Source organism: Tissierella sp. QWL-11, from assembly GCF_058683765.1.
On sequence record NZ_CM178750.1, the window covers coordinates 2,534,044 to 2,591,714 of the forward strand.

Consider the following 57,671-nt stretch of genomic DNA (forward strand, 5'->3'; position numbering starts at 1 on the left):
TTTACCTACAGAACTGCCTAAAGGTATCAAGCTCATATTGGTTCCCATTAAAAATAAATGTAGTCCCAATGTTGCAAGTACAAATCCAGTGGTAAACTTTTTTATATCCTCTATGGGTTTTTTTAATATTAATACCTGAAAAATCATAAGTATTAAAGTTAAAGGTAAAATCCCCTTTAATGTATCCCACAGTGGAGATATAATTTCTAGGAATTTCAATTGTTTCACCTCGATTCATTTCGTCAGTTGTATATATTATAGTCTATCTAAAATATTATACAACTAAAAAACGACAGAATGCTTTCCTGTCATTTCAATAGTTTATTTTAAAAGAGTTGCTACATATTGCACATAATATAAATGATGTTCACTAAATCAATTTTTATCATTCTCAATATTTTTTTTATGAGTCTTATAAGCAGTTAAAAAAGCTAAGATTCCTACAATTCCACTAAAAAAAGTAATTGCGCTTAATCCTTGAATTCCCTCCATTGAAAATCTTGATAAACACCGCCATGTTAAAATAAGTCCTAAAAATATTTTGACATTTCTATCATTTCTTAGTTTATTTTTCATAGAACACCTCGCTTTTATTTACTTCGCTATATAATACTAATATTCACTAGCTCATTTTCTATTGTATCTCTAGTTAAAAAAATCTACCCCTAAAAAACTTTATTAATATATGATGCTGTATGAATTATATTTTCAATGGTGACAAATAACATTAGAATCATTAGAAAAACAAAAAATACAATCTTGATTATTGATATGCTCCCCTTAAGGTAGACAGATTTAAAAACAAAAATCTGATACTGAAAGGGGAGTATTTTCATGTCAAAAATAAAATATACAGCAGAAGAAAAATTTAATATATTAATGGAATACGAGAATTCATATATTTCAATTGCAGGCTTGTGTAGATTTTATAGGATTAATGAATCTACTTTTTACCATTGGAAGAAATGCTATGAAAAGTATGGATTTCAAGGATTAGAAAAATCAAAAACATGGAAGAAATATTCAAAGGAATTAAAGGAATCAGCCGTTTTAGATTATCTTTCAGGAGAGTATTCATTAGGTAATATCGCTGATAAATATGAAATATCAGATAAGAGTGTTCTTAGAAAGTGGATTAAGAGGTATAATAGTCATAGGGAATTAAAAGATACTGGAAAAGGAATGAGCCAATCTATGACTAAAGGAAGATCTACCACATTAGAAGAAAGAATTGAAATTGTAAAATATTGCATTGGTAACAATAAAAGCTATCAGCTAACTGCTGAAACATTTGATGTTTCCTATCAGCAAGTTTATGGATGGGTTAGAAAATTTGAAGAATACGGAGAAGATGCTCTTGTAGATAAAAGAGGAAGAAACAAAGTAGAATCAGAGCTTACATCGGAAGAAAAAATTAAACTTGCTATGAAAAGAATAGAAAAGGAAAATGAAAGATTAAGGGCGGAGAATGCATTCTTAAAAAAGCTGCAGGAACTAGAAGGGAGGCGGTATTAAGCAGTATTAGACAAGAAAATAAATATCTTGTAATAAAAAAGCTTAATAAAGAAAACAAATACTCTATATCATTACTATGTAAAGTTGCAAATATTGCTCGTTCTTCATATTATAAGTGGCTTAATAGAGATAAAACGGAGTTAGAAAAAGAAAATGAAATGCTGATAAAAGAAATGATAAGTCTTTATGAAGAAGTAAATGGGATCTATGGCTATAGAAGAATTACCATGCATCTTAATCGCAGATTGAATATGAACTACAATCATAAGCGAATATATCGCTTGATGAGGGTGATTGGACTAAAATCTGTAATTCGTAAAAAAAAGAAAAGGTATGTAAAATCAACACCACTATTTGTTGCAGAAAACATCTTGAATCGAGAATTTTCCGCATCAATACCAAATGAGAAATGGGTTACAGATGTAACAGAACTTAAATATGGATATGGTAAGAAAGCATATTTAAGTGCAATATTAGATCTATATGATAACAGCATAGTGGCTTATGTAGTAGGACATAGAAATGATAATCAATTAGTATTTGAAACATTAGATTTGGCTATAAAATCTAATCCAGGTGCCAATCCTATAATTCATAGCGACAGAGGTTATCAATATACATCTTATGGATTTAAGAAAAGGTTGGAATCAACAGGAATGACCCAAAGCATGTCAAGGGTAGGGAGATGCATTGATAATGGACCTATGGAAGCATTTTGGGGAACTTTGAAATGTGAAAAATATTATTTAAATAAATACAAATCATATGAAGAACTAAAAAATGATATAGATAAATATATTTGTTTTTATAATCATAGGAGACTGCAAAAAAGACTAAACAGCCTCAGCCCGATAGAATATCGAGCCTTGGCTGCTTAAGATTGTTTTTATTATTTCCACTGTCTACTTGACAGGGTGCTGTTCATATCTCTATTAGTGTTCTTTTTTTTGGTTCTTTAAATGTGCCTATTATCAGGGTTATGCCTTTTAATGTTATATAGATACTGAAAATTATTTGTATAATCCTAAAAGATATATATGCATAAGGAATATTTTTTACTTTATCACTATTATTTAAAGCACTAAGCATAATTAAAAAAACATTGTATACTATTATTGACAAGTTACTTATTTCCACTTCCTCTTCATCAAATAAACTAGCTATTTTATACACCCCCAAGAGGTTAAGTTTATAACCTATGTAATACTACAAAATGACTCAAAAATATATAATATTATAAATCAATTATACAAAAAAGCAGGCCTTAAAGCTACGCTGATGTTACCCCCCAAATCCGGACACGGATTTAGGGGGTTTTATCATGTCTAAATATTCATTTAAGTTTAAGTTAGAAGTAGTGAAAGATTATTTAAGTGGAGAAACAGGTGGTTATGAATCTATAGCAAAAAAATACGCTATAACAAATTTTAGTCGAGTTAGGGATTGGGTTAAAAATTATGAAAGCTACGGAGAAGAAGGACTAAAAATAAAATCTACAAAAACTTTTTACTCTGGAGAATTTAAGCTACGTGTATTACAATATAGGCAATACCATAATTGCTCTTACAGAGAAGCTGCTAATCACTTTGGTATTAGCAATCAGGGTACGATTGCTAATTGGCAAAGGCAATACTTAGATGAAGGCTTCGAAGGGCTTAATAAGTCGATTGGGAGGCCTAGTACTATGTCTGAAAACAAGAAGAAAAAAGATGCTTTAAATCTCACCAAAAGCGATAAAGAAGAATTAATTAAATTAAGAGAAGAAAATGAATTTCTGAGAGCGAGCTTAGCATACGAAAAAAAGCTAAAAGCCTTAGTCCAAAAAAGAGAGCAAAAAACAAGGAAAAAACGAAAGTAATAATGGAATTAAGGCAGAAATTCCCTTCAATCAAATTGAGAATCTGGCTTAAGATAGCTAACTTGCCCAAAAGTTCATTCTATGAATGGGTAGAAAAACTAGAAACAGTTAACAAAGAAGAGTTAAAATTGATAAATATTATTAGAAATATATTTGAAGAATCAAATGAAACTTATGGATACAGAAGAATTACCATTGCTCTAAAACAAAAGGACTTAAAGATAAACCATAAAAGAGTATATAGAATCATGAAAGAGAATGATATGAAGTGCATAAAATTTTCCAGAAGATCTAGAGGTTATAGTTCTTTTAAAGGTGAAGTTGGAAAGATAGCAGAGAATAAATTAAATAGGCAATTCCAAGTAACAGTTCCTAATAAAGTATGGGTTACAGATGTAACTGAATTCAAAATCCAAGGCAGTAATCAAAAACTGTATCTATCACCTATTATGGATCTTTTTAACAACGAAATAATTTCATTTAATCTATCTACAGCTCCTACAGTAAAATTTACAACGGATGCCTTAGATAATGCTCTTAAAAAGCTTCCTAAGAAGCATCAATTAACAATTCACTCTGACCAAGGCTTTCATTATCAGCATGCTCAATGGGTGAAAAGATTAAAAAAGAGAAATATTGAACAAAGTATGTCTAGAAGAGGAAATTGTATAGATAACTCTCCAATGGAAAATTTCTTTGGGATATTGAAGCAAGAAATGTACTATGGAGAAAAATTTACATCCATTAAGAAGTTAGAGAAAAAGATTACAGAATATATTAACTGGTATAATAACAAAAGAATAAAGAAGAAATTAAACGGCCTGTCACCTATTGAGTATAGGCAACAAGCCGCATAATTAAATATTATCCGAAAGTCCGTATTAAAGGGTTCACATCACGCTCTTGACCTGCTTTTTTGGCTATTTATTTTAAAATAGCTTCTTATTTAAAATTTATAGCACTGCTAAATCTTCATCTTTTGGGTCGCATATAAACATATGTCCTGGTGAGTGAGTTATCATAAGTTCTGGTTTACTTGTCATTGCTATTGATTGAGGTGTAACTCCACATGCCCAAAATACTGGTACTTCTCCTTCTTTTATTTCTGAAGGATCTCCAAAGTCAGGCTTATTTATATCCTCTATCCCAATTTGTGCAGGATCTCCTATATGAACAGGCGCTCCGTGAACTTGTGGAAATCTTGATGTAGCTTGAACTGCTCTTGTGATTAATTGATATGGGATAGGTCTCATACTTACTACCATCTTCCCATGAAACTCTCCAGCAGGTTCAGTTTCAATATTTGTGATATACATAGGTACATTATGATTGTCCTCTATATGTCTTATGGGAATTGAAGCATTTAACATTGCTGATTCAAATGAGAAGCTACATCCAAGTAAAAATCCTACTAAATCATCTCTCCAATAATCTTCAATATTATCTACTTCATCTACTAATTCTCCTTTTTTGTAGATTCTATACTTGGGTATATCATATCTTAAATCAGCTCCCTTTGCCATTAGCTTTGGCTCTGGATTGCCTATATCTGTTACATCTAAAACTGGGCAGGGCTTAGGATTTCTTTGAGCAAACAATAAGAAATCAAAAGCTAAGTCTTTAGGAACTATGGCTAGATTAGCTTGAATATGTCCCTTACACATTCCAGATGTAGGTTTACTTATTTCTCCTTTTCTTATAAGTTCTCTTACCTCTTTCGGGTTCATATTTGCTAAATTCAATTTACCCATCCCCCTTATATTATCTAATTTTAATTTTTAATTTATCCAAAGAAGTGAAGTAGCATACCTGCTGCTATTGCAGAACCTATTACTCCAGCCACATTTGGTCCCATTGCATGCATAAGTAAAAAGTTTCTTGGGTTTTCCTCTTGACCTACCTTTTGTACTACTCTTGCTGCCATAGGTACTGCAGATACTCCTGCTGCCCCTATCAATGGATTTATCTTTCCTCCTGATAATTTTGACATTAACTTTCCTAAAAGCACACCAGAAGCTGTTCCTATTGAGAATGCAATTAACCCTAATACAATTATACTTATAGTCTTAGTGGTTAAAAAAGTTTCTGCATTTGCTGTAGCACCTACTGTTACTCCCAAGAATATAGTAACGATATTTACCAGTTCATTTTGCGCAGTCTTTGATAATCTATCTACTACTAGTGATTCCCTAAATAAATTCCCAAGCATTAACATACCAACTAAAGTTGTAGCTGAAGAAAGAAGTAGGGAAACTACAACTGTTACCATTATTGGAAATATGACTTTTTCTCTTTTTGAAACTACTCTTAATTGCTTCATAGTTATATTTCTTTCTTCCTTTGTAGTTAGAGCTCTCATTATAGGTGGCTGAATTATCGGTACTAGAGCCATATATGAATAAGCAGCTACTGCTATAGGCCCTAATAATTGAGGTGCCAATTTTGAAGTTATATATAGAGCTGTAGGACCATCAGCACCTCCAATTATCCCTATACTTGCAGCTTCTTTAGCTGTAAATGCTACTATACCACTATCATTTAACAATATTGCACCAATAAAAGTTGCAAATATACCAAATTGTGCTGCTGCTCCTAGAAGTACACTTTTAGGATTGGCTATAAGTGGTCCAAAGTCTGTCATAGCACCTACCCCCATAAATATCAAAGGAGGATATATTCCTAATTTCACACCTTGATACAAGTAATATAATAGTCCACCATATTCTTTTGTCTGAGATATAAGCTCCTTTGTATTAGGATCTCTTATTATTTCAACTACAGGTTCTTTCATTAGATCTGAGCCAGGGAGATTCGCAAGTAATATACCAAAGGCAATGGGTATAAGTAATAAAGGTTCAAATTTTTTTGCTATTCCTAAATATAAAAGTATAAAAGATACGAAAAGCATTATTATTTGAGTTAACTCAATAGTTTTAAATCCTGTATTCCCCCAAAAATCTGATAGTATATCTATAATCATCCTATTTCATTCCTTTCTTAATAACTTACTGTATAGTTATAAGCTTATGACCAGTATCTACTGCCAAACCTTCAGATACTAAGATATCTGCAACTTTTCCATCTTTAGGGGCTAATATTTCATTTTCCATTTTCATAGCTTCAAGTATCATAAGTACATCCCCAGCCTTTACCATATCTCCTTTAGAAACACTTATCTTAAATATACTACCTGGCATAGGAGCTTCTACTGTTTCTCTAGCTGCTACTTGTTTATTTTCTACAGTCCTTTCTCTCACAGTTTCTACAGGTTTTTGATAGTCTATATTTTTGTCTTTTTGCCCTGGTTGAACTTCATCAACTTCCACCTCATAAGAATTACCATTCACATTTATAATAAATCTTCTCATCTTCTTTTCCCCCAATTTACTTAATTGAATTTTATAAGCTTAAGAAATCTTTTTTATACTTGAGATATTAATATTATTTTTTTCCGTATCCATTAAACATAAAAGTGTAGCGGAAATTACAGCAACAATTTCTTCTGGAACATCATCTATTTCTTCCTTGTTAGATACAAAATTTGACAATTCCTTCGCTTGAATTATTTCCTCTTTCTTTATAAATCCTAATCCATAGATTAATACAGAAATCAATATTAAAATCAAAAACACTACAAACATACTTATCAATGAAATAAAAACACTTTCACCTATTGTTATATAATCTCCCATTATCTCACCTCACTTTTAATAGTATTCTATTTAGCTCCTATTATAGTACATTTAAGAGATTTTTTAAATGTTATTTTCCGATTAATGAGTTTTTTCTAAAGAATCTAATTATTTAGAAAAAAAGAAGGATTTTCTCATTCCATGTAGAATACACTTAGTGTAAGTATTGTTTTTTAAATTTTAGGAGGTGTTTTAAATGAAAGGTATAGTAGATTTAAATTCTGACATTGGCGAAAGTTTTGGATTCTATGTCTTAGGTCTTGATGAAGAGGTAATAAAACATGTGACAAGTGTAAATATAGCCTGTGGTTTTCATGCTGGTGATCCTCTTATAATGGAAAAGACTGTTAAAGAAGCAATAAAAAACAAGGCAGAAATAGGGGCGCATCCAGGATATCCTGATTTAATGGGATTTGGACGTAGAAAAATGGATATTAGTCCTAAAGAAGCTCGAGCTTATATGTTGTATCAATTAGGTGCTCTAAAAGCCTTTGCAGAGGCAAATGGAAGAAGTATTCAACATATGAAACTTCATGGAGCTTTTTATAACACTGCTAACAATGATGAAAAACTTTCAATTGAAATTTTAAAAGCCTTAAGTGAAGTGGATAAAAATATTATATTGATGGCACTTAGCGGAAGTCTTATTGTTAAAAAGGCACAAGAAATGGGAATCAAAGTAGCTCAAGAAGTATTTGCTGACAGAGCTTACAATGAGGACGGTACCCTTGTTAGTAGAAAATTGCCTGGAGCTGTTATTCATGATAAGGACTTAGCTATCGACAGAATTAAAAAAATGGTCTTAGAAGGAAAAGTAACTGCTATAACTGGGAAGGAAATCGAAATAAAAGCAGACTCTATCTGCGTTCATGGTGACAATCCAGAAGCAGTTGATTTTGTTAAAAATATTAAAGAAAGTTTGATCGCAGAGGGAATTGAAGTAAAAAGTCTAAATAAATTTATCTAAGAGGTGAAAAATTTGGATCAAAATAAAAATAAAAATTTATCTGTAGTTCTAGGTGCTGCGTTTTTAATGGCTACTTCAGCAGTAGGACCTGGATTTTTGACTCAGACTGCAACCTTCACATCAGAATTAGGTGCAACTTTCGGTTTTGTAATTTTAACTTCAGTTATCATGTCTTTAATCGCTCAATTAAATGTATGGAGAGTTATAGGCGTATCTCGTATGAGAGGTCAAGACATAGCTAATAAAATTTTACCTGGATTAGGATATTTCCTAGCCTTTGCAGTAGCTCTTGGAGGATTGGCCTTTAATATAGGAAATATAGGCGGCGCTGCTTTAGGGTTAAATGTATTGTTTAACTTAGATTTAAGGATTGGTGGAGCTATATCAGCAATTTTAGCTATAGGAATCTTTTTATCTAAAGAAGCTGGTAAAGCGATGGATACTTTGACTAAAGTATTGGGTGGTTCTATGATTGTCCTAATAGGATATGTAGCATTTTCTACATCTCCTCCAGTAGGGGAAGCTATAAAAAGAACATTCATACCAGAAACTTTCCCAATCTTAGCAATTATTACATTAGTAGGGGGAACTGTAGGAGGTTATATAACATTCTCTGGTGGACATAGATTACTAGATGCAGGAATTTCTGGAGAAGAAAATTTAGATCAAATACAAAAGTCTGCACTTACAGGTATGGGTGTTGCAACAATTATAAGAATTCTATTATTTTTAGCAATCTTGGGAGTAGTTTCAAAGGGATTAGTATTAGACGAAGCAAACCCTCCAGCATCTGCCTTCCAATTAGGTGCAGGTACTATTGGATATAAATTTTTCGGTATTGTAATTTGGGCGGCTGCAATTTCTTCAATAGTTGGAGCAGCTTATACATCAGTTTCATTTTTAACTACTTTAGCTAAGACCATTGATAGAAATGAAAATAAATGGATTATAGGCTTTATCGCAATTTCTGCAATCTTATTTGTTACAATTGGTAGACCAGTTGCACTTCTAGTAATAGCAAGGTCTCTAAACGGTATAATACTTCCATTGACATTGGGCACTATGCTTCTTGCATCTACAAATAAAAAAATTGTAGGAAACTATAAACATCCTAAATGGCTATTAATCTTAGGGATTGTAGTAGTATTAATTACTCTTTATCTAGGAATAAGCTCCCTATCAGGACTTAGTGCTCTATTTAATTAAAGAAAAGATGGTGATAAATTATGTATGATAAGACAAAATATATTATAGCTGGAGATAAATCCCTTGTAATAGAGTTTGGAAACTCTATTACTCCAGAAATAAATGCAAAGATTAGAAGTATGGTCCAAGCTTTAGATCAAGAAAAAATATTAGGTATCAACGAAATCATACCTACCTACAGATCTATCTTAGTTCTATATAATCCCTTAATAATAGAATTCAACAATCTTGTAGGTAAATTAAAGACAATAGAAACTTCATTAAAAGATTCAAATAAATCTCAAATAAGAATAGTAGAAATTCCTACAGTTTATGGTGGAGAATATGGCCCTGATATAAGTTTTGTAGCAGAACATAATAATTTAACAGAGCAAGAAGTTATAGATATTCATACTTCTAGAGATTATCTAGTATATATGCTGGGTTTTACTCCAGGATTTAGTTATCTTGGTGGAATGAGCGAAAAAATAGAAACCCCTAGACTACAAACACCTAGAACTAAAATACCCGCAGGCTCTACTGGTATTGCAGGAAAGCAAACTGGAATTTATCCTATAGATAGTCCTGGCGGTTGGCAGCTTATAGGAAGAACTCCTGTAAAACTATATACTCCTTTAGAGGATCCCCCCGTTTTGTTAAATGCAGGTGATTATGTGAGATTTGTTCCTATAGATGAAAATGAATATTTAGATATACTGGATAAAATAGAAAAAAATGAATATGAAATAAATATCATACAAGGAGGTGAAATCCGTGAGGAAGTTTAAAATTTTAAATCCTGGCCTTCTTACAACTATACAAGATATCGGAAGATGGGGATATCAAAGATATGGTATGAGTGTGGGAGGTTCTATGGACCATTTTTCAACTAGAATAGCAAATCTATTAGTAGGCAATGATGAAAATGAAGCAGTTTTGGAAGCCACTTTAACAAGCCCTGAAATAAAATTTCTATGTGATGAAGTTATAAGTATAACTGGGGCAGATATGAAACCTAAGATAAATGATGAGCCTGTTCCTATGTGGACTAGTCTTCTTGTAAGGGCCGATGATAAATTAAGTTTTTCTAATGCTACCTCAGGGATTAGAACCTATATCGCCTTTTCTACAGGGATAGATGTGCCTAAGGTAATGAACAGTAAGTCCACATTTCTTAAAGGAAAAATAGGAGGATTTGAAGGAAGAAAGTTAGCTAAAGGGGATAAAATCCCTCTAGAAAACAAGATAATTCCAGACTCTGGAAGCTATTTACCTATGAAATTTAACCCTGAATACAAATCTGAAAATACCATAAGGGTAGTTTTAGGTCCTCAAGATGATTATTTTCCCCAAGAATCCATTGATACATTCTTAAACTCAAAATACAATATAACTTCTGAAGCAGATAGGATGGGATATAGATTGGATGGCCCTAAAATAGAACATATTGATGGTGCAGATATAATCTCTGACGGTATTGTCTTTGGATCTATACAAGTTCCCGGACATGGATCTCCAATAATAATGATGGCAGATAGACAAACTACAGGAGGATATACTAAAATAGGAACTGTTATAACACCAGATTTAAATAAGCTAGCTCAGATGAAACCCGGAGAAAAGATTAAATTTGAAAAAATCTCCATAGAAAAAGCACAGGAAATTTATAAGCAATACGAAGAAGACATATCAGATATAAAGACCTTTATAAAGGATAATAGATTTGAATTTAGAGGTATAAGGAAGATGAGTTTTAGAGTTGGCGAAAAGACATTTAATGTGGATATAAGAGAGATTTAACGAAAAAAAGTTTTCCTCAATTGAGGAAAACTTTTTTATTAATCCATCTACAAATAATATTCTTAATTGGGATAAAACTCTATTTCTAGTAACTTAAATATTTAACCGTTGCTTTATCCTATAAATTTCGTCAATAATTTACTGATGCTCTAATTCAATTTTTAAAAGTTTTATCTTGCTTGATATGCTCTTTCCCAAAGATTTAATTTAGTACCAATACCTTTTTCCAAAGCATTTTGATAAATCCTATATCCCCATGCTACATCATATACCGGTTGACCTCCTAGCCCATATAGGATTATATCACCTTTTGCTTCTCTTCCTTTTATCTTTCCAGTAATTACATCTCCAATATTTTCAATTACCTCTGCTGTCATTCTTTCCTCATGAATCCAATCCAATAATTGTCTTCCAATAACCCCCATGGTTGGATTATAATACGGATATTCTTCTTCATCTAATACAGATTCGTACATCTTCCAATTATCTACAATAAATTTCATATTATTCACTGCAAAATCTGGATCAAAATCTGCAGTTGCAGAAACAGTAAACAACGTGCCAGGACTTATCCATTTTTCTTCTATTTTTGGATTAGCGTCTCCAGATGTAGCAAGATTTACTACATCACTATTCTTTATAGCCTTCTCAATAGTATCAACAATAACAACTTCTAAATTTGAGTATTCCTCATCTAGTCTCTCTTTTAAAATTTTTGCTGTTGGTGTATAAACATCGTAAATTTTAACTGTTTCTAAAGTTGGAACTGCATCTATTATCGCTTCAGCACTTGAAGTTCCAATTGCTCCAGCACCTACTATCCCAAAAACTTTTGAACCTGGGTTAGCCAAATATTTAGCACCTACTCCTGGTATAGCACCTGTTCTCCATGCACTTAATAAGTTTGCCGATTGAAATGCTAAAGGTGCCCCTGTATCTACATCATTTAAAGTCATCATTAATATTGATCTAGGAAGTTCCTTTGAAATGTTTTCGATATTTGAACCGTACCATTTACATCCACAAACTCTATATTCTCCTCCAAGATAAGCTGGCATAGCCATAAATCTTCTATCTGGGCCATTTTTAGGCATTCCAGAATGTACTGGATCGTCAGGAAAATCTATTAACATACCATGTGAATTATCATTACTTCCTCCCATAATATAATCTCCTGCACTTAACAATTTGAATACGTTTTCCATTTCTTTAATACATTCATGCATATTAAGTACGCCAGCTTCTATCATATCCTCTTCATTTAAATATAAAAAGTCTACTTTTGGTATTTTCATAATTAAATCCCCCTAATAATTTTATTTTAATTTTTCGTACCTTTCCGTTTTATTCAATATTCAAAATTACATAAAAATTATCTCCTCCCTATTTATATATTTATTGACTTATTGTAAAATATACACTTACTACTATAAATATATTTTTAGTACTATCCTACTTGTAAAAATATAAGTTGTTTTTATACATTTTATCTATATTAAAAATATACTTATTAAATTAAACAAACTCATTATTTTGCTTTGTTGTTACACCTAATGTTTTTCTTTGACTATTATCAATACCTAGCCACCAACTTCCAGTTAATTTACCTATAATAAAGCTTGCTATTATAAATATACTTAATACTCCAACTATTATCCACCCTTGACCATTCATTAACATTGCTGGAACCACTGACCACATTATAATTTCTACAAAACTTGTAAGAGGTGTCATTGCAGTATCTTCAATTGTCTTTGATTTATTTTCTGGATCAACTATTCTAAGCAATACAAAACCTATAGCAAATACTCCTGTAGAATAACCAAATATAAACATAGCTCTTTCAAACCAACTATCTTTATTAAATATTTTTCCTAGTGGATATACAATTAATACTACTATCGCTATTCCAACTATGCCCATCAGAATTAAAGGTAAAGCATATTTCGCCACTACTGCTAATTTGATTGATGATATACCAAAGAATACTAAATAATCAGTTGAAGTTCCAGATATTTTCCCGCTTATACCTGTATCTATATAATTGTAAACTGGTGTCTTTTTCAAAGCTAAAAAGAAGATTAAAGCTAATATATAGGCTATAGTAAAGTCAGGAATTCCAGATATGAAGTTTTCAGCAATCCACATATTTAGCATGTAACTGATCCCAGAAATAGCCAAGATAATTGATAAGTGAAAACATAATGTATCTAATGATACTGGTGAAATTGTTTCTTTGCCTACTGATTTCCTATTTTCTTTTTTTACTAGACCTGTTTTAATATCCCCTGTAATATATTTGAAATCTTTTATATATCCACTATCTCCTCTTTTTGTTCCTATCTTTATTAAAGCTAATCCACCAAAAACTCCTATAAGTATACCCATAGTTGCAAAAGTCATAGCTAAATCTGGAGCATCAGACCAACCTAAATTAGCAAGAGTTCCCCCTACCGCAGTTGCAGTTCCATGTCCTCCATAAAATCCAGAAACTAAGAGAATGCCAAATCCATCATTTAAAACTGGAAATACTTTTGTGAATATCAATAATGTTAAAGTTATTGGTATTATAAATTGAATGAAAAAAGCAATAAATCTGTATAGTTGGAATCCTAATAATCTATTTATTTCTTCTTTTGATGAATCTTTATTGCCAAATTCAAATCCATTTATCCCAACAATCGTAAAAATCAAAATAATTAATACTCCGGCATAGGATCCTATTGAATCTGAAAATGGTAAAATATTTAGTACATTAGGTCCTAGTATTAATCCTAAAAACCCAGCAATCATACTCGCTGGCATGAAAAACCTTTGGAAAATTGTAACCTTAGCTCTTAAAATTTGTCCGATTAGTATCAACATAGATGCTAATGCAAAATCTAAAAAGAAATTATAAACGGTCATATTTTCACCTCTAAATTATTTTTTTGTGCATAGTAATTTCCATCTATCCTCCTTTACTAATATAATTTTAATAACTTGCTTTAGAACTCTACAATTCGTATATTTACTACCTTCATTTATATTGAAATATCTAGATTATACCTATTTTAGGTATATAGTGTTAATTCGTCTATAACCTTAAATAATAGAAATTATTATTTCCAACTATCTATACTAAAATATCTTTTAATTCTACATATTCCATACCATACACCTGTGCAATTGCAGGATATGTAACATTTCCATCTATTACATTTGCCCCTTTCCCCAGAGAATAGTCTGCTTTAAAGGCTTCTTTCCATCCCATATTAGCAATTTTCATTACATAGGGTAGAGTCACATTTGTAAGTGCTAAAGTGGAAGTCTTTGGGACAGCTCCTGGAATATTACCTACTGCATAGTGTATAACTCCATGTTTTACAAATGTAGGCTCAGCATGAGTAGTAGCTTTTTCTATAGTTTCCACACATCCTCCTTGATCAATTGCCACATCTACAACAACACTTCCCGGTTCCATCTGTTTTATCATTTCTTCTTTAATAAGTTTAGGAGCTTTAGCACCAGGAATTAAAACTGCACCTATAACTAAATCAGCTGACTTCACAGCTTTAGTTAAATTGTATTCATTGGAATACAAGGTTTCAACTTTCCCCATAAATATTTCATTTAGATAAGTAAGTCTCTCTATAGAGATATCAAGAACAGTTACTCTAGCTCCTAGACCTACAGCCCTTCTAATTGCACCAGTTCCTACAATTCCTCCACCTACTATTACTATGTGTGCAGGAGCGACTCCAGGGACTCCATCTATTAAAATCCCCTTACCTCCATTTGTTTTTTCTAAATATATACTTCCCTGTTGTACTGCCATTCTTCCTGCAATTTCACTCATTGGTGTTAAAAGAGGTAAAAATCTATTAGTAAGTTGAACAGTTTCATATCCAATGGCAATCATTTTAGAATCCTTTAAAGCTTTAGTAAGCTCTAAATTGCTGGCTAAATGCAAATAAGTAAATAAGATTAAACCTTTCCTAAAATATTTATACTCATTTGCTAAAGGTTCTTTTACTTTTAAAATCATTTCAGATTTTTCCCATACGTTTTTTGCTTGCTCTATGACCTTAGCTCCAGATTCTTCGTATTCCTTATCACTAAAACCAGCACCTAACCCTGCATCTTTTTCTATTAACACACTATGACCAGACTTTACTAAAGAGTTTACGCCATCAGGTGTGAGAGCTACCCTATTTTCCCTTGTTTTTATCTCTTTTGGCACTCCTATTATCATGGGCACTCCTCCTTTTAATAATTTCTTATAATAATATAGATGCAACTTACATGCCAATTTTATTGTTTAAGTTTATAAATCTGATAATTGTTGATATACACTAACTTCAATGGTATACTATCAATAAATAAATGACTATTCCGATTAATCTAAAATCTCAGATTGATATATTAAAATCTGATTACTAATTTTAATATAGTTTGTATTAACTTAAAATGTTGGTTTTAATACTTTATTTATATATTTATAAATATCTTAAATTGATACATATAGTCTCATGATGAGACTGCATAAGATAGTATAAGGAGGAAATTAAAATGGGAGAATTATTGCAAATACAAGATTTTGTACAAGAAATTGCTCAAGCAACATCACTAGCTTTAAATCTAAATGTTGAGATTGTCGATATTAACTTGTTAAGAATTGCTGGAACTGGAATTTCAAAAGGCAAAATTGGTGAATATTTTCGAAAAAAAGGTATTGTAAATAGATATATATTTGAAGGTACAAATACAGCAGTTGTAACTTCTCCTGGAATAGATACAAGATGCTCACAATGCGATCTATATGGTTGTTGTGATACAAAAGCAGCTGTATATTCTGCAATTATCGTTGAAAATTCTACCCTCGGTGCCATTGGAATTTTAGCTCATACAAACACTCAAGCTTTATTAATTGATAAAAATAATAAAGGTATGTTGGATTTTGTTAACTCAATGGCAACTTTAATAAGTTCTAAAGTAAGAGAAAACAGAATAGTATCTGAATTGAAATCTTCTTTAAAATTCAATCAACTTATTATGGACAATATAAACAAAGGAATAATTACAGTAGATAATTCTTCTATTATAAAGAATGTAAACACTTATATCCTTCATAAGTTAGGTATTAAAAAGACAGATTTTATTAATAAACCAATCCATAACTTTTTTAATAATTTTGATATTGATTCAATTAAAGATAGAAAAGATATGGATGATTTGGATGATTTGGATTACGAATACAACAACAAACATCTAAGATTCGTATATAAAACTAAGTTAATTGTTGTTGATGATGATATTGAATCAATTGTATTAATAATCGATGATAAAAAAGATATATTTAAAATAGCAGCCCAAATAGAGCAAAATAATAAAGCTATAACCTTCGATGATATAATTAGCTGTGATTCTAATTTTAATAATTTCAAAAATACTATGAAAGATGTTTCAAGATATGAATCAACAATGCTTTTAATAGGAGAAACAGGAACGGGTAAAGAACTCTTTGCACAAGCAATTCATTTAAATAGCTCCCGAAAATCTAAACCCTTAATAATAATTGATTGTGGATCAATCCCAGAAAATTTAATAGAAAGTGAATTGTTTGGTTATGAAAGAGGTGCATTTACAGGTGCAAATAGCAATGGTAAAAAAGGAAAATTTCAATTAGCAAATAATGGCACTCTATTCCTTGATGAATTAGAAAATATGCCACTTTATTTACAACAAAAATTATTAAGAGTTCTAGAACAAAGAACAATAGAACCTCTCGGCGGAACAAAAAGCATAAATATTGATGTCAGAATTATTGCAGCTACAAATAAAAATCTTAAAGACTTAGTTATCGAAGGAAAGCTTAGAGAAGACTTATATCACAGGTTAAATGTGATTCCCTTTAATATTCCTCCCCTAAGAGAGAGAGGAGAAGATGTAATAGTATTAAGTAATCATTTTATTAAAAAATACAATGAAAGATTTAATAAGAGAATTTTAGGCATAACACCTGAAGTGGAATCAATTTTTAAAAATCATTCTTGGAATGGAAATATTAGAGAATTACAAAATGCTATTGAATACTCAGTTACGCTATGCAAGCATAGCTATATAGGTACAAAAGATTTACCTTTTCATATTAAAAGCTCTATTAATACTGAACAAGCGAATACACTAAAAGAAATCGAAAGTAAACATATAAAAAATACTCTTAATAAATTTGGTATGTCAGAAAAAGGAAAATTAGAAGCAGCAAAATATTTAGGAGTTAGCCGTGCCACTATATACAGAAAGATAAAAGAATTAGGCATTACCGATTAAATGTCTAGCATCTCGAGTAACCTTTTCTGTATAATATTTTTCATCTATTATAGTCCATCTTCATATAAAAAAAGTTTTCCTCAATTAAAATGTAATAACCTTTTAATTTATTACGAGAAGTACGATGCTTATTTTTGTGCCTATTGTAATTATTGGACAGAAAATACTTGCGGAGATTCTGAATGTGAATTATGTAAAGATAGGCCTAAGAAATCTCTATAGCATTTAATCATGTCCTTAGGAATTCACTTTAAAACATATAAAAATAGCACCATGGATTTCCACCATAGTGCTATCAATTAATTTATACTTAATTTTTTAGTTAAAAATCATATTTAAACTCTCAGCATAATCATAGGAAATAAGATCCCTATTATTATTCTTAATCCATCCATCCTCTTCATGTGATAAACGTGAAATTTCAGTAGTACTCTTTTCTTTTAATTTATCTATCACACTATTTATTATCTCAATTTCTTTATCTTTAAAAATTGATAAATCATAGTTTTTTTTACTTATTATTCTAGTTGTTGTACTTCTGCCATCTTCAGATTCTTCTTTATAAAATTTATCGTCAAAATAGTTTAGTATCTCTTCATATTTAAATTCTTCAATAACAGGCCCATAAGTATATTTCATATACCTTAAACCAGTTATTGATCGTATATTTTCTTTGAAATTTAAAAAATCAACAAACCACAAATACTTATTTAAGCTAGTTTTATATAGCTCAACATTATCTGCAATATAGCTTATAAGATTTATCAACCTTTCAATATCAAATCTTCGAAATCCATTATATTCATCTTCCTTGTGCGTTAAAGAATTAATTGTAAAAATTTTAAAATTATCTTTAAAAGAATCCTTAAGGCCATTTTGAATTTTTTCATATGTTTTTTCTGTTATTCTTTCACATTGGAAAGCTTCTTCAACCTTTTCTTTAAATATATTCTCATTAGAAATCATTAACTTTAACAAATCATTATGGCTTTGACCTGGAATAGCCCCTCTTTCATATCTGTTAATAGTCATTTTTCCCCAATTCAATATAGATGTAAGCTCTCTTTGGGATATATTATATTTATCCCTAAATTCAATAATTTCTTCAGAACTTATTATATTAGCAAGTTCCCTGTATTTTTCATAAAGGTTTTTAAAGTTTTCAGCTTCAAGTTCTGGAACGTATAAGTCATTTTCACAAGCATCACACACCCCAATTTTTTCAGTTACATTAACCTCATAACCCTTATATTCTTTTATTATCTCCCTCCTTATAGAATAGTTTACTTTTTCTTTGCAATTGTCACAGTAAACTTTTTTCATTGTAATAACTCCCCTCTAATTTTTAATTACTCCAATTTATAGCAAGCTTATATCTTTATACAAATTTAATATTTTATATAAACATATAAGCCAGCTCCATGGAGCCGATAATATAGGATTAGTACTATCGACCCCATATAAAACCTATAGATTTATTCATCTTCATGAAAAGATATAAAAACAACCTCATCTGGTGGATTATATCTAACCTTTATATAAATCAACATATCATCTAAATAAGAACTTTTAAATTCTAGTATATATCCTTTATAACCATCTCTATCTTCTTCTGGTCCATCTATACAGTCACCTGGGCTTAAATCTAAGATGATTTCTTTTAAGTCATGATGATCTAAAAAGTATTCTCTCATAAAAGATACATTTTTACCTCTAGGTATTGGCATACATCCATTCTTTGATACCTGTCTTTTTATTTCCTTAAGAAATGACTTTCTAAAATTTTCCTTCATGTTTATAACAGTACCCGCCTTTCATTTGCTTTTTATCACAAACTCATAAGATGTTGGTACTATCATTATATCATATATTTTATTAATTGCCATCATTTAGTGGCATGTTTGAAGATATTTTTCCCGGATTTTAAAAAATTATACTTATTGTATCCAAAAAATTTAAGAATAGTTACTAAACGATTGAGCTTAATGCCATAAAATATATTCTATAAAATTTATTTATATCTTTTCTGAATTTATATTTAATTATTGTATGGTTGTCCAGAAAATCAAATTAACTTTTCTACTAATAAAACAACTATATTAAAATTATAGAGAATCTAATCATAGCAATACTTGATATACTTTTAGAGTAATCTTATCCATTATAATTTATAGTTAATAAAACTTAAACCAAAAGTAGAGTCCTTATAATAAAATGGTACCTATGTCAAGGACATAGTAAAAAAAGGAGTTAAGCAACAAGAAGATGATTTCTATATTGAATAGGTGTCATCTTCTTCAAATTCCATTGATAACGATAGTTATTATAATACACCATATAATGATTAATTTTTGATTTTAATTCATCTAATGTTTTACAAGACTTATAATCAACTTCATCCTTAAGATGCCCAAAGAAAGATTCTTGAGATGCATTATCCCAACAATTACCCCTTCTTGACATAGATTGGCCTAACCCGTACTTTTTAAGAAGTTTTTGATATTGCGGACTAGTATAATGACTTCCTTGATCCGAATGAATAAATGCATCTTTATGGAGCTTTGTTTTATTGTTTTTTATTAATTTATGAATAGTATTAGTAGCTATATCAAGAATAATTCTACCTGATACATTGTAAGCCAAAATTTCATTTGTAGAAGCATCTTTTATAGTTGATAAATAAGCCATATTATTGCTCCCATATGGCAAATATGTAATATCAGTTAATAATACCTTTCCAGGTATATTTTGTTTAAATTCTCTGTTCAACTTATTTGGGACAACTTGATGTTCTTTTGTTGCTTTAGCTATTTTTCTATAAGGATTTGATTTTCGATGAGGACAAACTATATTATACTTTCTCATTATTCTTTGAATACGTTTCCTACTATAATTTATATTGAACTCATTTTGTAAAATCATTTTTATAGACTTTGAACCTTTTTTGTATCCACGACGATTAAATGCTTTTAATACAATATCTTTTACTTTTAAATCTTCTTGTTCCCGTGATATTCGTGAATTTGTAGCATTTAAGTAGCTATAGTAACCAGAGCGAGATACGTCTAAAAGCTCACAAAAATATTTAGTCATATTTTTCAAGCCATTGTGAATTATTGTTTCATGGATTAATTGAAATACCTCACTTGTCTTTAAATTTATGTTTTGATTTATCAGCCTCCTTTCTATCATGTCTGCTTTTTTTAATAGATTTACCTGTTCTTCTAATAATTTGATTTTAGCCTCTTGTCGTTTAATTATTTCTTCTTGAGAAAGTTCACGTTCTAAAGGTATTCCTGAAGCTGTTTTACGAGTATCTGTTAATCCAATAATCCCATTCTTTGCATAAGCATTTCTCCATCTGTCCGATGCTGTATAAATTCGTTTCTTACCTAATACATCTACATCAAATCCACATTCCTCGAAGATCTGACTTGGTAATTTCCCTGATAGATATTTATCAATAAATTTCTTTTTAAATTCATCTATATATGTAATTGCTAATTTACTTACATGTTTAACATTAGGATTTTTTCTAATTTTTCTATGTCTTTTTGAGAAAAGGTAATTTTACTCATTGTTACTCCTCCAATCAGTTGAGTTTATTATACAAAAAAATACCTACAGATTAAACACCTTTTTTCAAGTGTCTTATCTATAGGTACCATTTTAAATTGAGGAAAACTTTTTTATTTCCAAACTCCAATATTTCTAAACTTCTCATATCTCTTTTCTACTAATTTATCCTTATCTATAGACTTTAGCTCCTTTAATTCATTTGTTACATATTTTTTTATTTGGTTTGCTGTATAATCAACATCTTTGTGAGCTCCTCCTAGGGCTTCTTTTATAACTGAATCAATTAATTTAAGCTCTAACAAGTCATTCGCCGTTAATTTCATAACACTTGCCGCCCTTTCAGCTTGACTTGAATCCTTCCATAGAATACTTGAAAGTCCCTCTGGAGAAATCACCGAATATATGGCATTTTCAAGCATAGCTACTCTGTCTCCTACTCCTAAGGCTAAAGCTCCTCCACTTCCGCCTTCTCCTATTACTATGGAGATTATTGGAGTTTTAAGCCTGCTCATTTCCATAAGATTTAAAGCTATGGCTTCTCCTTGACCTCTCTCTTCTGGTCCTATACCACAAAAGGCTCCTGGAGTATCTATAAAGGTAATTATTGGCCTATTAAATTTTTCAGCTTGCTTCATAAGTCTTAAAGCTTTTCTATAGCCTTCAGGATTTGGCATACCAAAATTTCTCTTTATATTTTCTTTAGTATTATTTCCTTTTTGATGTCCTATAACTGTAATGGCTTGGTCTTGAAACTTGCCTATTCCTCCTACTATAGCAGGATCATCTCCAAAAAATCTATCACCATGAAACTCTACAAAATCCTCTACTAATAAATTTATATAGTCTAGACTAGTAGGTCTATCTTGACATCTTGCCAAATGTACTCGTTCCCAAGGAGTGAGCTTAGCATAGACTTCTTTTTTCATCTTATCTACTTTTCGAGTTAATATATACACTTCATGGCTTAAATCCACATGATTTTCCTCTGAGAACTTTTTTAATTCTCTTATCTTTTCTTCTAGTTTTAAAATTGGAGCCTCAGATTTTAAATTACTCATGGATTACACCACCTTTATGTAATTTTAAAATTTGTGATAGAGTCTCTTTCATATCTTTTCTTTCTACTATTTTATCTATAAACCCTTTTTCAAGTAAAAACTCTGCCCTTTGAAATCCTTCAGGCAACTTTTGATTTATAGTTTGCTCTATAACCCTGGGACCTGCAAAACCAATTAGTGCATTTGGTTCAGATATAATTATATCTCCAAGCATGGCAAAACTTGCAGTTACTCCTCCCGTAGTGGGATTGGTTAAAACCGGTATATATAAAAGTCCCTCTTCTCCTAGTTTTGCTATAGCTTGTGATGTCTTTGCCATTTGCATTAAAGCTAAAAGTCCCTCTTGCATTCTAGCACCACCAGATGCTGTAAATATAATTACAGGCAATCTCTTTTCAATTGCCTTTTCAATTGCTCTAGTAATCTTTTCTCCTACTACAGAACCCATACTTCCCATAATAAAATTAGGATTCATCACACAGATTACTACTTCTTCTCCATTTATATGACCTTCTCCAGTTACTACAGCATCATTTTCACCTGTATTTTCCAGATTTGACTGTATTTTTTCCTTATATCTCGGAAAATCTAATGGATCAGCAGTCTGTAAATCTAAATCATATTCTATAAATGTATCCTTATCTAATAAATCCTCTATTCTCTTTCTAGGATCTATCTTGGAATCTTTGCTATTTTCAGGAGAAGTTTTTTCTATAGGTTTTATATTTTTAATCTTTGAAGGTTCTTCTTGATTTTCAAAAGTAAGCGTAGCATATTTTTTTCTCTTAAAAAACTCCTTTAGCATTATCTCTCCCCTATCTAATTATCTTTTCCCAATATTTTTTTCTCTATAAAGGAAGTATCTATATTATTTTTTAAAAAGTCCTTATTATCCAATATTTCTTTTTGAAATTCTATATTTGTTTTTATTCCGATTATTACCATCTCATCTAATGCTCTTTTCATTCTGCTTATGGCTTCATTCCTATCTTTGCCCCAAGCTATCAATTTCCCAATCATAGAATCATAACTAGGAGGTATAGTATATTCATTATATATATGACTATCTAGTCTTATTCCATATCCACCAGGGACAAAGTATCCTTCAATCTTTCCTGGGGATGGCATGAAATTTTTATCTGGATTTTCCGCATTTATTCTACACTCTATGGCATGACCATTTATCTTTATATCTTCTTGTGCTAGACTTAACTCTTTACCATAGGCTATATTTATTTGCTCTTTTATTAAATCCACTCCTGTTACCATCTCTGTAATAGGGTGCTCTACTTGAATCCTAGTATTCATCTCTATAAAATAAAAATTCATATGTCTATCAAGCAAAAACTCAATTGTTCCCGCATTTATATAATTCACTGATTTAGCTGCACGTATAGCCATATCTCCCATAGCTTTTCTAAGCCCTTCATCCATTATCCCACAAGGAGCTTCTTCTAGAACCTTTTGATTTCTCCTCTGTAATGAACAATCCCTTTCTCCTAAATGTATTATATTTCCATGGGAGTCTCCAAGGATTTGAAATTCTATATGTCTAGGATTTTCAATAAACTTCTCCACATACATAGAGTCATCATTAAATGCTGCAAGGGATTCAGACTTGGCCATATTGAACTTTTCTATAAAATCTTCTTCTGCATGAACTATTCTCATACCTCTACCACCGCCACCACTGGAAGCTTTTATCATAACTGGGAACCCAATTTCCCTAGCTATTTCTAAGGCTTGCATTCCTATTGTAGTAGATTTTTTAGAACCTGGTATTACAGGTACTCCTGCCTTTATCATAGTCTCTCTAGCCTTAGATTTATTACCCATAGTTTGAATATGCTCTGCAGTAGGCCCTATAAATTTTATATCATTATCTATGCACGCTTGTACTAGGTCCTGATTTTCCGATAAAAATCCATATCCAGGGTGAATAGCTTCTGCCTTTGTAAGTATGGCTGCAGTGATTATAGCTTCTATACTCAAATAACTTTTATTAGATGGAGCTGGTCCTATGCACATGGCTTCGTCTGCCATATGCACATGAACAGAATCTTCATCTACTTCAGAATAAAGAGCTACAGTTTCAATACCCATTTCCTTACAGGTCCGAATGATTCTAACTGCTATTTCTCCTCTGTTGGCAATTAATATTTTTTTAAACATCATTACCTCCTAATCTTCATTATAGATTGACCATATTGTATAACATCCTCATCTTTAGCATATACCTCTACAATCTCTCCAGATACTTCACATTCAATTTCATTCATTATCTTCATAGCCTCAATTATACACAGAGTTTGCCCCTCTTCTACTCTATCTCCTGGTTTTACAAAGGAGTCCGAATCTGGGCTAGAAGCACTATAATAAACTCCTACTATGGGAGACTTTACATAGAAAAAATCCTCATCATCTGAAATTGTTGATTTTTCTAATTGAGTATTAGATTGTTCTTCTCTAACTATATAATTATCTGAACTATAATTTTGTTCACTTATAGTTTGATTTGAAACTTCCTTACTTAGCATTATCTTTATATCGCTTTTTTCTATTTCTACTCTTTGTATATTTGTCTTATCAATGGTAAGAATTAAATCCTTAATATCCTTGATATCCAAAATGACACCTCCTATTTTATTAATTTTTTTTAATATTTTATACTACAATTTATTATTATATCATAAGTAGAATTATCATTACAATTATTTAAATTAATCTATATACCCATTTACTCCTCTTATAGATACTTCTCCATAATAAATTTTTTCTATTCCTTCTTGAAATTCTACTAGGAATTGTCCTTCAGAATCTATATCCAGTGCTAAACCCTCTCTAGTATTCTCCCCATTTATAATTTTAATCCTTTTCCCTAATAAAATAGAGTTTTTTCTTGATATTTCTATAGCCTTTTTTATATCTCCAGTTTCTTTAAATGGAAGATATAATTCTTTTAATCTAGATAGCACCCTCCCTTGAACTTCTTCTATGTCCATTTCCTTATTTTCTTCTATCTTTATGGAAGTAGCTATATTACTTAAATCATCAGGAATATCTTTTGTATCCTGGTTTATATTTATGCCTATTCCCATTATTACATAGTTTACCTTTTCAAAACTACAACTGATTTCTGACAAGATTCCACATATCTTCTTCCCATTTAAGACTATATCATTAGGCCATTTGATTTTGGATTCTATACCTAAATCTAAAAGTGCCAAATTCACTGCAGCAGCTCCTATTAAACTTATCTTTGAGACTTCACCTGGATTTATATCAGGCTTTAAAATTATACTCATAGCCAAGCTCTTATCCCTAGAAGAAATCCAGCTTCTCCCCATTCTACCTCTGCCTTGGGTTTGCTGTTTTGCAGTTATAATTGTTCCTTCATTCTCAAATAGGGCCAATTCCTTAGCCCTATTGTTTGTCGAATCTAGTTTTTCATATGAAATTATTTTATACTCCATGCAATCATCCTTAAAATTCTTTTTGTTTATACATTTTTTTAGATATATTAAATGATAATATATAAATTATTATACTAAAGATAAATAATAAAAGCACTATATTAAAGCTTTCTAGATATTGAAGGATTTTAAAATCTGCAAAAAATTTTGGATATCTACCTCCAAGTATAAGAGCTCCTAGTACAATCATCCCAAATACTATCTCTGTTTTTTTAGAATCATTTTCATTTTTATAATAAAACAGCAAAGATATAGAATTATATATTGTTAAAATTGATATAACTATTAACACGGATAATAAACTTAATTTTTTATTGCTCACTCCCGAAAAATTTAAACTCACCACAAAGTATAATACATATATAGACACTGGTATGATAATCGAATACATTAAAAGACTTAAATACCTTCCAAGTACTATCTTCTCTTTTTCTAATGGTAGTGAATTTAAACTTATGTCCCCATCTTGATTTGCTTTACTTATCATAGAAACTATTAAATAATGAAAGAAAAAACTTATACCTACAAATATAAGTATATGTCCTTCTGAACTAGAAATTTCAATAGATAAAGCCATTAAAAAAGCAAAATGAATAGCAACTACAGATAAACCTATATGTGCCCAAATACCTACTAAATTTACATCTTTCATAATTAAAGCTTTCATAAAATCCTCCTATCCTATATCTCTACTTTTGTAAATGTACAAGCTTAAAATTAGAGATAAAATATACATTATAAAAGTAATAATTACTATGCTAATAGAGCTGATACTATTTAAAATAGAATCCCCATCTAAAAATGTACTAGTGCTATTTATTGAAATTACAATTATAATAGTGTTCCAAAAATTAAACCATCTATTTGTAAGCCAAAAGTATAAGGGTAGTATAATAGAACTTATTAAAAATAGTAAAAAACTAATTCTAACAAAAAAATTTATGTCTATAAGGCTTATATAATTTAGACCAAAAAAATTCAAAATAAAAAATAATATAAATATATATATACTTGCTAAAATATAATTTAAAATAAAGCTTAGATACTTTTGAAGTACTATTTCCCAATTATATACTGGCAAATACGCTATTGCTATATGACGATCCCTTTCATCTTCTGCATCAATTATGGTAAATCCAAAGGATATATAACCTATAGATAGCAAAATGAAAATTCCAATTCCATTTTCTCCAAACAAAATAATTAAAAATGGTATTACAAAAATAAGCATAGTCAAATGTGTTTTTATTTTATCTTTAATTAATATAATGTCTTTTTTAAATAGATTTAACATGCTTATCACCCTTTACATGATAATACATTATGTCTTCTAAACTCGGCTTTTCTATCACCACTTGCTCTCCATATTTTTCTCTAATACTATTTACCTCTGTAGTTAAGGATTCAAATCCTATATTTGTTATTCTAGTTCCTATAAATTTAGATTTATTTATCCTGTCTAAAATCTCCGTATCTCCCTTTACTATATAAAAACTATCTCCTACCTCTTCTACTGATTTAGAGAATACTATTTTGCCTCTATTTAAAAAAGTTATATAATCTGCTATTTTCTCTAAATCTGTAGTTATATGAGTTGAGAAAAATACAGCCTTTTTTTCATCTTGTATAATACTGTATAGGATATCTAATAGCTCTCTTCTCATTATAGGATCTAGTCCTGCTGTGGGTTCATCCATTATAATTAAATCTGCATGATGACTAAAGGCTAAAGCTATCCCATACTTCATCTTTTCACCTTTGGATAGTTTCTTTATCTTTCTACCAGGGTCTAAGCCAAATTCTCTCATATAGCTTTTAAATAAATCTTCATCCCATTTACTATAAAAGGGAGCTATAACCTCTTTCATATTCCTCATGGATAGATTTTCATAAAAATAGGACCCATCATATACAAATCCTATCCTATCCTTTATCTCCTTTTCAAACTTTATATGGTCTTTTCCAAATATGTTGATCTCCCCATGGTCTTTTTTAAGTAAATTCATAATTAATTTTATAGTAGTAGTCTTTCCTGCTCCATTTGGTCCGATAAATCCCATTATATATCCATATTTTAGGCTAAATGATACATCCTCTAGTTTAAATGTAAATAGATCCTTATCTAATCCCTTTACTTCTAATATATTTTCCATATTTTAAACCTCCCTATATAGGATTTTTATAATTTCTATTATATCTTCATCTTTAAATCCCAATGATTTACTCTCTTCTATTACTTCCAAAAGTTTATCTTCTATAATTTTAGTCTTTTTCTCCCTTATTAAATCTGTATCTACTCTTGCTACAAAGGAACCTTTGCCATGGACAGTCTCTATTAATCCCTCTTTTTCTAACTCTTCATAGGCCCTCTTTGTAGTAATTACAGATATTTGTAGATCTCTTGCAAGACCTCTAATAGAAGGTAGACTTTCTCCTGCTTTTAACTGATTTTTTATTATTATTTCTTTTATTTGATCTACAATTTGCTTGTATATTGGATCATTTGAGGAGTTTGAAATTATTATGTTCATCTTACCCTCCTTTGTTTTAACTACACATACTGTGTATATTCCCTATATACAGTATATGTAGTATTATACTCTTTGTCAATATAGTCTTCGTTGACAATTACATTTGATTATTGTAAACTATATTATAATTATAGGTTTACAATGGAGGTTAAACATGAAAATATCTACAAAAGAAATAACTTTAGTTTCTATCTTTACTGCACTTACTGCAATAGGTGCAGGTGTAAGTATTCCTGTAGCTGAAGTTCCTATAACTATGCAGACTTTATTTGTATTACTCTCTGGACTTATATTGGGACCTGGACTTGGAGCATTATCTCAAATTATATATATAATGCTAGGGCTTATTGGGATTCCCATATTTGCAGGTTTCTCTGGAGGAGTTCAAAGTATAATGAAGCCTAGTTTTGGATTTATGATTGGATTTGTCTTTGCTGCCTATATAGTTGGGAAAATTGCATATTCAACAAGGGACTTTTCCCGTGGGAAAATATGGATAGGATCTCTAATTGGAACAATAGTAATTTATATATTTGGACTACCATATATGTACTATATTTTAAATATTATGATGGGCAAAAATTTAGGCTTCTTGACTATATTAAAAATAGGTTGCCTTATATTTCTACCTGGAGATTTACTTAAACTAGCAGTGGCCTCTATAGTTTCAATTAGAGTTTTGCCTAGATTGTATAAACAAAACTTAAATATATAAAGACTAGATATCTAGTCTTTATATATTCCCTTCTATGTTTCTTATGGATATCTCCCCTGAGATTATATTTTCTATTCCATCTTCAAATTCTACTACAAGCTCTCCAAGTTCATTTATATCTAGAGCTTTACCTATTTTTGTAGTTTTGCCATTTATTACTCGAATTTCTTTACCTATTAGTATAGAATTTCCCCTTATAGTTTCGATTATTTCTCTGATATCTCCATACTCTTTAAATTTGGTATAATTTTCTTCAAATTCATTTAATATATTAGCTGTCAATTTTCTTCTATTTATTTCTTTTCCCAACTCTATCTTTAATGAAGTAGCCTTATTTTTTAAATCTTCGGGAAAATCCTCTTTATCTAAATTTACATTTATTCCTATTCCCATTACTATATAATCTACCATGTTCAATTCTCCACTCATTTCAGTGAGAATTCCTGATACCTTTTTCCCATTAATCAGAATATCATTTGGCCATTTAATCTGTGAGTTTATACCAATGTTTTTTAAGGCATTAAAAACTGATACTGCCCCTATTAATGTAATCCTAGAAACTTTAATGGGATCAAGTTCAGGCTTTAGAATTATACTCATCCAAATCCCTTTACCTTTAGGAGATATCCATTCTCTACCTATTCTTCCTTTACCACCTGTTTGTTCTTCAGATATTAATACTGTTCCCTCTTTTAAATCCAATGCTTTTTCCTTAGCTTTTTTATTGGTAGAGTCTATTGATTTAAAATATTCCATATGTTTTCCTATAAATTCAGTTGATAGATATTCTTCTATCTCTTCATAGGAAAGTATGTCTGGAGAAGTTCTTAATTTATATCCTCTTCTAGATATAGACTCTATATCATATCCTTCCTCCTTTAGATTATTTATGTGTTTCCAAACTCCTGCTCTAGTAATATTGAGCTCTTGTGAAATTTCTTCCCCTGAAATAAAATCGTATTTATTTTTCTTCAAAATCTTTAAGACTTTCTTCTTCACATTCATTTGCCTTCCTTCTAAAAAAACTAGGACAAATTTGTCCTAGTTTTTATTTTGCTATTTTATAACATTTCTTTTAATTTTCCTGTTACCTTATAATCTATAGTCTTTAATTCTTCTAAGTTTCTCGTACCTAGCATAAGCATTATCATCTTCATCTTATATACGATACCTTCTAGGTATTTTCGGGCATTATCATATCCTCCGTGTACCAAATATGCAAGTAATTCCCCACTTATGGCTACTTGATTTGCACCTAGGATTAAAGATTTGATTATCTCCGTACTAGTCCTAATTCCACCACTCGAAGTAATGTTTAAATCTTTGGGAAGTTCTCTACATTTCATCAAAGAATAAGCTGTAGGTATTCCCCATGAATATAATTCAGTTAAATCTATACTCATATTTCTTAAATTTTCTATTTCAATAAAATTAGTGCCACCATGTCCTGCTATATCAATATATCTTATACCTATGTCATAAAACTTCTTAGCTACTTCTTTGGAAATTCCAAATCCTACTTCTTTTACTATAACAGGCTTGTCTATACTTTCTTTAATTTTTTTTATATTATCTATAACACCTTTAAAATCTCTATCTCCCTCAAGCATAGAAAGTTCTTGAGCTGTATTTAGATGTATCTGTATAGCATCACCATCTATTACCTCTAAGGCTTCTCTCACCTGTTCTACCGTTGCAAATCCGTTTAGATTGGCTATAGTAACCCCATCTTTACCTATGTTTTCCCTAACTATTTTAAAAGAATTTCTGCAAGCTTCTTCTTCGCACATCAATATAGTTTCAGAACCTACTGCCATAGGAATATTAAATTCTTTTGCAAGTAGAGATAAATCCTCATTGATACCTCCAGAAAATTCCGTTCCACCTGTCATAGCATTTATTATTATAGGATAATCTATGGTTTTTCCTAGAAATTTAGTCTTTGTATCTATTTCTGAAAAATTCAACTCTGGTATTGCATTGTGCTGTATAAATATATCTTCAAATAGAGTATTTCCTTCAAATGAAGTTTTTAAATAATTTTCCACATGCTCTCTTTTTCTTTTTTTCCTCATCTATATTCACTCCTATTTACTAGTCTAATAAATAGTCTCCAAACATCTCATCTACAAGTACTTTTGTCTCTTCTCTATCATATATAAGATATGAAAGTCCTCCAATATTTCCAGGATAACCAGGTATAGTGTTTGAAGTCATGGATTCTATATCTATCTTTTTAGCAGAAGTTATCCCCTTAATAATAACATTTAAAGGTATATTTGTCTCTACATTGTCAAAATAAGTTTCTGCTAATTTTGGTAATTTAAAGATATTTTTTGGCTTTAGTGTCTGTTTTATGAGCTCCTTCATAAAGTACTGTTGAGCTTTAATTCTACCTAAGTCACCATCTTTATAAGATCTAAATCTCAAGAAATCATGAGCATCAGGTCCATAAAGTGTTTGAGGTCCTTTTTGAAGATTTATTCTCAAAGGAGGATCTGCAGTAGGATCATTATAATACATCCTTTGAGGTACATCTATCTCAACCCCTCCAATTTCATCTACTACTTCTTTAACTATATTGTAATCTACTTTTACAAAATAATCTAAATCAATTCCTAAGAAATCTCTAATAGTCTGTATCGTAAGCTCTGAACCTCCATAGGCATGAGCATGATTTAGCTTGTCTTCTTTTCCTCTAACTAAAACCCTAGTATCCCTAGGAAGTGATAATAAATCTATCTTTCCAGTTTTAAAATTCACCTTAAATAACATCATAGTATCAGTTCTAGTGCCCTTAGATTTTTTCACATCTTTAGAGTCTACTCCCATTAAAAGGAATAAAACTTCTTCTTTTATCTTTGGTTCTATTTCTTCTGTCGGCTCTTCATTTTCTTCATCTATAGTGGGGGCTGCCACTATTTGTTTATCAAATATATTGTCCCAAAGGCTTACATACATCATTGTAAAAACTACAATTGATATGGTAAAGACCAAAAAAAACTTCCTTTTCATTTTTACACCTCATATTCTAAAAACTACATCTATAATAATACTATCTCTAATAATACTACAGTAATAAAAATTTTACAATGAAAAAACTTTGTTTTAGAAATAATTTTAATTTTTTGTCGAAAAAACCCCCTTCTTAAAAAAGGGGATTAATATTTTAAATAACTATTCACTTATCAGTCTTTTCTCACCAGTAATCTCTCTTATAGGAGCAACATTCTGTACATATTCTAGAGTCCCTAAATACTCTCCTTGCTCATTTCTAACTGCAAAAAATCTTATTAATACAAATTTATCTCCCATTTGAATCCAAAAATCTTCATTGTCTTTTTTCCCACTCTTAAAATCTTCTACTATTTTTTCCACCATATGAACCGATCCCGGTGGATGACAATTTTCTACTTTTCTCCCTATAACTGCCTTTGTCCTTGTGAATATCCTTTGTTCTCCCTTTGAAAAAAACTTCACTTTGTCATTCTTATCTACAAAGGATACTTCTCCTGGTATTACTTCGAATATACTTCTTATCTCTTCAGGAGTTAGGGAGCCATTTTCAAATTTTATACTTCCATTTATATGAGTAGATAATTCTTCCTTTTCTTTATTTTCTACTTCTGAAGTTTTCACACGGTTATATTCCCAGTCCTTCTCAGGGGAGATAAATGCAAATCCTACTTCATCAGATTCTTTATATATTTCAATCCACTCATCTTCTGTAAGGGTCTCTAAGCTCATCGGAAACAGGATGCTGTCTTCTTTAAATATCATCTCTTTAATTTGATCTATGGTATCTTCTATTTTAAGAATAAGTTCATCTTTGTTTCCAATATAATTCTTTAAACTTATATTTATATCCTTTATCTTTCCTCTTATTTCATCATCTACACCCCACATTACCTTTGGTGGCGCTGTTACTCCATACTTTTCAAGATAAGGAAATATTAGGTTTTCTTTTCTACTATAATGTTTATCAATATCCCATATAAAGTTAAAGTCTTCTATTAAACTTACAATATTTTCCTTAGAATCATCTTCTTTAAATTTAGCTAGATTCTTATTTAGAATATCATCCATATAATTTTCTAGAGCTTCATTTTCTTTTTTAAAAGTATATATTGGATGCCCTGGAACTTGTTCAGGATGATGTATTTCATCTAAGGTTCCTTTAAAAACCGCTGCATGCACATCACATAGGTTTTGTATCTCTTCAATGGGAAGTCCTTCTTTTACCAATTGTACTTCCATCTGCCCTATTTCCTTAGGGGACACCCCCTGTATTACCTCTTGAAATTTGTCTTTTACTTCATCTACAGTCTTTCCCTCATGTAATTCTTTTATGACTTCTTTTAGTTTTTTCTGTCTGTATTCTCTATTGTTTATCCATTCGCTCATATTTTCCCTCCAGACATTATTTAAACCCTTTTACCATCTCCAATGAATTCATATGTGATATCATCTATTATATAGTCATTTCCCTTTGTAGCTTATAAATATTCATAGACTATTAATTTACAACTTTGCTTTTAATCTTGATATTTTCACTTCCCAGATTTTCATTAGCCTTTGACAACATTAATTTAATCCTATTTAATTGATTTACTTCACTTGCACCAGGATCATAGTCTAGAGGAATTATATTGGCTTTAGGATATTTATCCCTTATTGGTTTTATCATACCCTTACCTACTATATGGTTTGGAAGGCATCCAAAAGGTTGAACACATATAATATTTTCTACTCCTATGTTAATAAACTCTACCATCTCCGCTGTAAGTAGCCAACCTTCACCTGATTGATTTCCTAGACTTATAAACTCCTTGGCAAAGTCTATTAATTCCTCTATTTTGGGTGGTGTTTGAAATCTCTCACTCTTATTTAAAGCGTCCCTTATATGTTTTCTAAAATATTCTATATAATTTATACCCATAGCTCCTACTATTTTATCAGTAAATTTTTTACCTAGATATTTATACTTATAATGAGAATTATATAAGCAATAAAGAACAAAATCTGTTATATCACTAATTACTACTTCTGCGCCTTCTTCTTCTAATATATCAATTAAATTATTGTTTGCCATTGGATGATATTTGACAAGTATCTCCCCTACTATCCCAACCTTTGGTTTTGTAATAGATAATATTTCAATTCTATCAAAGCTTTCAACTATATCATTTACATATTTTATAAAACCTTTATTTGTCATATTCTCCATTTTTTCTCTTAAGAAATCTATCCATTTTTCTAGGAGGATTTGTGTAGAATTTTTAATCTTTTCATAGGGCCTAGTCTTTAAACTAACCCTCATTAATAAGTCTCCTAAGAGTATTGCAAATATAGACTTTTTCCCCATATTATAATTAAGCTTAAAGCCAGGGTTTCTTTCTATTCCTTGAGTGCTAACCCCTATAACTGGAACATTTGAAAAACCTGCATCCTTTAGAGCCTTTCTCAAAAAACCTATATAGTTTGATGCTCTACACACTCCTCCAGTTTGACTTATTAAAAGAGATGTATGATCTATATCATATTTACCTGACTTTAATGCCTTTATAAATTGACCTATGACTAATATAGATGGATAACATGCATCATTATTTACATATTTTAGCCCTTCATTTATTGCATCTTCTCCTGGTTCATCTACAATTTCTAAATTATATCCAGAATTATTAAGCACCTTTTCTAGTAATTCAAACTGTATAGGTGCCATTTGAGGCATTAAAATCGTATGAGTCTTTTTATCTTCCTTTGAAAATATGATTCTATCTTTATAATCTTTTTTACTTCTTTTAGATTCTTGAATATTTTTTCTTTCTTCTAAGGCTGATAAAAGAGATCTAATTCTAATCTTAACTGCCCCTAAATTGCTTATTTCGTCTATCTTAAGCAGAGTATATATTTTTTTGTTTTCTTCTAATATTTCATGGACTTGATCTGTTACTACAGCATCTAATCCACATCCAAAGCTATTTAGCTGAATTAATTCTAAATCATCTCTTTTGGATACAAAACTTGCAGCTCTATAAAGTCTTGAATGATAAGTCCACTGATCCAATACTCTCAAAGGCATATCTACTTTACCAAGTCCCTCTACACTATCTTCAGTTAACACTACTATACCTAAAGAATTTATTAAGTCTGAAATTCCATGATTTATAGCCGGATCTATATGATAAGGCCTACCTCCTAAAACTATCCCCCTTATATTATTTTCTTCCATAAATTTAAGAGTTTCTTTACCTTTAGTCTTTATATCCTGTCTGTAGATTTCTAATTCTACGAAGGCCTTTTCCAAAGCTAAACCTATTTCTTTTTCATCTATATCAAAATCCTTTAGGCTAGCTAAGAGTTGTAATTTCAAATGTTTCTTGTCTTCAAAAGTTATAAATGGATTTAAAAACAATATATCTTTTTTCTTTAAATCTTCAATATTATGCTTTACTACCTCTGTATACCCTGTAACTACTGGACAGTTTAAATGATTATCACTATTTATATCTTCTTTTGTTTCATAAAAAACAGATGGATAAAATATAAATTTCACATCTCTCTCTATTAAATCCACTATATGTCCATGTACCATTTTTGCAGGATAACAAGCTGTTTCACTTGGTATGGATTCAATCCCTTTTTCATAGACCTCCCTACTAGAATTTCCAGACAATACTACACTAAAACTTAATTCAGTGAAAAACTTATGCCAAAATGGATAATTTTCATATATATTTAATACCCTAGGTATTCCAACAATCCCCCTTTTAGCTTCAGTTAAAGGCAATGGATTATAGTCAAAGGTTCTCTTGTATTTGTAATCATATAGATTAGGAATAGAGTTTTTTCCATTCTCTATCCCTATACCTCGTTCACATCTATTTCCTGTAATATATTTTTTCCCATTAGAAAATTTATTTATAGTTAATATACAATTATTTCCACATTTGCCACAATTGGCTTGAGCTGATTTATATGAAAAATCATTTAATTCTTCTAATTTTAAAATATTAGATTTAATTCCTCTATATCTTTCCTTAGCTATCAAAGCTGAACCTATAGCCCCAATTAATCCTGTAAAATTAGGCCTGATAACTTCTCTACCAGATATAATCTCTAGGCTTCTAAGAATAGCATCTCCATAAAAAGTTCCACCCTGAGCCACTATTCTCTCCCCTAATTCCTGCGGATCCCTACATTTTATTACCTTTTGCAGTGCATTTTTTATCACAGAATAGGAGAGTCCTGCTGCTATATCTCCTATGGTTGATCCCTCTTTTTGCGCTTGTTTTACACATGAATTCATAAATACAGTACATCTAGATCCTAAATCTACTGGATTCTCTGCAAATAAGGCTAATTCTAAAAACTCACTTACCTCCATGTTTAAAGACTTGGCAAAGGTTTGAATAAATGAACCACATCCTGAAGAGCAAGCCTCATTTAAAAGTATCTCATGTATGACCCCATCCTGAATTTTAATAGACTTCATATCTTGACCACCTATATCAAGTATAAAATCCACATCTGGATCAAAGAATTTCGCACCTTTATAGTGGGCTATAGTCTCTACTTCTCCCTCATCTATATTTAATCCTTGTTTTATAAACTCTTCTCCATATCCAGTTACACAGGAATTTAATATGTTTATATCGGGAAACTTTTCATAGATCTCTTTCAATATTAATATTGCCTGATCCATAGGCTTTCCCTTATTGCTACCATAGTGAGTATAGATAATCTCTAAGTCTTCATTTAAGACAACAGCCTTAGTAGTAGTAGAACCTGCATCTATACCTAGATATCCAAAGCCTTTATACCCATCTAAATTTGCCAAATTTATTTTATTTTTATCATGTCTATTCTTAAACTCTACATATTCTTGTTTATCTTTGAAAAGCGGTTGTATATTTTTTATACTTTTCTGATTATTATAGCTAGAATTGTCTAATCTATTTTTAAAATCTTTGAAGCTCATAGTCTTTTGGTCTTTCGATAATATAGCAGCACCCATAGCTACATAAAGTTGTGAATTCTCAGGATAGATCATATCACTCTCTTCCAAATTTAAACTAATTTTAAATCTTTCCCTTAAACCAGAAAGAAAATGTAATGGTCCACCTAAAAATGCAACTCTACCTCTAATTGGTCTTCCACAGGCAAGGTTTGAAATCGTCTGATTTACTACCGCTTGAAACACTGATACACTTATATCCTCTTTTGATACACCTTGATTAATAAGAGACTGGACATCAGTTTTAGCAAATACTCCGCATCTAGATGCTATAGAATATACTTTTTTATGATTTTTAGAAAGATTATTTAAACCCTCAGCGTCGGTTTCTAAAAGTGATGCCATCTGGTCTATAAAAGCTCCAGTTCCACCTGCACAAATACTGTTCATTCTATGTTCATGAGCATTTCCTAAATAGGTAATCTTTGCATCTTCTCCACCTAATTCTATTGCCACATCTGTCTGAGGGATAAACATATTTATGCTTTTAGTTGAAGCTATTACCTCTTGTACAAAACCAATATCTAACCATTTATTTACAGAAAGTCCACCAGATCCTGTTACCATAATAGTTATTCTTTCATTTTTAAAATATTTGTAACCTTCTAAGACTACTTCCTCTATAGTGTCTTTTATATTTGAGAAATGTCTTTTATAAGTTCCATGGACTAACTCAAATTTACTATTTAAAATTACCAGCTTTACAGTTGTAGAGCCTACATCTAATCCTATGTGTAATATAGACACTACACCATCTCCCTTCATATTTATGATTTACGTCAATTATATCACAGATAATAATTAAGTATATACTAAAAAAAGCCTCCGAAGAGGCTATTTTTTTTACATACTTGGTACGCATACTGTCTTATGCAATTCAAAATCACTTGGTGCTAAATTTCCATTTATCTTCATTAGATAAGATACAGTTGTGTCAAACTTTTTAGCTAGTGAAACTACTACTAAACCATCTGCAGGTATATCTGTTTGTTTTATCTTATAAGATTCTGTTCCCCTTCTACAAGGACATCCTCTATCCTTATGAGGTAGTATACAAAGTTTTTGTCCTGGTTGAATTCTGTTTATATCTAATTGTGGATTTCCTGCCATTAAATCCATTATTGATATATCAAATCTAACTAGTATTTTAGTTAAGCTATCATCTGTTTTTACTACATATATTTGTCCGTTAGGGCAAAAAACCGGAGGAGTTTCCTTTGGAATACATATTAATTGACCTACTCTTAGATTATTGGGGTCTATTCCTGGGTTTGCCTTTAAAAGGTCTTTTACGCTTATATTATACATCATTGCTATAGAATAAAGTGTATCTCCTGGTCTTACAACATAGTACATACCATCGCACTCTGGGGGAGGAGTTACGCCTCTTGGTATACATATCCTTTGACCCACTCTTAAATTATCAGGGTCTAATCCCGGATTTACTCTTAATATAGCTTCTACTGTGGTATTGTATTCCATGGCTAATTTATAAATTGTATCTCCTGGTTTTACTATATAGGGAAATGTTCCTATAGGACAAGGTCCTGGACCACCACTTGGTATACATATCCTTTGACCTACTCTTAAATTATCAGGATCTAATCCTGGATTTGCTCTTAATATAGCTTCTACTGTTGTATTAAATTCCATTGCTAATTTATAAATTGTATCTCCTGGCTTTACTATATAGGGAAATGTTCCTATAGGGCAAGGTTCTGGAGTACCACTTGGTATACATATCTTTTGACCTACTTGTAAGTTATTAGGATCTAATCCTGGGTTTGCTCTTAATATAGCTTCTACTGTTGTATTGTATTCCATGGCTAATTTATAAATTGTGTCTCCTGGTTTTACTATATAGGCAAATGTTCCTATAGGGCAAGGTTCTGGAGTACCACTTGGTATACATATCTTTTGACCTATTTGTAGATTATTAGGGTCTATTCCTGGATTTACCTTCATTATCGCTTCTACCGTTGTATTGTACTCTATTGCTAATTTATAAAGTGTATCCCCTTGCTTTATTGTGTAAGAAAATGTTCCTATCGGACAAGTTATTGGAGTGCTACTTGGTATACATATCTTTTGGCCTATTTGTAGATTATTAGGGTCTATTCCTGGATTTACCTTCATTATCGCTTCTACCGTTGTATTGTACTCTATTGCTAATTTATAAAGTGTATCCCCTTGCTTTATTGTGTAAGAAAATGTTCCTATTGGACAAGTTATTGGAGTGCTACTTGGTATACATATCTTTTGGCCTATTTGTAAATTATTTGGATTTATTCCTGGATTAATCTTCATGATAGCTTCTACCGTTGTATTATATTCGATTGCCAATTTGTAAAGCGTGTCTCCTGATTTGATAATATATGGGAAACTACCTTGAGGACAACTCCCTAATATTTTATTATAATCTTTCATGCTTAACCACCTTTCTTTGATTATTCTTTCATAATATACTATGCAAATAAGTGATTAAGAGTTCCTATCTGTTTTTAAAAGGTAAATATAATTTAATATGAAGGGAAGATATAAATAAAAGCTATATGGTACAATACTAGCAGCTTCTACATTTAGTGTCGCAGCTGGAACTAAATTAGCTATATTCCAAGGGATAAGAGGTGCAAATAGAACTGTAGTATTTGAAATATCTGTAGCTAAATCATAAGTATCTTTTTTAAGTCTTTTATATGTACTCTTCATTATTTGACTAGTCATAACTATCGCTATGGATTGATTCCCTCCAAATGCTGAAGATATCAAAGAAACTATCCCTGTAGCTCCTAGTAATCTCTTTTCTGAATCTACCTTTTTAAATAGTTTATTTAAGTTATCAAACAAATCCATCCTCTCTAAGACACCAGCCATTGCACAAGATACAAACACTACAAATGCAGGTTTTAACATCGAAAATATGCCTCCCCCCTTTAGTATATCCACTAAGGGATTATTTGGTTCTAATTTATATCCAAATACTAAGCTCTTTAAAAAATCAATTATCTCTACATCTTGAACATATATTGCTATAATTGTCCCTGATAGTATGCTTAACATCATAGATCTTCTAACACTTATCTGTAATATACTTAAACCAAACATTATAATAGCTGGTATGATAACCACTATATTTACTACGAAGCTCTCATTTATATTTTCTAAGATATTATTTCCTACAGTATTTAGTGGGTTTGATAAAGAAAATAATAGATATACAATTGAAGTTAAAATAAAAGGCAATATTGTAGTCTTTCTAAATCTTTTTAACATAGGATAGAGCTTAGAACCTGTAATATTTGCAACTAAGTTGGCAGACGATGACATAGGAGATACTCTATCTCCAAAAAAACATCCTGATAAAATTGCTCCACCTGCTAAATTTATATTTATATCTCCACCTCTTGCCATAATAATTAAAACTATACCTATGGTGCTTGCAGTTCCAAAAGCAGTCCCTAACATATATGAAACTAAGGAACTAGTTAAAAATGCAAAAAGAATAAAAAATCTAGGATTCATAATCTTCATGCTAAAATAAACTATCGAGGGTATTGTTCCTGCACTTAACCATGATGCTGTAACAAGTCCTATAAGTAAAAATATCCTTAAAACTACAAAAGCTCTTTTTCCCCCATACCATGCACTATTTAATATTTCTCTAGAAGTATTACCTAATCTAAATGAAATAATTGAAAATATAAGCAAGCTTATAAGTAAACTATAGCCTATAAATATGTCATTTAAGACACCAAGTATTAATATGCTAAATGACAGAATAAAACCTAATATTAATTCCATAAAATCACTCCCAAATTTCTTTCAATAACCATATAATTTATTATATATTTTAAAATCTTTAAAGCCCCTAGACTACTATGAGTCTAGGGGCTTTTTCATTTAATTCAAATATATTGTCCGGTTCTCCCATATTTAGATCATTAATCATCTTTTTATAAGTCTCTTCACAACCTGTTGTATATATATTAAATCTGGATATTAAGTTATTTCCCTTTATTTTATTTCTCCTCATAAGCCTGTCTATATATAAAACTTGTTGATACGCCGGATCTATAAAATTTATATCAGGACTTTGAACTTGAAACTCATCTATTACTATTGGAAAATGGGTACATGCAAGTACTATATCCTTTAATTTTTGTTCCTCTAATATATTCCCAATATGTATGTCTACTAAGTTTCTTATTTCTTCTCCAGTGTATTCACCACTATCTATTTTTGATGCTAAACTTGGAGATCCTTCAGAAACTATCATTATATCTGGGTCCCTTTGTTTTAGAAGTTTTTCATATAAGCCTACTTTTATTGTAAAGGATGTAGCAAGTATCCCTACTTCTTTTATGTCCTTTTGTACTATATAGTCTACCACAGGTGATATTATGCTTATAATAGGTACAGCATAGTCTTTGAAATACTTTTCAATTATAGTTGATATGGTATTGCAAGCTACTGCTATTAATTTTACATCCTTTTTTATTAAACAATCTATCATATTCTTAGTAAGAAGATATATTTCTTCTTCTGATTTATTACCATAAGGAACATTTTTATTGTCTCCAAAATATATAATATTTTCTTCTGGCAATATTCTTCTAAGCTCCTTCGCTACGGTAAGTCCTCCTACTCCTGAATCAATGACGCCTATAGGCCTATTATCCCACACAAAAATCCCCCCTGAATAATTGTTTAAATTATCTAAATATTACATTTTAATAATCTCACAATTTCACTTTTTTGTCAAATCTAAATATTCATTCATTAATCTTTTAACTTCTACTAATAATTCTTCAAGGCTGTGGTTTTTTTCCCTCATACAAACTCTGGCATCTTTATTACACAAAAGACATCTTCTGCTGCTCAAATCTAAGTCTTTTCTAGATATCTGTTTCATATCTTCATCAAATACATCTATATCAAAAAGTCTTCCTAGAAAATGTTTCTCTTCTATATTTATCATAAGATTTTTTATTTCCAAAGCATGTTCATCTACTATAATATAGCCCTCTGCACCTGTAGGTTTTTCATACCTATTTTTATATAAGATGACTATACCTTTTTCTTTCAATTCTTCTATAATATACTCCATAGCTTCTTTGTGAATTTTTCTATACTTTTCACTATCCTTTTTTAAGCCGGGAATATTTAAGGTAAAGGATATGAGGGTATTTTTAAATTTATCTATCAGTCTATGTTGAATTATTCTTCTATTCTCCTTAGATTCTAAAATTTCAAGAATTAATTTTTCATCCATTATAGAACATCTCCATTTTCAATTAAGAAAAACATAAGAGTTACAGCAAGTAAATCAGCAGATCCACCTGGACTTATATGCTTTTGTATAAAATCAGAATCCATAGCTTTTACAAAGCACCTGCCTCTGGGTGTCAAATACCCTCCAAGGTCTATAGCTTCCTTTGACTTATCTTGTACATAATATAAAATATCCATATTGTGCCTTCCAAGTATATTGCTATCTTCTGCATCTTTCATAAGGTATAACAGAGTATGAACTAGTATATCATTTATATGATATATCTTTTTATCTATTAAAGTTTTAAAAACAGGTAGGGAATTATCTATTACACTGGGAAATCCCGCTTCTACTTCTCCCCTGATACCTTTTATTCCGTGCCTTTTAAATAGCTTTTCTCCATATGTAGGATTATCCTTTTCAGTTTCTAATTCTCTACTCAATCCCTTTGTCATATCCATTATCCTACTTCTAAATACCTTGGAGGAGTAGTACATGTCTCCATAATCTCTAAACAAACTTCCTAAAGCACCATTAATTATTCCTAAAGAAAATATCATTCCCTTATGTGTATTAATTCCTTTGGTAGCTGTAAACATATCTCTTTCTGCATTAATTCCAATAGGCCTTATACTTTTTAGTAAAATAGTATAATCTTCTTTTTTAAAGTTTATACCTGCATTAGTACAGTTATAAAAATAATTATACAAAACTGAAGTACTGTTTATAAAAGTAAAAAAATCCATATCTCTGTGAGCACCAGAATTATTCCTATCCACAAGTCCTGGCTTAGGGGTTGCTGATACTTCATAGAGCATTGATTTAATTGATATATCTGCTATATATGTACAAAATTCATCTTTGTTCATCTAATCCCTCATTTATATATAATCTCTATATTATTATAGACTAAAAAAGAAAAAACTAAAAGAGGGGCAAATTATAAAAAAGGATTCTCAAATTCCAAATTTTACAAGTATGGTCACAAATAAAAAAATAGACCTACAAACTGGCTATACTCAAACAGTGAAGGTCTATTTTTTATTTAGTGAATATTTCTATTGAATTCCTCATAATTACGCGTCTTATTTTTATAATTTATCTCCAGTGGTAAGGTATAAGACTACTTAAAACTCTCCATAAATTTCTTTCCAAATTCTTCACATTCTTTTACTGCATCTTTATCAGGATTCCAAAGAACCTTTGGACCTCCTTCAATTAATTCTAATTTTGTACCCTTCAATCTATCTTCTATTATTTTTACAGATTCTCCAGACCATCCATAAGAACCAAAGGCTGCTACTTTTTTGTCTTTGAATCCAATTCCCTGAATCATCTCTAAGAGTCCTCCAGTTGCATGCATTATTCCCTTATTTACTGTAGATGATCCAAATAAAAATCCTTTAGATTTAAATAATTCTGTTATTACATCGTTTTTATCTGTATTTGATGCATTATATAATTTCACACGAACTTCACTATCTACAGACTTTATTCCTCTAGCTATGGCATCTGCCATCTTTCTAGTTGCATTCCACATAGTGTCATAGACTATTGTAATCTGATTTTCTTGATACTTATCTGCCCACTCCATATATTTTTCTATTATTTGAGCTGGATTATCTCTCCAAATTATACCATGGCTTGTAGCTATCATGTTTAAAGGAAGTTCTAGGCTCAATACTTCTTTTATCTTATTTGTAACTAGAGGGCTAAATGGAGTTAATATATTTGCATAATATTTTATAGCTTCTTCCCATAATTCGCATTGGTCTACTTTGTCATTATACATTAAATCAGATGCATAGTGTTGACCAAAGGCATCATTACTAAATAATATGGCATCACTGTCCATATATGTCATCATACTATCTGGCCAATGTAACATTCTAGCCTCAACAAATGTAAGAGTAGACTCCCCTATATTTAAAGTATCTCCAGTCTTCACCTCTACAAAGTTCCAATCTTCATGAAAATGTCCCTTTAGTATCTTAGCTCCATTTGCAGTACAGTATATTGGAGTATCAGGAATCTCCTTCATAAGTAATGGCAAAGCCCCACTATGGTCAATTTCAGAGTGTTGAGCAATTATATAGTCGATTTCATTTAAATCAATTTCCGCTTTTAATTTTTCTATATATTCCTTGGCAAATGGCTCCCACACCGTGTCTATAAGCACAGTTTTTTCATCTCTTACTAGATAAGAATTATAAGAAGATCCCCTATCTGTAGAGTATTCATCTCCATGAAATCTCCTTAATTCCCAGTCAATTTTCCCAACCCAAGTTACTTTATCAGTCATTTTAAAACTCATTTTAAGCCTCCTTGTATTTAAAAACATAGTTAATATGCTTATACCCTATTTTTATCTTTTTAAATGTATTTCTTTTCTAATTCTTCTAATAAAGAAATATACTTTTCCTGAATTTTCATTTCTGTTGCAGCTTGCTCTACTTTTTTAGCTTCTTTTTCTATATAAATTTTACTATTATCATCTAACATATTTTCAGCAAATCTATACATAGCCGTATTTTCTTTTTCTATATGTCTTTCTAAAAGATCAACATAAGAAATAGCATTAGCTATTATATCAAGTCTAGATTCATCATCTCCAGATTTATATTTCTCTACTGCTTTTTCTAAATTCCCCATATAAAGCCTTCCCATATCATGTTCAATATACATTCCAGTTATAGCGCCTGATTTAGCAAGTTTTTCAATTTTTTTATTCATAGTTTCAAATAATATATCCTCTTCTTTTCCATGATGATGTTTATCTGCATAATTTCTTACAAAGTCAATAGCTTTATTTATATCATCTATATCAAATTCTTCCAGAGTCAGTATTCTATATGAAACTTTTCTTAACACCTTTAGCATTCTTCTAATATTTTCATGTTCCTTTACCATAATTTCAATAGATTCCATCTTTTCCACTCCTTATTGAATTTCTTCTAAAGCATTTTCGTTTAATATAATTATCTTCCTATGACCTAACTGCTTTATAATTCCTAATTCTACAAAAGCCTTTAGTTTTCTACTAAGTGTCTCCTGACTCATGCCCATAAATGAAGCTAGATCCCTCTTACTCATATTTAAATTTATGTTTCCTCTATCATCCTTCATATTTAATAAGGTTTGAGCAAGCCTCTTTTCAACAGAATTAAGACTGATATTTTCTATTAGATTTTCAGCCTTTTCAAGTCTATTGCTTAATTCTTCCATTATTTTAAAACTTATATGTGGATACTTCAATAATAATTGCTTTAAATCATCCCCATCTATTATGCACATATCCACATCTTCAAGAGCTTCAGCATTATCTGTCGTGCTATTATTTCCAAATAAATCTAGTTCCCCCATAAACTCTCCAGGTCCTAACACTCTTATTACTTGCTCTTTACCAGAATAAGAAAATCTTGTTATCTTTACTCTTCCTCTGTGTATAACATAGAGTTTATCCTTTTTCTCTCCATTTATATAGATCATCTCACCTTTTTTATAGTTTTTACCAAAAGTTATTGATGATACTTCAAACATTTCTTTATTACTTAAATTATTAAATATAGGTACAATCTTTATACATTCCATAATTTTCTCCTATAAATTTTTCCCTTTGGTCTTTTCCTTATCTCCATATCTTAAAAGTCTAACTGCATTTAGTACTACTAATATAACTGATAATTCATGCACTAACATACCAAATGAAAGATTTATACTTTGGACTAATACTCCCAACAGTAAAATAACTGCTACTAATATGGCAAATATAATATTTTGCTTCATATTTCTAACTGTGGCACGACTCAAGCCTATGGCATGAGATATCTTGCTTATTTGAGATGACATTAAGACCACATCTGCAGTTTCCATAGCTACATCACTACCTGCCCCGCCTATAGCTATGCCTAAATCTGCAGAGGCCAAGGCCGGAGCATCATTTACTCCATCACCTATCATAGCTGTGATACCATATTCTCCTTGTAATCTTTTTAAAACTTCCACTTTTTTCTCAGGAAGTAATTCTGCAAAATATTCATCTAATCCAAGCTCCTGAGATATAGCCTTTGCAGCTCTTTCATTATCTCCTGTAAGCATTACAACTTTTTTTACTCCAAGTTGTTTTAAGTTTCTTATCAATTCCTTTGAATCTTCCCGTAAAATATCTGCAATTGAGATTACTCCTAGAACTTTCTTTAAATCAGAAACTATAACTACAGTTTGACCTTTTTCTTCTTCACTGCTTATATATTCTTCTATATGATCAATATTTAAATTGTTTTCCTTTAATAATCTCCTATTTCCTATTAAATAGTCCTGATGCTTTATCCTAAATTTCAAGCCATGACCTGTTAAAATCTCCGCCTCATCTGGAGATTCTAGTAATTCCCCTATTTCCTCTTTAGCTTTTTTTATAATTGCCTTCCCTAGAGGATGTTCAGAATAGGATTCTCCTATTGCAGCAATATTTAATAAATCTCTTTCTTCTATACCAAAAGTCTTTATATTTGTAACCTCAGGTTTACCTATAGTTAATGTACCCGTTTTATCAAAGGCTAAAACCTTGGCAGTTCCTAACCTTTCCATTATTTCTCCACCCTTTACTAAAACTCCATGTCTGGCACCATTACCTATACCAGCAACTATAGATACTGGAGTGGATATAACTAAAGCACCAGGACAAGCTATTACTAAGAGAGTAAGTGCAAGCCTTATATTTCTTGTAAATATATAAAAAAAGATTGAAAGAAATATGATTCCTGGAGTATAATACCTGGAAAATTTCTCTAGAAACTTTTGAGTATTTGCCTTTTTATCCTGGGCTTCCTCTACCATTTCTAATATCTTTGCAAAGGTGGTATCTTCCCCTACTTTCTCTGCCCTTATTACTAAATATCCAGACTCTAATATCGTTCCCGAAAACACCTTATCTTTTATTTTTTTATTTACAGGGATTGACTCACCTGTAATATTAGCTTGATTTACATAGGCATCTCCTTTTTCTACTCTTCCATCAATTGCTATTTTTTCTCCAGGCTTTATAATTACTAATTCACCTTTTATTACCTCATCTGGGCTTATCTCTATTTCCTTATTATTTCTTAGAACCCTTGCCTTATCTGGAGCCAAATCTAGTAATGTCTTTATGGATGATCTAGTCTTCTCAATGGTTCTGGATTCCAAATAATCTCCAAACATAAATAAAAATGTAACTGCAGCAGCCTCCCAATATTCCCCTATGAACATAGCCCCTACTACTGCAATAGAAACTAGGGCATCTATTCCAATTATCTTATATCTAGCTGCCTGTATAGCATTTATAAAAATAGGGGTTCCTGCTATTATTGCTGTTAAAATCATTACTGTGTTTGCTATAGGAGTATAGCTTCCACTAATCCTTAGTATTAATGATAATAAGATTAAAATACTTCCTATTATAAGTCTTCTATTCTTAGTCAATTTAACAAACCCCCATTCTTCAAATTTATTTTTCTCCTAATACATTGAATCCTAATTTATTCATTTTCTCTTTTATCTGTTCAGATGTAATCTCAAATTCATTAAATTTCACTTTAACCCTAGATGAATTAAATAGCACTTCACCATCTTCTATCCCCTTTGTTCTTTTTAACATACCTTCAATCTTTGCTACACAATTTGGACAAGTAAGTGTCTCCATCTGATAAGTTTTATTTTCCATCTTTATCTCTCCTCATTTTCTATTTGATATTAGTATATCCTCCTTCTAGAACTAAATCCTTGACCTAGGTCAAAATTTAATAGATGATTTTCTTACAAAATGATTACATTTATCAAATTCTGTTTATAATAGATCTGCTTTATGTTATATTGATAATAGAAAGGTGGTATATTATGAAAAACAAAAAAATTATCCTTACTCTTGTCTTTGTCTTGATTATAGGAACTTTATCTGCTTGTGTAAACGAAGATGATCCTTCTATCGATAACAATGGTGAAGTCACACAAAAAGATTTAAACTTAGACTTTAGATATTTACAGGATAAATTTATCGAAGATGATAAAAATTATATTAAAATGTCAACTGAAGGCGAAGATATAACTTTAGAGGTAAAAGATTTAAGTTTACATGACTCTTTAGAATTAGAAGAATTTTACCTTATAGCATATGATGATAATATGGTTTTACACAATATAGAAAAAAACGAATATTTAAAAAGCATTTATCTAAGTTCTATGGAACAAGGAATTGGAGAAGAAACTAAAGAGATAAAATCTCAAGATAAAGTAGATTTATCTAATCTAACCCTTTTAGACCAGTATATTTTCGACTTCAATCTTGATGGATTTGACGAAAAAATATCCATGTATACAGCTGCCCAAAAGGATGCAAATGGCAATATAATGTGGGATGATGGACAGAGATGGCTATTTATCGCAGAGGGAAAAGACAAGGACTATGTATTATTTGATGATTATGTTCAAATTGGGACTATAAACTATCATGTATATACAGAAGATGATGAATTTAATATAGTTAGTTCCCATGTAGGTACTGCTAACCTTACTCTATCAAACTATAAATATGATAATAAAAATCAAATGTTTTTAAAATCAACTTCCTTTGATACATCTGGAAATGTGAATATGCTTCATAGTTCCTATGGATATTAAGAAAAGCATATATCGAAACATTATAAAAGATAAGGAGTAGAACTTTCCTATTCGTTATAAAAAAGTAGCCAATTGGCTACTTTTTTAATATGTGTTTTATAGCAAGGATAAATTTATCTATGTCTTGTTTTTCTGTGTCAAATGATGTAACAAGTCTAACTAAATGTGTATCTGAATCTATTGTATAAAATCCAAATTCACTTTGTAAATTATCTATAATCTTTTGATTAAATTTGGCAAATATCATATTAGTCTTAAATCCTTCTTGCACTTGAATTTCTTTAAGTTCACTTAACTTTTCTTTTAAATAATTTCCCATTTCATTAGCATTTTTTGCGCATTCTTTCCATATATCTTCTTCTATATATGGAATAAACTGACAGCTAACAAATCTCATCTTAGATAAAAGCTGCATCCCCTGTTTTCTATGATATTTTAAATCTTTGCTTATTTCTTTATTAAAAGATACTATAGCCTCACCCATCATCATTCCATTTTTAGTTCCACCAAAGGACAATAAATCTACTCCTGTATCTGTTACCATCTCTTTAAATGAAGAATTTAAGGCCACTATAGCATTTGCAATCCTAGCTCCATCTAAGTGTAAATACATATTGTTTTCATGGGCAAAGTCTGCCAACTCTTTTATCTCTTCTACAGTATATAAAGTTCCCGTCTCTGTAGTTTGGGATATGGAAATTACCTTAGCTTGAACTCTGTGTTCATCATCTACATGTGTTAAAAATTTGCTTATATCTTCTTTCTTAATCTTTCCATTATAATTTTCAGTATAAAGTATTTTAGAACCTGTAAATCTTTCAAAGGCTCCACATTCATCCGTATTTATATGGGCAGTATCTACACATACAACTGACTCAAACGGCTTTAGAATCCCACTTAACCCTATTATATTTGCTCCTGTACCTGATGCAACAAAATATACATCTACATCACTTTGGAAAAGATTTCTAATAGTTTCTGTAGCCTTTTGTGTAAAGCTATCATTCCCATAAGGACTTTCATGTCCAATATTTGCTTGCTCTATAGCTTTAAGAATTCTAGGATGTACCCCTGATACATTATCTGATTTAAACATCTTCATCAAATTATCCCCCCATTTGGTTATTTAAATTAATTATATCATTAGATTGAAATTTTTAAAAACAAAATAGCCCTTTAATAAGGGCTATTCTTTATCTTCTCTTTGGCTTTGCAATTTCAACTGTTACTCTACTACCTTTTATTTTTTTGCCATTTAATGAGTCTACTAATTCATCTGCAAGATTAGCTGGAACTTCTACAAAACTAAATCTATCAAATATATCAATTCCTCCAACATACTCTTTAGGTATACTAGTTTCTTGTAGTATAGCTGCTAAGATATGCCTTGGACTTACCTTCTTTTTATCTCCTATGCCTACATAAACCCTTTGTACTTTTCCCTTCGGAACTTTTCTGCTGGATCCTCTATCTACATGATCCAATTCTTCATGACCATCTGCATTATTTTCACCAGTATATAATTTTAATAGAGCTGCGGCGATTTGGAAACTAGTAAATCCTTCTTCAGTTAATAACTCTATAGTCTTTTCTTCATTTGCCAATTTATCTTGTTCAATTTCTTCTCTAACTTTATTTAATATGTTTTTAGTGTTTATATTTTCAAGATCCTTAAGTGTAGGAAGCTCTTTTCTCTTTATCTTTATTTTAGTATATTTTTGAATACTTCTAAGTTTTTGACCATCTCTCCCTGAGACAAAACTAAAAGCTATACCTTCTCTACCTGCTCTAGCAGTCCTACCTATTCTATGAACATAATATTCATCATCTTGAGGGATATCATAATTTATAACTAAATCTACTTCATCTACATCAAGTCCTCTAGCTGCAACATCTGTAGCAACTAAAATATCTATATTACCTCTTCTAAATTTACCCATTACAGCATCTCTTTGATTTTGTTTTAAATCTCCATGTAGTCCATCAGCAGAGTATCCTCTACCTTGGAGTTCTCCAACTAACTCATCTACCTTTTTCTTGGTATTACAAAATACTACTGTCAGGTTGGGATCATGAAGATCTATTAATCTACTTAAAATCTCTGTCTTCATATGAGATTTTAATTCAAAATAATACTGCTCAACATTTGGCGCTGTAAGTTCTTTGTGTACAACCTTTACTATCTCTGGATTTTTTTGGTATTTAGATGCAAATTTAATTATCTCTTTAGACATAGTTGCAGAGAAGAATATTGTTTGTCTATCTTCTTGTAAACGACTTATTACTAATTCCATATCATCTCTAAAACCCATATCAAACATTTCATCTGCTTCATCTAAAACCATAAGTTTTATATTATCAGTCTTTAAAGTTCTCCTATTTATATGGTCTATTACTCTACCAGGAGTTCCTATGACTATTTGTACACCATTTTTCAAGGCCTTTATCTGTCTACTAATTGGCTGTCCTCCGTATACAGGTAACACCTTGATTCCTCTTTTAAATTTACCTAACTTATTTATTTCTTCCGATACCTGAATTGACAACTCTCTTGTAGGGCATAATACTAAAGCTTGTAAATTTTTATTATTAGGGTCTACTTTTTCAAGTATAGGTATACCAAAGGCAGCAGTTTTTCCCGTTCCAGTTTGCGCTTGTCCTATGATATCCTTACCATCAAGAATCATCGGTATTGACTTCTCCTGTATAGGAGACATTTCCTCAAACCCCATAGCCGAAATTCCCTTTTGTATATCATTTGATAAATCTATTTCTTCAAATCTTAATTTTTCCATTTAATAAAATCGTCCTCCTTAATTCTAACTTATAGAGTATATAACTATTATGGTACAATTGCAAGGAAAATATTATCTAAATAACTTTAAATATTCACCATATCCTTCTTCTTCTAAGTCTTCTTTTCCTATAAATCTTAGAGAAGATCCATTTATACAATACCTAAGTCCTCCCTTATCTCTAGGTCCATCAGTAAATACATGACCTAAGTGTGAATCTCCATATCTACTTCTTACTTCTGTTCTAATCATAAAATGGGATCTATCACTTTTCTCTATTATATTTTGTTTTTCTATAGGCTTAGTAAAACTTGGCCAACCACAGCCTGCATCGTATTTATCCTGACTGCTAAATAAGGGTTCTCCTGATACAATATCTACATATATTCCTTCTCTTTGATTTTCATTTAATTCATGAGTAAATGGTCTCTCTGTAGCATTATTTTGAGTAACTTTATATTCTAGCTCCCTTAGTTTTTGTCTTAATTCTTCCTCACTTGGTTTAATGTATTTTTTATCTTTCATTTTTTTCACCTCTATTATATCATTACCCATTTAAATATATTTAGAAGCCATATATCTAAATATAAAATAAACTTGCCTACATATCCCCAAGCAAGTTTATCCTATTATCTACTCTTATAAGCCCATCTTTTATTACTCTTCCAAATACTACTCCATTTAAAAGAGGGCAATATATTTTATCTTGAATTAATCTGCACTCCTTAAAACATTTTTTTCTAGTATCAACTATTAGAATTTGACTCTCTTCAATTTCTAATACATCATCTACTTTAAAATCATTTATTTTAAAATCCTCTATTATTATATTTGCATAAAATCGACTTGTACACAGACCATTTATCTTTTCCTCTACTATTTCTCTGTAAGAACTATAACTCAAAATCGAAATTTGTCTATCTCCACCATTGTTTTTGTCTCCAACTAATCCTATATCTTTTTTTAAATATCCTTCATTTAAAAATCTTAGGGTTCCATCATTTTCTTTGTGATTTATTATCTTTACCTTCATTTTAGTACCTCTATTAAATCACCTTTTTTTATTTTGCCACCCTTTACTATTTTTGTAAATATGCCTTCCTTGGGCATTACACATTTTCCTACTTTTTTTGCTATTTCACATCCACTATGACATTCTTTTCCAATTTGAGTTACTTCTTGAATAGTCTCTCCTATTTTAAGTATACTGCCTATGGGTAGAGAATATAGCTCTATGCCTTCAGTAGTTATATTTTCAGCAAAAATTCCTGGTGTTAAATCTCCTACTCCCAAATTTTCCATCTTTTTAAAACTTGAAAGATCAAGTAGACTAACTTGTCTATGCCAATTTCCAGCATGAGCATCATCTTCAAGTCCAAACTCTTCTATAAAAACTCCCTCATCTATTGGCGTTTTTACTGTTCCCTTTTCTTTAGACTGGTTTATAGATACTACTCTTGAAATAACTCTTTTATACTCACCAGATTTTCCACCAGTTTTCTCTAAAAGCTTAATATCCATTATTTCCATATCCTTATCTATGGCCTTACACATATCATATATCGTAAGACAAGCTATTGATACTGCTGTTAAACTCTCCATTTCTACTCCAGTTTTTCCAGTAGTTTTCGATCTCGCCTTTACAATTATGCAGTCATCTTCAAACTCAAATTCCATCCCAACTGAATTTAAGGGGATATTATGACACATCGGAATTATATCACTTGTCTTCTTTGCTCCCATTATCCCAGCTATTTGAGCTATTGACAATACATCTCCTTTTTTAATCCCCTTTTCTTTTATCTTTTCTAGGGTTTCTCTTTTCATCTTAATCTTTCCCATTGCTAAGGCCATTCTAAGAGTGTCAGCTTTGCAACCTACATCTACCATTTGAGGTCTTCCCTCTCTATCTAAATGAGTAAAATCCATATTAACCTCCTATCTGGTTCATATTTTTATCTATATACTTTTCATCTTCTAAAAAATGTTTTTCTTCTTTAGTAAATATACTTTCACTTATTATCTGTTGCAAGTCTCTCCCACCTCTTAGTGCATCCCTTAAGGGGACTTCTCTATTGGAATGTAGACAGAGCTTTAAATTTCCTGTAGAAGTAAGTCTAATTCTATTACAATCTTTACAAAAATTACATGAAATCGGATTTATTAAACCTACTTTTCCCTCTGCATCAGGTAATTTATAGTAATTAGCTGGTGAGGAAGGGTTTTCTCTTTCTGTAGGAATTAAATCTGGAATAGTTTCAAGAACCCTTTCTGTAGATACAAAATTCTCCCTTGCAAAGTTCTTAGCTTGTCCTATAGGCATTAATTCTATAAATCTTACATCTATGCCCCTTTTAGTCAAGTCCACTAGATCTGTTATTTCTTCATCATTAAATCCCCCTATTAGAACTGTATTTATCTTTATGGGGTTTAAGCCTACTTTCATAGCTTCATCTATTCCTTCAAGGACCTTAGATAAATTTCCGCCTCGAGTAATTTTTTTATACTTATTATGGTTTAGAGTATCAAGACTTATATTCACTCGATTTAAGCCTGCATCTTTCAAGTCTTTAGCCATATTTTTTAAGAAAACTCCATTTGTAGTTATTGAGATATCTTTTATAGTGGATATACTACTTGTATTTTTAATAAGATCTAATATCCCCTTTCTAACCAAGGGCTCTCCACCTGTAAATCTCACCTTGTCTATACCTAGTCTAGAAAACTCTTCAATCAAAAGATATATTTCCTCTAGGGAAAGTATATCTCTATGTGTTAATTTATCCTCTATTCCATCTTCAGGCATACAATATCTACATCTTAAGTTACACCTATCTGTCAATGAAACTCTAAGATAATTGATCTTTCTTCCAAATGAATCTTTCACCTACTCACCTAATTTCTGTCTATAATCACTATATCTCCAGTATTTTCGAACTTATATCCACCTAGTTTTTCTACTCTTTGTTGAAATTCTTTAGACTTTAATGTGTTTATAAAATTTTGTATCTCCTTATTTTCTAATATATCATATGGAACCAAAAAGTCATAATCTTCAAAGCTTACAGGAATAAACTCTAAATCCATGGCCTTAGCTGCTGAATATATTCCCAGACCTGTAGTTGCAGATTTTGTCTTAACTGCCATAGCAACTGCCATATGGGTATTTAGCTCTCTTTTATATCCTTTTATATTTGTACTATCTATGTCATCTAATTTTAAATGGTAATCTAATAATACTCTTGTACCTGCGCCCCTTTGTCTGTTTACAAATGTTACATCCTTTCTAATGAGGTCCTTGAATCCCCTTATATCTTTAGGATTGCCTTTTTCTACTATGAATCCCTGTTGACGCTTAACCCCCTTGATAAGGGCCATCTTATTTCCCGGGAAATACTTTTCTATATAGGATATATTGTATTCTCCTGTGTCTTCATCTAATAGATGGATAGGCGCCATATGAGATTCTCCCCTTTTTATAGAAAGAATCCCCGCCATGCTTCCTACATGACCTGAGGAAAGAGGAATCATATCAGACAATATATCCATGATCAAATCATGACTCCCTATGGACACTAGGGTCTTTTTTATCTTCCAAATTGGCTTTAAGAGTTCTACATCTACCTGATCTCCAGCTTCTATACCTTCACTGCTTCTAGGAATAATTGCTATACCATCAGCTTTTACTAAACTCATAGTTACTCCAGCACCACTTGAAAGAGGAGTTGCAATAAGTCTTCCATTTACATATCCTAAATTCACTCTTATAAACTCCTTATTTTTAAGCGAGGAGTGAATCCTTCTAGATATATTCGCCTTTACAATTTCTTTCTCTACTTCTTGATTTATATATTTAAGGATTAAAGGCTTTACAAATTTATCATAAACTAAATATGAAGATACTGGGTATCCAGGAATCCCTATTACTGGTTTTCCCTTTATAATCCCCAATATAGTAGGCTTACCTGGCTTCATTGCCACTCCATGAACTACTACTTCTCCCAATTCCCTTATTAGGCTTACAGTATAGTCTTTGCTTCCAGCAGATGATCCTGCAAGGACTAAAAGCATATCATTTTCATCTATAGCCCTTAAGATTTTTTCTTTTAACAGCTCATAATTATCTTCTACAGGAGAATATCTGTTGGGGATCCCCCCATCTTTTTTTATAGAGGCCTCAAATACCCTAGAGTTTGAATCTATAATAAACCCTTCACCTAAATTATCTACACTTTCTACTATTTCCGTTCCTGTGGGAAGAATACCTACCTTAGGTTTTTTATATACTCTTATCTTTTTTATTCCTCCAGAGATTAAAGCTCCTATGTCAATAGGCCTTATTTTATGTCTTGATGGTATTATCATTTCCCTAGATATGATGTCCTCTCCAATTTGTCTTATATGTTGCCAAGGATAAGATGGTTTTAATATCTGAACTAGTCCTTCTTTTAATTGAATTACATCTTCTATCATTATTACACTATCAAAGGGTGGTTTTACGATATTTCCAGTATTTATATAGCAAAAGTCTTCTCCTTCTTTTAGAGTAAGGGGAGTTATATCACTTGCATTTAATGTAGTAGAAGCTTTGATTGCAATACCATCCATTGCAGCAGCATTATAATTGGGAGAGGATATATTGGCTTGGATTTGAGTAAAACTAACTCTATCTAGTGAATCAAGTACATCTATTTCCTCAAACTCTCCATTAATATCTAATCTATTGTAATACTCAAGTTTAGCTAAATCCATGTCCTTATTATCTATATAGGTATTTCTCATGTTTTCACAGCCTTTCTATAGTAAATAAACGGTTTTACTTTCCCCTCTATATATACCCTCTTCATAATCTTCTAAGACTATATATCCATGAGAATCTGAAAGCATAGTTATCATCCCTGATTTTCCAAAGCTAGGAAGTGCAAAATATTCACCTTGTCTTTTTTCTAGTCTTACCATTTGATAGGTAGTCTTGCCTGGTGATGAAGGAAAGTTAAATTCTACTTTTGCATTTACTTGTGGAGTGATAGTTTCTATATTAAATTTTTTATTTATATAATCTTCTACTAAAGCTTTAAAAACTATTATAGAAGATACAGGATGTCCTGGAAGACCTATTACTAATTTCTCTTTTGCTTCACCTATTATAGTGGGTTTACCAGGCTTTATATTCATTCCATGGACAAATACTCCTTTGCCAGGAAAACTATCAATTACTTTATAGGTAAAATCCCTTGTACCTACAGAGCTCCCACCTGATATAAGGACTATATCAGCAGAGTCTATGCCTATTTCAGTGGAATCTTTTAACAGATTAAAATCATCCTTCACTATCTCTCTACCTACTACTTCTCCACCTAGTTTTTCTATTAATCCATATAAGCTATAAAAGTTTATATCTCTTATTTTCCCTAGGGTCAATTCTTCGTCTATATCGATTATTTCATCTCCAGTAGAGATTATATAAAACTTCGGCTTTTTAAACACTTCAATGTTTTTTATTCCAAGACTAGAAAGAACTCCCATAGCTGGCCCATCTATCCTTTGGCCTCTTTTTAGGACTAAAGAAGATTTTTTTATATCATCACCTATAGAGATTATATTCTCTCCTTTAGATACGGGCTTATAAATTAAAAGTGTATTTTCATCCATTTTCTCTGTGTTTTCAATCATAATCATCCCATTTGCACCTTTAGGAATCATGCCTCCAGTAGGAACATACATAGCATTTCCTGGGCCTATCTCTCTATTTTCAATCTTCCCCATTTCAACTTCCCCAATTATATGGAGTATACTAGGTATAGTTTCACTAGCACCATAGCTATCACTTACATCTACCGCATACCCATCTACAGTAGATCGATTAAACTCAGGTACATCTACATTAGATATTACATTATTACTTAAAACTCTATCCTTGGAATTTAGTATATCTACCATTTCAGTTCCAAAATCATAATCATTAAAATGTTCCATAATAAGCTCTCTAGCTTCACTTACCTTTATCACATTAAAAAAATCCAAAATATCAACCCCTCTACTCCAATTCTATAAAATTCTCAGCTAGTCTCTTCGATTGTTCCATATTGTGAGTTACTATTATTATAGTTGCTTTAGTTTCCCTATAAAAACTTAAAATCTCTCTCTCCATTATCTTGATGGATTTTTCATCTATATTTGAAGTTGGTTCATCTAATAACAAAATCTTTGGATTAAATATTAAACTTCTAGCTAAAGCTACCTTC

Annotated in this window: 55 protein-coding genes and 1 pseudogene (2 of these 56 only partly in view); 10 read left to right on the top strand and 46 right to left on the bottom strand. The window is 30.9% G+C overall.

Annotation, left to right across the window (positions count from 1 at the left end; genetic code table 11):
- Together AC4PG3_RS12510 and AC4PG3_RS12515 are read right to left on the bottom strand one after the other, a co-directional pair.
- Positions 1-219 carry the beginning of a DUF1538 domain-containing protein gene (locus AC4PG3_RS12510; protein WP_492196960.1) on the bottom strand. Its footprint begins 483 nt before the window's first position, so the window shows 219 of its 702 coding nt (coding positions 1-219); its start codon is at positions 217-219; its stop codon lies beyond the left edge, outside the window.
- 156 nt (positions 220-375) lie between these two features.
- On the bottom strand, positions 376-576 hold the full coding sequence (locus AC4PG3_RS12515; RefSeq protein WP_492196961.1) for a hypothetical protein: 201 nt from the start codon (positions 574-576) through the stop codon (positions 376-378).
- A gap of 258 nt (positions 577-834) precedes the next feature.
- Here AC4PG3_RS12515 and AC4PG3_RS12520 point away from each other — a divergent pair.
- The 3 genes from AC4PG3_RS12520 (at position 835) to AC4PG3_RS12530 (ending at position 4,230) form a co-directional block, all read left to right on the top strand.
- Positions 835-2,393 (top strand): IS3 family transposase gene (locus AC4PG3_RS12520; RefSeq protein WP_492195962.1). Its coding sequence is split into 2 segments (ribosomal slippage): positions 835-1,489 and positions 1,489-2,393, totalling 1,560 coding nucleotides; the frame shifts between segments, so codons are not numbered across the junction.
- A 443-nt stretch (positions 2,394-2,836) separates the two neighbouring features.
- A complete protein-coding gene (locus tag AC4PG3_RS12525; RefSeq protein WP_492196023.1) occupies positions 2,837-3,373 on the top strand; it encodes a helix-turn-helix domain-containing protein in 537 nt (178 codons plus the stop codon).
- Complete coding sequence (locus AC4PG3_RS12530; RefSeq protein ID WP_492198205.1) at positions 3,307-4,230, top strand: IS3 family transposase; 924 nt, start codon at positions 3,307-3,309, stop codon at positions 4,228-4,230. The genes AC4PG3_RS12525 and AC4PG3_RS12530 overlap by 67 nt, the downstream gene beginning before the upstream one ends.
- A 96-nt stretch (positions 4,231-4,326) precedes the next feature.
- Here AC4PG3_RS12530 and AC4PG3_RS12535 read toward each other — a convergent pair whose 3' ends face one another.
- Genes AC4PG3_RS12535 through AC4PG3_RS12550 form a run of 4 tightly spaced genes read right to left on the bottom strand, consistent with a single transcriptional unit; the run spans position 4,327 to position 7,065 of the window.
- Entirely contained in the window at positions 4,327-5,115 is a 789-nt protein-coding gene (locus AC4PG3_RS12535; protein WP_492196962.1) for a putative hydro-lyase, read from the bottom strand.
- Between the two features lie 41 nt (positions 5,116-5,156).
- Positions 5,157-6,353, bottom strand: coding sequence for a sodium ion-translocating decarboxylase subunit beta (locus AC4PG3_RS12540; protein ID WP_492196963.1), 1,197 nt, complete (start codon positions 6,351-6,353; stop codon positions 5,157-5,159).
- Between the two features lie 25 nt (positions 6,354-6,378).
- Positions 6,379-6,741 (bottom strand): biotin/lipoyl-containing protein, encoded by a 363-nt coding sequence (locus AC4PG3_RS12545; protein WP_492196964.1) that lies wholly within the window; start codon positions 6,739-6,741, stop codon positions 6,379-6,381.
- A gap of 39 nt (positions 6,742-6,780) precedes the next feature.
- Positions 6,781-7,065, bottom strand: a complete 285-nt coding sequence (locus tag AC4PG3_RS12550) for an OadG family transporter subunit (RefSeq protein WP_492196965.1) — start codon at positions 7,063-7,065, stop codon at positions 6,781-6,783.
- Between the two features lie 196 nt (positions 7,066-7,261).
- On the opposite strand from AC4PG3_RS12550, the gene AC4PG3_RS12555 reads away from it, so the two are divergent.
- From AC4PG3_RS12555 to AC4PG3_RS12570, 4 genes are read left to right on the top strand one after another with little or no spacing between them, the layout of a single operon-like run.
- Entirely contained in the window at positions 7,262-8,032 is a 771-nt protein-coding gene (locus AC4PG3_RS12555) for a LamB/YcsF family protein (RefSeq protein ID WP_492196966.1), read from the top strand.
- Positions 8,033-8,035: 3 nt separating this feature from the next.
- On the top strand, positions 8,036-9,238 hold the full coding sequence (locus AC4PG3_RS12560) for an NRAMP family divalent metal transporter (protein WP_492196967.1): 1,203 nt from the start codon (positions 8,036-8,038) through the stop codon (positions 9,236-9,238).
- A 20-nt stretch (positions 9,239-9,258) separates the two neighbouring features.
- Positions 9,259-10,005, top strand: a complete 747-nt coding sequence (pxpB, locus tag AC4PG3_RS12565) for a 5-oxoprolinase subunit PxpB (protein ID WP_492196968.1) — start codon at positions 9,259-9,261, stop codon at positions 10,003-10,005.
- Complete coding sequence (locus AC4PG3_RS12570) at positions 9,992-11,017, top strand: 5-oxoprolinase subunit C family protein (protein ID WP_492196969.1); 1,026 nt, start codon at positions 9,992-9,994, stop codon at positions 11,015-11,017. Before pxpB ends, AC4PG3_RS12570 begins: the two co-directional genes overlap by 14 nt.
- 170 nt (positions 11,018-11,187) lie before the next feature.
- Here the strand turns inward: AC4PG3_RS12570 and AC4PG3_RS12575 are convergent, their stop codons facing one another.
- From AC4PG3_RS12575 to ald, 3 genes are all read right to left on the bottom strand, one after another.
- Positions 11,188-12,312 (bottom strand): tyramine oxidase subunit B, encoded by a 1,125-nt coding sequence (locus AC4PG3_RS12575; RefSeq protein WP_492196970.1) that lies wholly within the window; start codon positions 12,310-12,312, stop codon positions 11,188-11,190.
- Between the two features lie 220 nt (positions 12,313-12,532).
- Complete coding sequence (locus AC4PG3_RS12580; protein WP_492196971.1) at positions 12,533-13,924, bottom strand: sodium/glutamate symporter; 1,392 nt, start codon at positions 13,922-13,924, stop codon at positions 12,533-12,535.
- Positions 13,925-14,132: 208 nt separating this feature from the next.
- A complete protein-coding gene (ald, locus tag AC4PG3_RS12585; RefSeq protein ID WP_492196972.1) occupies positions 14,133-15,251 on the bottom strand; it encodes an alanine dehydrogenase in 1,119 nt (372 codons plus the stop codon).
- 317 nt (positions 15,252-15,568) lie between these two features.
- Here ald and AC4PG3_RS12590 point away from each other — a divergent pair, with 317 nt between their 5' ends.
- Positions 15,569-17,329, top strand: coding sequence for a sigma-54 interaction domain-containing protein (locus AC4PG3_RS12590; protein WP_492196973.1), 1,761 nt, complete (start codon positions 15,569-15,571; stop codon positions 17,327-17,329).
- A gap of 318 nt (positions 17,330-17,647) precedes the next feature.
- Here the strand turns inward: AC4PG3_RS12590 and AC4PG3_RS12595 are convergent, their stop codons facing one another.
- The 12 genes from AC4PG3_RS12595 to AC4PG3_RS12650 all read right to left on the bottom strand — a co-directional run bounded on the left by AC4PG3_RS12595 (position 17,648) and on the right by AC4PG3_RS12650 (position 27,970).
- Positions 17,648-18,652 (bottom strand): type II TA system antitoxin MqsA family protein, encoded by a 1,005-nt coding sequence (locus tag AC4PG3_RS12595; RefSeq protein WP_492196974.1) that lies wholly within the window; start codon positions 18,650-18,652, stop codon positions 17,648-17,650.
- 152 nt (positions 18,653-18,804) lie between these two features.
- A complete protein-coding gene (locus AC4PG3_RS12600; RefSeq protein ID WP_492196975.1) occupies positions 18,805-19,122 on the bottom strand; it encodes a hypothetical protein in 318 nt (105 codons plus the stop codon).
- Positions 19,123-19,579: 457 nt separating this feature from the next.
- Positions 19,580-20,907, bottom strand: a protein-coding gene (locus AC4PG3_RS12605; RefSeq protein WP_492196976.1) for an IS3 family transposase whose coding sequence is annotated in 2 segments (ribosomal slippage) — positions 19,580-20,871 and positions 20,871-20,907 — 1,329 coding nt in all. Because the reading frame shifts where the segments join, the coding sequence is not laid out codon by codon here.
- Positions 20,908-21,018: 111 nt separating this feature from the next.
- Positions 21,019-21,966: an acetyl-CoA carboxylase carboxyltransferase subunit alpha gene (locus AC4PG3_RS12610; RefSeq protein WP_492196977.1), complete on the bottom strand. Its 948-nt coding sequence runs from the start codon at positions 21,964-21,966 to the stop codon at positions 21,019-21,021.
- Positions 21,959-22,771, bottom strand: coding sequence for an acetyl-CoA carboxylase, carboxyltransferase subunit beta (accD, locus tag AC4PG3_RS12615; RefSeq protein WP_492196978.1), 813 nt, complete (start codon positions 22,769-22,771; stop codon positions 21,959-21,961). The genes AC4PG3_RS12610 and accD overlap by 8 nt, the downstream gene beginning before the upstream one ends.
- A gap of 14 nt (positions 22,772-22,785) precedes the next feature.
- The gene (locus AC4PG3_RS12620; RefSeq protein WP_492196979.1) at positions 22,786-24,138 is read right to left on the bottom strand and encodes an acetyl-CoA carboxylase biotin carboxylase subunit; all 1,353 of its coding nucleotides are present in this window, start codon (positions 24,136-24,138) and stop codon (positions 22,786-22,788) included.
- 2 nt (positions 24,139-24,140) lie between these two features.
- Positions 24,141-24,593: an acetyl-CoA carboxylase biotin carboxyl carrier protein gene (gene accB / locus AC4PG3_RS12625; RefSeq protein WP_492196980.1), complete on the bottom strand. Its 453-nt coding sequence runs from the start codon at positions 24,591-24,593 to the stop codon at positions 24,141-24,143.
- A gap of 93 nt (positions 24,594-24,686) precedes the next feature.
- Positions 24,687-25,439: a biotin--[acetyl-CoA-carboxylase] ligase gene (locus AC4PG3_RS12630; RefSeq protein WP_492196981.1), complete on the bottom strand. Its 753-nt coding sequence runs from the start codon at positions 25,437-25,439 to the stop codon at positions 24,687-24,689.
- 10 nt (positions 25,440-25,449) lie between these two features.
- Positions 25,450-26,106 carry an ABC-2 transporter permease gene (locus AC4PG3_RS12635; protein WP_492196982.1) on the bottom strand — a complete coding sequence of 219 codons (657 nt, stop codon included), beginning with the start codon at positions 26,104-26,106 and terminating at the stop codon, positions 25,450-25,452.
- A 9-nt stretch (positions 26,107-26,115) separates the two neighbouring features.
- Positions 26,116-26,733, bottom strand: a complete 618-nt coding sequence (locus AC4PG3_RS12640) for an ABC-2 transporter permease (RefSeq protein ID WP_492196983.1) — start codon at positions 26,731-26,733, stop codon at positions 26,116-26,118.
- Complete coding sequence (locus AC4PG3_RS12645) at positions 26,717-27,592, bottom strand: ABC transporter ATP-binding protein (protein ID WP_492196984.1); 876 nt, start codon at positions 27,590-27,592, stop codon at positions 26,717-26,719. Before AC4PG3_RS12645 ends, AC4PG3_RS12640 begins: the two co-directional genes overlap by 17 nt.
- Positions 27,593-27,595: 3 nt before the next feature.
- Positions 27,596-27,970 (bottom strand): GntR family transcriptional regulator, encoded by a 375-nt coding sequence (locus tag AC4PG3_RS12650; protein WP_492196985.1) that lies wholly within the window; start codon positions 27,968-27,970, stop codon positions 27,596-27,598.
- A 154-nt stretch (positions 27,971-28,124) separates the two neighbouring features.
- Between AC4PG3_RS12650 and AC4PG3_RS12655 the strand changes: the two genes are divergently transcribed.
- Positions 28,125-28,685 carry a biotin transporter BioY gene (locus tag AC4PG3_RS12655; protein WP_492196986.1) on the top strand — a complete coding sequence of 187 codons (561 nt, stop codon included), beginning with the start codon at positions 28,125-28,127 and terminating at the stop codon, positions 28,683-28,685.
- 18 nt (positions 28,686-28,703) lie between these two features.
- On the opposite strand, the gene AC4PG3_RS12660 is transcribed toward AC4PG3_RS12655, so the two are convergent.
- The 15 genes from AC4PG3_RS12660 to AC4PG3_RS12730 all read right to left on the bottom strand — a co-directional run bounded on the left by AC4PG3_RS12660 (position 28,704) and on the right by AC4PG3_RS12730 (position 47,678).
- Positions 28,704-29,690, bottom strand: a complete 987-nt coding sequence (locus tag AC4PG3_RS12660) for a biotin--[acetyl-CoA-carboxylase] ligase (RefSeq protein ID WP_492196987.1) — start codon at positions 29,688-29,690, stop codon at positions 28,704-28,706.
- Between the two features lie 56 nt (positions 29,691-29,746).
- Positions 29,747-30,760 (bottom strand): type 2 isopentenyl-diphosphate Delta-isomerase, encoded by a 1,014-nt coding sequence (gene fni / locus AC4PG3_RS12665; RefSeq protein WP_492196988.1) that lies wholly within the window; start codon positions 30,758-30,760, stop codon positions 29,747-29,749.
- A gap of 19 nt (positions 30,761-30,779) precedes the next feature.
- Positions 30,780-31,700: an LCP family protein gene (locus AC4PG3_RS12670; RefSeq protein WP_492196989.1), complete on the bottom strand. Its 921-nt coding sequence runs from the start codon at positions 31,698-31,700 to the stop codon at positions 30,780-30,782.
- 162 nt (positions 31,701-31,862) lie between these two features.
- Positions 31,863-33,089, bottom strand: coding sequence for a DUF438 domain-containing protein (locus tag AC4PG3_RS12675; protein WP_492196990.1), 1,227 nt, complete (start codon positions 33,087-33,089; stop codon positions 31,863-31,865).
- A gap of 112 nt (positions 33,090-33,201) precedes the next feature.
- On the bottom strand, positions 33,202-37,452 hold the full coding sequence (locus tag AC4PG3_RS12680) for an acyl-CoA dehydratase activase-related protein (protein WP_492196991.1): 4,251 nt from the start codon (positions 37,450-37,452) through the stop codon (positions 33,202-33,204).
- Positions 37,453-37,548: 96 nt separating this feature from the next.
- A complete protein-coding gene (locus AC4PG3_RS12685; RefSeq protein WP_492196992.1) occupies positions 37,549-39,132 on the bottom strand; it encodes a muramidase family protein in 1,584 nt (527 codons plus the stop codon).
- Between the two features lie 54 nt (positions 39,133-39,186).
- Positions 39,187-40,506, bottom strand: coding sequence for a Na+/H+ antiporter NhaC family protein (locus tag AC4PG3_RS12690; protein ID WP_492196993.1), 1,320 nt, complete (start codon positions 40,504-40,506; stop codon positions 39,187-39,189).
- Positions 40,507-40,573: 67 nt separating this feature from the next.
- A complete protein-coding gene (murI, locus tag AC4PG3_RS12695) occupies positions 40,574-41,389 on the bottom strand; it encodes a glutamate racemase (RefSeq protein WP_492196994.1) in 816 nt (271 codons plus the stop codon).
- A 63-nt stretch (positions 41,390-41,452) separates the two neighbouring features.
- Positions 41,453-41,977, bottom strand: a complete 525-nt coding sequence (gene citX / locus AC4PG3_RS12700; protein ID WP_492196995.1) for a citrate lyase holo-[acyl-carrier protein] synthase — start codon at positions 41,975-41,977, stop codon at positions 41,453-41,455.
- The gene (citG, locus tag AC4PG3_RS12705; protein WP_492196996.1) at positions 41,977-42,846 is read right to left on the bottom strand and encodes a triphosphoribosyl-dephospho-CoA synthase CitG; all 870 of its coding nucleotides are present in this window, start codon (positions 42,844-42,846) and stop codon (positions 41,977-41,979) included. The genes citX and citG overlap by 1 nt, the downstream gene beginning before the upstream one ends.
- 254 nt (positions 42,847-43,100) lie before the next feature.
- Positions 43,101-44,291, bottom strand: a complete 1,191-nt coding sequence (locus AC4PG3_RS12710; RefSeq protein ID WP_492196997.1) for an anaerobic nitric oxide reductase flavorubredoxin — start codon at positions 44,289-44,291, stop codon at positions 43,101-43,103.
- Between the two features lie 59 nt (positions 44,292-44,350).
- Positions 44,351-44,905 carry a hemerythrin domain-containing protein gene (locus AC4PG3_RS12715; protein ID WP_492196998.1) on the bottom strand — a complete coding sequence of 185 codons (555 nt, stop codon included), beginning with the start codon at positions 44,903-44,905 and terminating at the stop codon, positions 44,351-44,353.
- A 12-nt stretch (positions 44,906-44,917) separates the two neighbouring features.
- A complete protein-coding gene (locus tag AC4PG3_RS12720) occupies positions 44,918-45,568 on the bottom strand; it encodes a Crp/Fnr family transcriptional regulator (RefSeq protein WP_492196999.1) in 651 nt (216 codons plus the stop codon).
- 9 nt (positions 45,569-45,577) lie between these two features.
- Positions 45,578-47,437, bottom strand: a complete 1,860-nt coding sequence (locus AC4PG3_RS12725; RefSeq protein WP_492197000.1) for a heavy metal translocating P-type ATPase — start codon at positions 47,435-47,437, stop codon at positions 45,578-45,580.
- Positions 47,438-47,462: 25 nt separating this feature from the next.
- Positions 47,463-47,678 (bottom strand): heavy-metal-associated domain-containing protein, encoded by a 216-nt coding sequence (locus AC4PG3_RS12730; RefSeq protein ID WP_492197001.1) that lies wholly within the window; start codon positions 47,676-47,678, stop codon positions 47,463-47,465.
- 173 nt (positions 47,679-47,851) lie between these two features.
- Here AC4PG3_RS12730 and AC4PG3_RS12735 point away from each other — a divergent pair, with 173 nt between their 5' ends.
- A complete protein-coding gene (locus tag AC4PG3_RS12735) occupies positions 47,852-48,631 on the top strand; it encodes a hypothetical protein (RefSeq protein WP_492197002.1) in 780 nt (259 codons plus the stop codon).
- 76 nt (positions 48,632-48,707) lie between these two features.
- Here the strand turns inward: AC4PG3_RS12735 and AC4PG3_RS12740 are convergent, their stop codons facing one another.
- The 10 genes and pseudogenes from AC4PG3_RS12740 to AC4PG3_RS12785 all read right to left on the bottom strand — a co-directional run.
- Positions 48,708-49,733 (bottom strand): threonine aldolase family protein, encoded by a 1,026-nt coding sequence (locus tag AC4PG3_RS12740; RefSeq protein WP_492197003.1) that lies wholly within the window; start codon positions 49,731-49,733, stop codon positions 48,708-48,710.
- 91 nt (positions 49,734-49,824) lie between these two features.
- Positions 49,825-51,426, bottom strand: a complete 1,602-nt coding sequence (locus AC4PG3_RS12745) for a DEAD/DEAH box helicase (RefSeq protein WP_492197004.1) — start codon at positions 51,424-51,426, stop codon at positions 49,825-49,827.
- A gap of 72 nt (positions 51,427-51,498) precedes the next feature.
- Positions 51,499-51,951, bottom strand: coding sequence for a peptide-methionine (R)-S-oxide reductase MsrB (gene msrB / locus AC4PG3_RS12750; protein WP_492197005.1), 453 nt, complete (start codon positions 51,949-51,951; stop codon positions 51,499-51,501).
- A gap of 76 nt (positions 51,952-52,027) precedes the next feature.
- A complete protein-coding gene (locus AC4PG3_RS12755; RefSeq protein WP_492197006.1) occupies positions 52,028-52,459 on the bottom strand; it encodes an MOSC domain-containing protein in 432 nt (143 codons plus the stop codon).
- Positions 52,456-52,890, bottom strand: coding sequence for an MOSC domain-containing protein (locus tag AC4PG3_RS12760; protein WP_492198234.1), 435 nt, complete (start codon positions 52,888-52,890; stop codon positions 52,456-52,458). Before AC4PG3_RS12760 ends, AC4PG3_RS12755 begins: the two co-directional genes overlap by 4 nt.
- Positions 52,891-52,905: 15 nt before the next feature.
- A pseudogene (gene moaC, locus AC4PG3_RS12765) lies at positions 52,906-53,355 on the bottom strand (cyclic pyranopterin monophosphate synthase MoaC); the annotation flags it as partial.
- Position 53,356: 1 nt separating this feature from the next.
- Positions 53,357-54,313: a GTP 3',8-cyclase MoaA gene (gene moaA / locus AC4PG3_RS12770; RefSeq protein WP_492197007.1), complete on the bottom strand. Its 957-nt coding sequence runs from the start codon at positions 54,311-54,313 to the stop codon at positions 53,357-53,359.
- An 8-nt stretch (positions 54,314-54,321) separates the two neighbouring features.
- Positions 54,322-56,208, bottom strand: coding sequence for a molybdopterin biosynthesis protein (locus AC4PG3_RS12775; protein WP_492197008.1), 1,887 nt, complete (start codon positions 56,206-56,208; stop codon positions 54,322-54,324).
- Between the two features lie 15 nt (positions 56,209-56,223).
- Entirely contained in the window at positions 56,224-57,450 is a 1,227-nt protein-coding gene (locus AC4PG3_RS12780) for a molybdopterin molybdotransferase MoeA (RefSeq protein WP_492197009.1), read from the bottom strand.
- Between the two features lie 13 nt (positions 57,451-57,463).
- Positions 57,464-57,671, bottom strand: partial view of an ABC transporter ATP-binding protein gene (locus AC4PG3_RS12785; RefSeq protein WP_492197010.1) — the final stretch only. Its footprint extends 407 nt past the window's final position; the window shows 208 of its 615 coding nt (coding positions 408-615); its start codon lies beyond the right edge, outside the window; it ends in the stop codon at positions 57,464-57,466.

Coding starts and splice junctions, on each gene's coding strand:
- AC4PG3_RS12515 (WP_492196961.1), bottom strand. CDS start 576: ATGAAAAATAAACTAAGAAATGATAGAAATGTCAAAATATTTTTAGGA.
- AC4PG3_RS12525 (WP_492196023.1), top strand. CDS start 2,837: ATGTCTAAATATTCATTTAAGTTTAAGTTAGAAGTAGTGAAAGATTAT.
- AC4PG3_RS12540 (WP_492196963.1), bottom strand. CDS start 6,353: ATGATTATAGATATACTATCAGATTTTTGGGGGAATACAGGATTTAAA.
- AC4PG3_RS12545 (WP_492196964.1), bottom strand. CDS start 6,741: ATGAGAAGATTTATTATAAATGTGAATGGTAATTCTTATGAGGTGGAA.
- AC4PG3_RS12550 (WP_492196965.1), bottom strand. CDS start 7,065: ATGGGAGATTATATAACAATAGGTGAAAGTGTTTTTATTTCATTGATA.
- AC4PG3_RS12555 (WP_492196966.1), top strand. CDS start 7,262: ATGAAAGGTATAGTAGATTTAAATTCTGACATTGGCGAAAGTTTTGGA.
- pxpB (WP_492196968.1), top strand. CDS start 9,259: ATGTATGATAAGACAAAATATATTATAGCTGGAGATAAATCCCTTGTA.
- AC4PG3_RS12575 (WP_492196970.1), bottom strand. CDS start 12,312: ATGAAAATACCAAAAGTAGACTTTTTATATTTAAATGAAGAGGATATG.
- AC4PG3_RS12580 (WP_492196971.1), bottom strand. CDS start 13,924: ATGACCGTTTATAATTTCTTTTTAGATTTTGCATTAGCATCTATGTTG.
- ald (WP_492196972.1), bottom strand. CDS start 15,251: ATGATAATAGGAGTGCCAAAAGAGATAAAAACAAGGGAAAATAGGGTA.
- AC4PG3_RS12590 (WP_492196973.1), top strand. CDS start 15,569: ATGGGAGAATTATTGCAAATACAAGATTTTGTACAAGAAATTGCTCAA.
- AC4PG3_RS12595 (WP_492196974.1), bottom strand. CDS start 18,652: ATGAAAAAAGTTTACTGTGACAATTGCAAAGAAAAAGTAAACTATTCT.
- AC4PG3_RS12600 (WP_492196975.1), bottom strand. CDS start 19,122: ATGAAGGAAAATTTTAGAAAGTCATTTCTTAAGGAAATAAAAAGACAG.
- AC4PG3_RS12610 (WP_492196977.1), bottom strand. CDS start 21,966: ATGAGTAATTTAAAATCTGAGGCTCCAATTTTAAAACTAGAAGAAAAG.
- accD (WP_492196978.1), bottom strand. CDS start 22,771: ATGCTAAAGGAGTTTTTTAAGAGAAAAAAATATGCTACGCTTACTTTT.
- AC4PG3_RS12620 (WP_492196979.1), bottom strand. CDS start 24,138: ATGTTTAAAAAAATATTAATTGCCAACAGAGGAGAAATAGCAGTTAGA.
- AC4PG3_RS12630 (WP_492196981.1), bottom strand. CDS start 25,439: ATGGAGTATAAAATAATTTCATATGAAAAACTAGATTCGACAAACAAT.
- AC4PG3_RS12635 (WP_492196982.1), bottom strand. CDS start 26,106: ATGAAAGCTTTAATTATGAAAGATGTAAATTTAGTAGGTATTTGGGCA.
- AC4PG3_RS12640 (WP_492196983.1), bottom strand. CDS start 26,733: ATGTTAAATCTATTTAAAAAAGACATTATATTAATTAAAGATAAAATA.
- AC4PG3_RS12645 (WP_492196984.1), bottom strand. CDS start 27,592: ATGGAAAATATATTAGAAGTAAAGGGATTAGATAAGGATCTATTTACA.
- AC4PG3_RS12650 (WP_492196985.1), bottom strand. CDS start 27,970: ATGAACATAATAATTTCAAACTCCTCAAATGATCCAATATACAAGCAA.
- AC4PG3_RS12655 (WP_492196986.1), top strand. CDS start 28,125: ATGAAAATATCTACAAAAGAAATAACTTTAGTTTCTATCTTTACTGCA.
- AC4PG3_RS12660 (WP_492196987.1), bottom strand. CDS start 29,690: ATGAATGTGAAGAAGAAAGTCTTAAAGATTTTGAAGAAAAATAAATAC.
- fni (WP_492196988.1), bottom strand. CDS start 30,760: ATGAGGAAAAAAAGAAAAAGAGAGCATGTGGAAAATTATTTAAAAACT.
- AC4PG3_RS12670 (WP_492196989.1), bottom strand. CDS start 31,700: ATGAAAAGGAAGTTTTTTTTGGTCTTTACCATATCAATTGTAGTTTTT.
- AC4PG3_RS12675 (WP_492196990.1), bottom strand. CDS start 33,089: ATGAGCGAATGGATAAACAATAGAGAATACAGACAGAAAAAACTAAAA.
- AC4PG3_RS12685 (WP_492196992.1), bottom strand. CDS start 39,132: ATGAAAGATTATAATAAAATATTAGGGAGTTGTCCTCAAGGTAGTTTC.
- AC4PG3_RS12690 (WP_492196993.1), bottom strand. CDS start 40,506: ATGGAATTAATATTAGGTTTTATTCTGTCATTTAGCATATTAATACTT.
- citX (WP_492196995.1), bottom strand. CDS start 41,977: ATGGATGAAAAATTAATTCTTGAAATTTTAGAATCTAAGGAGAATAGA.
- citG (WP_492196996.1), bottom strand. CDS start 42,846: ATGAACAAAGATGAATTTTGTACATATATAGCAGATATATCAATTAAA.
- AC4PG3_RS12710 (WP_492196997.1), bottom strand. CDS start 44,291: ATGAGTTTTAAAATGACTGATAAAGTAACTTGGGTTGGGAAAATTGAC.
- AC4PG3_RS12715 (WP_492196998.1), bottom strand. CDS start 44,905: ATGGAATCTATTGAAATTATGGTAAAGGAACATGAAAATATTAGAAGA.
- AC4PG3_RS12720 (WP_492196999.1), bottom strand. CDS start 45,568: ATGGAATGTATAAAGATTGTACCTATATTTAATAATTTAAGTAATAAA.
- AC4PG3_RS12730 (WP_492197001.1), bottom strand. CDS start 47,678: ATGGAAAATAAAACTTATCAGATGGAGACACTTACTTGTCCAAATTGT.
- AC4PG3_RS12735 (WP_492197002.1), top strand. CDS start 47,852: ATGAAAAACAAAAAAATTATCCTTACTCTTGTCTTTGTCTTGATTATA.
- AC4PG3_RS12740 (WP_492197003.1), bottom strand. CDS start 49,733: ATGAAGATGTTTAAATCAGATAATGTATCAGGGGTACATCCTAGAATT.
- AC4PG3_RS12745 (WP_492197004.1), bottom strand. CDS start 51,426: ATGGAAAAATTAAGATTTGAAGAAATAGATTTATCAAATGATATACAA.
- msrB (WP_492197005.1), bottom strand. CDS start 51,951: ATGAAAGATAAAAAATACATTAAACCAAGTGAGGAAGAATTAAGACAA.
- AC4PG3_RS12755 (WP_492197006.1), bottom strand. CDS start 52,459: ATGAAGGTAAAGATAATAAATCACAAAGAAAATGATGGAACCCTAAGA.
- AC4PG3_RS12775 (WP_492197008.1), bottom strand. CDS start 56,208: ATGAGAAATACCTATATAGATAATAAGGACATGGATTTAGCTAAACTT.